The organism is Dorea sp. Marseille-P4042, assembly GCF_900290215.1.
GTDB classification, from domain to species: Bacteria; Bacillota; Clostridia; order Lachnospirales; family Lachnospiraceae; genus Dorea; species Dorea formicigenerans.
Genome location: NZ_OLMI01000003.1, coordinates 403700 through 459569, shown reverse-complemented (window position 1 = coordinate 459569; position 55870 = coordinate 403700). Strand labels below are relative to the sequence as shown.

Below are 55870 nucleotides of genomic sequence, written 5' to 3'. Positions count from 1 at the left end.
CGAAGAAACATGGGGAATATCAGACGGAGGAAGGATGTCTGTCGTTGGAAGGAGTCCGTCCATGCACCAGATATCAAGAGATTGAGGTGGATTACCTAGACCAGAACTTTAAGAAACAGCATAGGAAATATTCCGGTTGGACAGCACAGATTATTCAGCATGAGATTGACCATTGAATGGCATAGTAATATAAAGTACGGATAGGCAGCTTCCTGAAATTGCAAGAGGAATATTTTAATGCGCAGAGCAGATAGAAGTTATAAAGATTTAAAACAAAAACAGAAAAGTGCTATTGCTGATAAAACTCATAGGATGTATTTAAAGTTTTACCTTGTAAACCAAAGAATGCCGACTGATACTGAAAAGGACAGTATTTGTAGAACACTGTTTACAGCAGTATATGCTATTGCTCCAAGAACAGAATATGAAGAGTTCTGTAAGATTGTGGATAAGCGTGAAGCTGGTTATAAGTAGCGTATATTAAGGGATATTCAGAATGGCATTATCCTTGAAAAACTGAATATGAAAAAGCATAAGAAAACTCCAGATGAAAAGGCAGCTGTTTTGAAGATGAAAAGGAAACAGCGGAGAGCAAAAAGGAAAGCTGTGAATAAGCAGGCAGTTGAAAATAACATAGGTCAGGATGACACATTTCTTTACATAGCAGGGTATACTTCCGGTGGGGCACCATATGGAGTAACCTGGGAAGAAATGGGACTGGAACCATGGCAGGAATTAGAAGAGGAGTAATGAAGTGTACATAATAAAAACTATACAAGGCGATATAACTAAAATTAAAGACGTGCAGGCAATCGTTAATGCAGCCAATAATTCACTCCTTGGAGGCGGAGGTGTTGATGGTGCCATTCATCGTGCAGCTGGACCGGGACTTTTAGCCGAGTGCAGAACACTTCATGGCTGTGAAACTGGAGAGGCAAAGATTACAAATGCATATAATCTGCCATGTGATTATGTAATACATACTGTTGGACCGGTATGGAATGGTGGTAGGAAAAAAGAGGAGGAGCTTCTTGCAAACTGCTATTTTAATTCTATGAAGCTTGCTATGGAGAATAGAATCAGAACCATTGCATTTCCATCTATATCGACAGGAGTATATAGTTTTCCGATAGAACTGGCAGCAAAGGTAGCGGTTCATACAGTTAATAGATTCCTGCAGGATAATCCGGACTGTTTTGATTGGGTGGAATGGGTGCTGTTTGATGCACATACTGAGGCAGTGTATGAAGCTGAGGTGGACAAGTTATATAAGTAATAGATGATTTTAATTTGATGATTTGGAGGATGACTATTGAAAATAGATGAGTATTTACAACTTCTTTTTGATGGCAAAATGGGTGCGGCTAAAGCAGTTAGGTTTTCTACTATACCAGATAAATTAATAAAATTCATTTGGCTTGATGATTCTGATTCTGACGATAAGAAATTTCTTTCATTGAAAAGAAATGAGATATGGTTTGCACAAAAAGATTTATTGAATGATCCATATGAATATAAGGGTATGTTGCTTGATAGAAATAAGATGCACAATGCAGGATATAGCAATGATATCATAGATTATTATCAGCAATTATTTGATTTTAGTGATTATGGTATAACATGTCTGTCAGCTAATAGTATAGATTATTTACCAATGTGGGCTTATTATACAAATAATCATAAAGGATTTTGTGTCGAATACAATGTAATCAAAAAAGACTGTATACATGAAGTATTATATGAACCGGAAAGAATTAAAGTGGCATCATTAATATTTCAAAGCAGAGAAGCTATTAAGAAGGCTATTACATCAGGGCATAGAGAACAAGCAGAGTTTTATTCGACTATATTTTTACAAAATTTATTCATTAAAGCAAAATCGTGGGAACATGAAAAGGAGTATCGCATAGTTTATCCTTTGGATAATAGTATAGGCATGAATGTATCGGTAGGTGATTTAGGGCTTAGAACAAGTCGAATTATTGCTGGTATAAATTGTTCTGAAAATAATATTATAAAACTTAATGATATTTCAGATAAGCTCGGATTAGGAAGTGTTTATATGAGTAGGATTCATCCAGAAAAATATACATTAGATTATATTAGGTGGCATTGATTGAAAGTTGATGAGCATATGCAGTCTGACAGTATAAATTTAAAGGAAGGTGAGCAGGTGAAATTTTTTGACTATGATAAAAATGTAAATAATGTTGAATACTATGAGATATTAGAGGATTTAATGGAGCGCTGGGAGCATGAAATTGTAGAATTCAAAGAGGCAAAAGGTGGCTATGATACAGATAAAATTGGACGTTACTTTTCGGCAATTAGCAATGAAGCAAATCTTAGGAATCAGCAGTATGGCTGGCTTGTATTTGGCGTAAGTGAAAAGGATAAGGTTAAACATGTTGTGGGAACTGCTTATAAGAAAGGTGATAGAAGTCTTCTTGAAAAATTCAAATATGAAATTGCAAGAGACACAACCAATGGTATGACATTTTACGATATTATTGAGTTATTGCCGGTTGTAAATGGAAAAGAACTGCGTGTGTTGATGTTTAAGATACCCGCTGCAGCAACAGGTATCCCAACAGATTGGAAGACAAATTATTACGAAAGATCTGGAGAAAGTCTTGTACCTCTAAAGCAGTATAAGATTGATGCAATCAGATCACAAGAAAGAAAAGACTGGTCTAAACAGATTATAGAAGGTGCAACTATCGACAATCTGGACCAAGGTGCGATTCAGTTGGCTCGTGAAAAGTACAAAGAGAAGATGGCACAAGAACCAATTTCTAAAGAAGTTGATGATATGTCAGATGAACAGTTTTTGACGAAGATGAAGCTGTTAATAGGTGGCAAGGTTACAAATGCTGCAATGCTTTTGTTGGGAAATTCTGATTTTGACTATTTATTCACAGCCGCTCCAAGTATTATGTGGCGTCTCTATGGTGTGGATGGAACAGACAAGGATTATGCTATTTTTAAGATTCCGTTTATCAATGTTGTTGATAAGGTATTTGCAAAGGTAAGAAATCTGACATATCGGTATATGCCAAATCAAATGACGTTATTTCCTATGGAAACAGAACAGTATGATAGTTGGTTGATGAGAGAGCTTTTAAATAACAGTATTGCCCATTCAAATTATCAATTAGGCGGTAGAATTTATGTAAACGAATTTGATGACAAAATTAAGATTACTAATCCGGGAGATTTTATTCCTCAGAAAATAGAGAATGTTTTGGAAGTTAGTTATAATCCGCCATTTTATCGTAATCAGCTATTAGCAGAGGCAATGGTAGCTTTTCATATGATTGATACGGCAACGCTTGGAATTAGACGAGCTTATAACATTCAGAAAGCAAAGTATTTTCCAATGCCAGATTATGATTTTTCGTCAGGAGTTCAAGTGGAAGTAACGGTTTATGGCAAGACCTTGGATGATAATTATATGCATATTTTGTATGATCATCCAGAATTAAATTTACAAGATGCATTTTTGCTAGATAGAGTCCAAAAAGGTGTTCAAATTGAGAAGAAGGATGCTGATAGATTACGAGCATTAAAACTTGTAGAGGGAAGACTTGGAAGCCTATATTTGTCAGCATCAGTTGCAAAAAGTATTGAGGATCAAGCAGGTTATATTAAAAATAAAGGCTTGGATGATCAGTATTATAAGACATTGATTATTGAGTATCTAAAACAATATTCAAAAGCGAATAGAAAAGAAATTAACAAATTGTTATGGGACAAGTTACCAGATTCATTGTCTGATGACCAAAAGAAACATAAGGTTCACAACTTATTAACTGCCTTAAAAAATAAGAATATTATTGAAAAGGATGGAGAAAACCAGCGTAAAGCTAACTGGATATTAAAAGATTAATCGGTTTAGGATTGGTTTAGTTTACTTTGCTTAAACCGATTATTAAACCAATCAATACTTCAAATTACTATAAAATAGGGATTATGATTGGTTTAATATGGTCAAATTCAACCGATTTAAACCGATAATTTAACCGATTGAATCCGTAATATATACTTTTACTATTTGAAAGCAGAGAAATAGAGCAGGAAGTAAGCTCGGTACAGATTATGAATTATTTGCATAAGCATTAGTAATGCAGACTGACATTAAGAAAAAAGATTACAGCATAAGCAAGGAGAATAAAAAAGATGGAATTTATTAAAGAGACAAATAGAATTTATGCGACAAACGAGGAAGGTATGGTTGTAGCTGAGATTACATATTCTGAGACAGGGGAAGGTGTATGCACTATTGAACATGTAGAAGTTGATGAAGACTTAAGAGGACAGGGAATTGCAGGGAAATTAGTTGAAGCGGCAGTTGCTGAAATTAAAGTTCAGAATAAAAAAGTTGCAACTACTTGTCCTTATGTACAGAAATTGATAGATACCTATGTAGAAATTGAACCATTGTTCGAAGAGCAGGTTGATTTTGAGACTTTTAGTAAGTCAGATTTCCGTGTCGTAAAGGTTAAGGAGTGTATTGCGGTAAAGAAAAGTAAGAAGTTATTACAGTTTACATTGGATGATGGAACGGGGACAGATCGTACAATTCTTTCGGGTATTCATATGTTCTATGAACCAGAGGAACTTGTTGGCAAGACGTTGGTTGCTATTACGAATCTTCCACCAAGAGCAATGATGGGAATAGAATCTTGCGGAATGCTTTTATCAGCAGTATATAATGATGTAAATGACGAAGAGAAGCTCCACTTAGTTATGGTTGATGATCAGATTCCAGCGGGCGCTAAATTATACTAATAAGTATCTGTGCGAATGGATACGAATAAAAATGAATAGATACAACTTGACATTACAGAAAATATGAGATATGATTTAACATAAGAATCGGACAAGATGGAAAGTCTCATGGTATATGCTGTGGGAATAAAAGATATCAGGACGGTGTACGTAAATTGAATATTTGAAAAGTATTGTGTTCATTTATAGGGATAGTTTATAGTTCTATAGATGTACTTTACTTTCATATAAATTCTGTTGGTATATTGTATAATGATATAAATGAGACCTTTCATCGTAACTGATGCAAGGTCTTTTTCTATGTCCGAAAATACAATCAAGGAGGGCATTTATATGTCAACAGAAATAATGAGCGAAAAATTCGCAAACGAAGCAGGTACAGATTTAATTGATGTATCGCATATGTATGAATCACTACGTTACAATGATTATTCTGTAGAAAACGGATTAGGAGAAATCGTTGATAATGCAGTCGAGGCTGGTGCGAGAGAAATTAGAATTGATTTTGAAAAACAAGCAGTAAAGATTGGAAAGAGACAAGCTGAGGAAATTGTAAGTATTGCGGTAGCAGATAATGGCATAGGAATGAACGAGCATATATTATCACAGTGCTTGAAGTTAGGGTGCTCTATGAGAGATCATAGAAATGGAAGGTTGGGTATAGGCAAATTTGGAGTTGGCATGACGTTGGGAGGAATATCCCTTTCCAGAAAAATAGAAGTGTATTCCAGGGATGAAGAAACAGATGAATTCTTCTATACATACATTGATCTTGATGAAATAAAGGCAGGAAAAACCACTATATCTACACCAATCCCAAAAGAGATACCAGATAAATACAAAGAGTTCTTTGAGGAAAATACGGGAACACTGGTAATCCTTTCTAATTGTGATCGTATGGATGGAACGGGAAGAAGAATTGATCCAAATGAATTTAATGGTCTCATTGCTAACTATCTGGGAAGGACTTATAGAAAGTTCATCGAAACTGGTTTGAAAATTTATTTAGATAACAGAATTGTTTACTTGCATGATCCATTATATATGGCAGGCCCTACACAGTTTGATACAAAGGAATCTCAGGATCCAAAAGCACAGTTGTATAGCGAGTATGCATTTGATTGGGATGTACCAGGAAAGCCGGGTGAAAAGGCAACAATTCGTATTAAGCTATCATTGTTACCTCTGGAATGGAGAGCAAACATTGGAGATGGAGGTAATATTGATGCAAAAAGGAGAAAGATAGACCAGAATGAGGGTGTTTCAATATTAAGAGCTAATAGAGAGGTCCTTTATGATAAGATTCCATACCTGATTGGACAGAAAAGGGGACAATTCTCTTATCAGGATAATGATAGATGGTGGGGATGCGAAATCTCATTTCCCCCGGAGCTAGATGAGTGTTTTCAGGTTAGATATATCAAAAGAGGGGCAGAGCCAATTGGAGCACTTAAAGATAGGTTGAAATCAGAGCTGACGGGGACAATTACATCTCTCAGAAAGCGTATTAAAGAAGATCGTTCGGCTGAGAAAGCAAAGCAGAATCAGGCTAAAAATCATTTTGATAATGTAGCTGAGATTATGACGGATTTAGATGACATTCTTCCAATGAATCAGACGAGAAATAACATGACTCAGGAGGAAGAGGCTGATAGAATTGAAAAGATTTTGGATGAAACAGCAGGAAGTACAGGAGAAACAGAAGCTTCAAGAGAAGCACGTAAGCAAGCAATTAATAATAATATGTATTCGATTCTTACGGTTGCATATCCCGCATCGGTTCTTTTTGAAACAGAAACATTACTAGGAGATAAAATGGTAATCAAATTAAATACAAATCATCCATATTATCAAAAAGTGATTGAACCATTGTGTGGAGAAGTTCTTAAGGCGGATTCGGCTGATGATTCGGTAGATAAAACCAAGGCAAGAGATGCTATTATGCTTTTGATTTTAAGTTATGTGAAGGCAAGAGCAGCAATGAAAGATACAGAAAATAATAGATTATTGTTTGATAATTTAGAATCCCAGTGGGGAGCAATTCTTTCCGCAGTATCAAGTAAGATTGATGCTGCGGAGATGTAAGGAGGGATTCTATTGTATATGGAAGATGTTACTTTACAGGATAAAATATATACTCATGGAGGCACCGAAAATGTTTTTTTTATTGGGACTCCTGGTGTTAGAGATGGAAAAGCTGTTCTGATATACGGAAGACATGGGCATCTTGATTACATTGATATAGATGCGCTTGGCAGTCAAGTAAGAGAATGTCTGGATAGATATATGACAAATAAATAGAATATTATATTATATACTTGGACGAGCTAGTTCTTAGATATATATTGTAAGAAAACAAAGCCGGAGTAGTACACATGCATTTGACAATGCGTGAGTTCTACTTCGGTTTTTTGTAGTTTGAAAGTTTCAAAAATAGAAAAAATAATACTTGCAAGAACAGAACATATGTTCTATAATTTAATTACGCTATCTTAGCAAGAGAATAACAGTTGTCTTACGTCGCAAGAGGAGGTGCAAGTGTGCAAATGTGGAAGATGAGTACATTCACGTTGACTGTCCTTGCTGTAAGAACAAGCGATTGTTTGATTTATTGCGAGGATCGAAGGGCATCGTCTCAATAAAATGTTCCATATGCAAGGTTGTTGTGGCAGTTTCCCTCCATGATGGTCGAGCATCAAGTAATAAAAAATTATAGAAGAGAATCGTACAGAGCAAATCGGAGCATAGGATTCTATAGCTACCAGCGCCTGACGAAGATATGTTTGTAATGCAGGTTACAAGTATATTTTCGTTGGGCGTTTTTTAATGAAAAAGGAAGGAGGTGAGACCAGATGGCTGGAAAGGCTAAAGATTATGATAGAGGAACCCGTATAGCTGATAGGCGAAAAGAATTGGGATTAACTCAGGATGAATTAGCAGACCGTATAGGAATTGGCCGACAGGCGTTATCTGCTATTGAAAATGGTGGTGAATTTAAGGTTCAAACTTTAGAGCGTCTGGTCTCATCTTTAGATGTGTCAGAACAATATATTATGCATGGAAAAACTGAGGATACAAAAGTTTCATTAATATCGGAAGCAATTAATGTTCTTTCAAATATGAGTGAACTTCAAATTCAACAGTGTCTGGCGATGATGAGAGCTTTAAAAAATGTTCAAATAACTGATTAAATTATGTTTTGTTCAAATTAATGTCGTGTTTACACGACATAAATGTCGCCTGCACACGGTCGGCAATTAAAGGCTGGCAGGATACAATAATCATGTGCTTAAGATACAGCACACCACGAGAGTGGAGGCGCCAAAACTCTCCAATACGAAATCGTAAAGGAGATAACAAAATGAATAAAAGAGATTTTAACGTAGTAGGAAACGAAGGTACAGATAATCAGAAGCTTGCAAAGGGTAATGTATTTATAAAGTCACGCAGAGCGGAACTCAATGTAGTCCAGATGGTTGAAAGTATGCGTGAACAGGCAATACCTAATGGAGTAATAATAAATGATGCGTATTGTGATCGCTCAATGACAAGGGACTATGACAGAGAAGCACTGAATGCTTTCTTTGCAACACTTAAAGAGGAAGGTTTTGAGGTTGTAGTAGTTAGAAGCCTGAATGAGATTACAGATGACATTTATGATCTGGAAGAATTCGTGAATACCATCACAGACATGGGTATATGGCTCTATTCTCTTGGAGTCGGTCCGGTGCCAATTACTGTATCTCATGCAGAGGACTTCGGATGCTAAAGGAGTTCTCTAGTAGAGAAGCAGCAGGAAATCATTCCGGTCGGGACAAACAAGTCCCGGCTGTGAAGGATTGCAGATTTACACAGACTGCATTTGGAACAGTAGTACATGATTCGAGTGGGAAGTGGCTTGGTCAGTACGAGACAGAAGATGCAGCTGTAGAGATGATTAGAGAAATGGCACAGGACATTGGAGGGTACGACGATGAAATATGAAGGATATAAAATTGGTCCGGTGATTCGTGATATCCGTAAGGACAAGGGACTTCCCATTGAAAAGGTTGCTGCTAAAACTGGAATAAGTGTTTCGACACTTGGACAGGTGGAGCAAGGAGGAAGAAACCTGAGCATGAAAAGTTTGTATATGCTTATGGAAGTTTATGAAACAGACGCGAATAGCTTACTTGCAATAGATTGTACACCGGATTCATTAGATTCGAGGCTAAAGCGGTTACCTGCAGATAAGCAGGATTATTTGAAAAAGACATTTGATTTTATGATAGAGCAGGCTTTGAAGTCAGCATAGGAGGCAGAAAATGAGAAGAAAGATTAAAAAGATGGATTGCATAGAATATCTTTCAGTGCAGGCTCCATTGGAAAAAGTAAATATGCTTGAAGACAAGCAGAGCAAAAATATATATGAATTTGTAAAGAGAAAAGAATATTCAATCGTGGGAAAGATAAGACGCAATGGCTTTTCGCAGAGAGATGTTGATCGCCAGTGGAATCAGATTGTGAATATGATCCGCAAAAAGCAAATTAGTGGAGTAATTGTTGCGAATATGGCAGCTATATCCAGCAGTGTTGTGGATGCTTATTTTAAGGTAGGGCTGGTTATTGAAGCAGGCGGCATTGTGGTGACTGTAGATGAGGGCAGATTGGATATGCACATCAAGAAGGGAGCATAGATATGAGCAGACGAACAGAAAAAAGAAGATATGGTAAGTATAATAAATTTGATGTTGTATATGCAGATTTTGGAAAAAATCCACATGGCATTCAGGGAGGGATCAGACCAGGAATAATTATTTCATGTGATGCCAGTAATCATGATGGTGCACCGCAGGTGTCAGTAGTCCCTTTGAGCAGTAAGTTAAAGGATATTCCGGTACATGTGATTTTAAATCCGAAGGATGTGAGTGGATTTGGATTAAGTAAAATCTCTGATTTTATGCCTGAAGATGCACAGACAATTTCAAAAGGCTGCATTAGAGCAAAAAGTGGAACTGTCATTGAGGATTCAGGCATGCGAGAAGAAATAGACAGAGCATTGATACGACAGTTTGATCTGTTACCTGTAGCTCGCAAAATAGTAATGGAGGAGTTAGCAAATGGACAGCAGAACCAAAAAGACTAATAATAAAAGATTTGTCAGATATTCGGAAGGGGAAGAGATGTATTCAATGAGTGTGTCAAAGTTTATGCAGTTAGCGAAGGATGCAAAGGCTTGTTATAAAGTGAATCAGCTGGTGTTGGTTAATCTGGATATTATCGACGAATATCTTGAAACTTTCCACATTGTAGATGACGAGTTTTATAAGTAATTATGAGAAATGACGCATTAGTATAGAAGAAATACAAACAAGTATGGAGAAAAATGAGCCACGATAGAAAAAATGTATTGAATTTCGGTCAGACCAAAAGTATAATATGATTAAGATTTGAAGGAGGCATACAGATGGCTAGAACTGGAAGACCAAAAACAGATAAACCTTTTGAGCATAAGGTGACTGTTAAATTCAAAGAAGAGGAATACCAGATAATGGTTGAGTATGCTGAGACTCATAATCTATCCATTTCGCAATTGATTAGAATGGGTGTTGAATTACAAATGAAGCAGCAGGCTAATCAGTAGAACAGGCTCTTTTCTCCAGAAAGGAGAGAATAATGGCTTGTAGAAAAGATGGTAAAGGCAGAGTATTAAGAAAGGGTGAGGGTCACAGAAAAGGCGATGGAAGATACTCATATGTATATATTGATCCATTAGGCAAGAAAAGGACCATTTATGCAAAGTCTTTGGTAAAACTTCGAGAAAGAGAAGAACAGTTACAAAAAGACCAGTTGGATGGACTTGATATCTATGTCGCAGGAAAAGCTGATGTAAACTTTTTGTTTGACAGGTACATATCAACTAAAACAGAATTGCGTAGCACTACTTACAGTAATTATTTGTATACATGGAATCACTTTATTCGTGATACATTTGGCAAGAAGAAAGTAAGAGATGTGAAATACTCAGACGTGTTGTTCTTTTATACAGACTTGATTAATAATCAGGGATTACAGATTAATACGCTTGAGACAATTAACACAGTATTAAGACCTACATTTCAGCTTGCTGTCAGAGATGATATCATAAGGAAGAATCTGGTAGACGGAGCATACTGTGAAGTAAAGAAGCGTAATGGTGGTGCCAGAAAAACAAGGCGAGCGTTGACTGTGGATCAGCAGAGAAAATTCATGGAGTATGTAGCAAAGAATCCGTTCTTTTATCACTGGTATCCATTCTTTGTATTTTTGTTAGAAACTGGATGCAGAATAGGAGAAGCAATTGGGATACGCTGGGATGATATTGATTTGGAGAATCGAATTATTGATATCAATCATAGCTTAACCTATTACCAGAGAGCGGATGATTCATATAAATGTGAGTTTAGAGTATCTTTGCCAAAGACGGAAGCTGGTAATCGTAGAATACCTATGATGCAGCAGGTATATGATGTGCTTCAGGAAGAATATGAGAGACAGAAGCAAGAAGGCTTTTGTGTTGAGAATGTGGATGGAATGACCAATTTTGTATTTACAAACCGATTTGGGATGCCACATAACCCAGCAACAGTAAACCGGGCAATCAAGAGAATTGTGGATACACATAATTCAGAAGAAGAGGTGGCTGCTAAAAAGGAGAAGAGAGAACCTGTAATGATTCCGAGATTCTCCTGCCATATCTTCAGACATACGTTTGCATCAAGATTTTGCGAGAATGAAACCAACATCAAAGTAATTCAAGAGGTAATGGTGTAGAGCAACTTTTTATAAGTGATTGAGACAAAAGGAAAACAACAGATAATAAGAATAGATAAGTGGGATGAATGATGGGAGTGTGTAGTGATTTACTGCATGCTTTTTTCTCTTTACAAAAGGTTTATAATAAAAAAGAAGGAACCCCTTCCTGGCAAGAACCGGTTCCCTCTTTCTAAAATACATCCCAAAGGAAGTATCCAAATGTTATGATACGTATTTTTAATCTATTTTGCAAGCTAAAAAATATAAAACTTTCTGATCAAGAATGGTTTGATCGGGCAATCGCAAAATTAAATCTTTCAGAACAAGTCTGTCCATACTGTGATTCCAAAGGGCAAATGATTCTTCATGATAGTTATTCGCGTTACATGAGCACCTTAAAAGCCAATCACATAAAAACCGAAATATTACAGATCCCAAGGGTAAAGTGCGCTTCCTGTGGATATACCCACGCAGTTTTGCCGGAGGTTTTGATCCCATACACTTCTTATAGTATCCGTTTCATTCTGACGGTATTAAAAGACTATTTTTTGCGTACACATACCGTGGAAAAATTTGTGAAATGTATCAGATTGCTCACGCTACGCTTTATGCTTTTCGGGATTTGTTCTTTTCTCATAAAAAGCTGATACTTGGAGCATTAAACGATGCGCAGAAGAAACAATCCGATTTTATTGCAGAAATAGATGGTCAATTACTTTTTCAGTTTTGGAAATCGTTCCGCTTTTCTTTTCTGCAGGCAGATAGGAAAAGGAATGGTAAGCCTGCTTCAAGAGTTTGTTACAGGTGCAGATTCTTTCGGACAGTTAAGCAATGGAATCTCAAATAGTATCATTTCCGAGATTCTGTACTGGCTGATCGCAGCCATTATTATGGGAATTTTATTCCTCATAACGGGATTCATGATAATCGGGATTGGTTATCAGGTAGGGAAAATCTACCGGAAATATTGCTGGGATATCATCAGTATCATGATGGCAATAATGAGTACAGCTATCGTGATCTATTTCGGTGAATGGATAAAATCTGTTATTCTGATAAACCTTATTGTGCTATTACTTCTTGTGTATGTGGTCTATATCGGAATCCGATGTTATGTGAAAGACTGGCAGGAAGAACGGGGATATTATTAAAGATAATCGGACAGCAAAAAATGAAAGGCTGTCCGATTTACTACAATAGTTTCAGGCGTTTATGAAAGTTAAAAATGAGTATACGGTATTGCCTGTTTATCCCATATATGTTTTCAGCACTTTATTCCACTATTGGTGGAATAAAGTGCTCAATTGCATTGCGCAGCTTGGGATGATGGATAATAAAATGTATCGCTGGTGCTTTTGCTTTTGATATCATAGCCCATTGCCCCTCATGAACCAATATCTGCAGATTATTAAAAGTATGGGTTGTATTTATCTGCAGTATATAATTAGGATTTTTTCGGGCAAAAGCTTTCGTATCACTCATATGTATCCTGTATTCCTCTTCACTGTATGGAAGATTGGTTTCACAAAAAATTCCAGAAAGATCCAGAACGGGTGGATTTTTGCTGAATGCTTCTGGTGTCAGAGCCGGAACTTCGTCTTCAAGCGTTTCAGAATCAAGAATGGATACAATTCTTTCCTTTGTTTGCGCGCCATGGGCGCGCTCTAACGGGTGTAAGTCCCGAACATGCCCAGGTAGTGGGAAATGTATAGCCGAACAGCAAGGGTGTCTACCGTGAGGTGGAATCTGAAGGAAGCTGTAAGCAAATCTCTGGTCCGACGGACAGAAATCGCATATAAGGCTAGGCTTCGAGTGATAAGCTGGCAAAGAACAGCGAAGTCTAATAACTACCACGTTTGTAGAAGCAGAGTAAATGCGGCGGATATATGGAGAGAAAGAGCGTGCACCTTAAGCGTGGAGGTCTCACAGAGGTTTCATTAGCCTAGTAACAACGAACTGTGAGAAGTCAGCCGAGCCCATAGTAGTGAAGAAGTCTCTGTAATGGGGATGGAGCGAAGGGGCGAACAATCAATCAGTTTGAGTATGTCTCGTATTGCAGAAATGACAACATCTGCCGTAACCAATCGGGTAAAAGGTGGTCAAATCAAGCGAGACGGAAAGGAAAGAACGCATGGACACAAGTAATCTAATGGAGCAGATATTATCTAGTGATAATCTCAACAGAGCATATCTGCAAGTCGTACGAAACAAAGGTGCTGAGGGAGTGGACGGAATGAAGTACACAGAACTGAAGGAACACCTTGCAAAGAACGGCGAAACCATCAAGGGACAGTTGAGGACAAGAAAATATAAGCCTCAGCCAGTACGAAGAGTGGAGATACCAAAGCCTGATGGCGGTGTCAGAAACCTGGGAGTACCAACAGTAACAGACAGATTCATACAACAAGCCATCGCACAGGCGTTAACACCAATCTATGAGGAACAGTTCCATGACCACAGTTACGGATTCAGACCTAATAGATGTGCACAGCAGGCAATTCTAACGGCACTTGATATAATGAATGACGGAAATGACTGGATTGTAGACATCGACTTGGAAAAGTTCTTTGACACAGTAAACCATGATAAGCTAATGACTTTAATTGGAAGAACAATTAAGGACGGAGATGTCATCTCTATTGTAAGGAAGTATCTAGTGAGCGGAATTATGATAGACGATGAGTATGAGGATTCCATTGTGGGAACTCCACAAGGCGGAAACCTTTCTCCATTGCTGGCAAACATCATGCTCAATGAACTTGATAAGGAAATGGAAAAGAGAGGGCTTAACTTTGTACGATATGCAGATGACTGTATTATCATGGTCGGAAGTGAAATGTCTGCGAATAGAGTTATGAGAAATATCTCACGATTCATCGAAGAAAAGCTAGGGCTCAAGGTCAACATGACTAAGAGTAAAGTAGACAGACCAAGCGGACTTAAATACCTTGGATTTGGGTTCTACTTTGATTCAAGAGCGCATCAGTTTAAGGCAAAACCACATGCAAAATCAGTAGCGAAGTTTAAGAAGAGAGTGAAAGAACTCACATGCCGTAGTTGGGATGTTAGCAACAGCTGTAAAGTGGAGAAGCTCAATCAGCTCATAAGAGGTTGGATTAACTACTTCAAGATAGGCAGTATGAAAACACTATGCAAGGAATTAGATTCAAGAATCCGTTATCGGCTTCGCATGTGCATTTGGAAACAATGGAAAACACCACAGAATCGAGAGAAGAACCTTGTAAAACTTGGAATAGACAGAAACACAGCTAGACGAGTTGCATACACAGGTAAAAGAATAGCTTATGTATGTAACAAAGGCGCAGTAAATGTTGCTATAAGTAACAAAAGATTAGCCTCATTTGGACTAATCACAATGTTAGATTACTACACCGAAAAGTGTGTTACTTGTTAAGTTGATTGAACCGCCGTATACGGAACCGTACGTACGGTGGTGTGAGAGGTCGGAATTTCTCATTTAAGAGAAATTCCTCCTACTCGATTGCGCTTTAACATGCTTTCTTATCCGCTGTTTTTGTCCGCTGTCCATGCCGTGGCGAGTAAGAATTTGTTCGAGAAGTTCTTCGCTTATTGTGTATAGCGGCAAGGTGGATCGGATGCCCCGACGTTTTCCTGTTTTTCTGGTATCAGCGATTAGAAAAGTGTTTAGCTCAGTTTCTCGTTCATTGCGGTAAATGTCCATCAAAGGATATGCATTTTTTAATAGGTCATCTGCACGCTTTTGATAGTATTCCACTTCCCGTTTGGATTTTGTCAGATAGTATTTTCCATCTGCATGACATCCGGCAATTGCTTCACCTGAAAGCGCAACAGAACCAGATACTTTTAACAAATGCAGGAATGTGTTGTTTTGTACATTTTTTAAATAGTATGGCGATATTTGCCCGGTCATATACATTGGGATCCAGCTTTCCAATCCCAACATCATTTCATCGAAAGAACGGTCGATGTTATGTATCTGATAAAGATGCAGTCCTTTCTTCAACATCATTGCCATACCAAACATCCATTTCTTTGGAAATTCGGGATCTTTTGCCATTTCTTTCATTGGCATATCGCTATACATGATCACTGGAGAAGTAGATTTTGAAAGGACAGTGGTTTTCAGAAAATCCAGATCACTCTCCATCATTTCGTCTATTCCCCAATAGGTTTTGGAGAATGGAATTTGAAATGGAACAGAAGGGACTTTTAATTTATCAAAATGAATGACACGTATATATTCATCCAGATTAAATTCATCGAGCTTCTCTAAAAAAACGGTCATTGAATCTTTGACAGCCCCTGCTCCGGCAAGCAGCCAGTCTGTAAGGCGATTCTGAAATTCTGTATAGTTTGAGAATTCTTCCACCGGGTAATTGATTAATCTGGATATGACAACTTTCTGTTCCATGGACTGGCAATGTTTGGCGACGAAAATTGAAATCTTTCTGGAAAACTCCGTAGGATTGGCAGGCTGTCTTTGTCCATTTCGGATACGGGAAATATAGGATGGGTCAAAGTTCAGAAAATGTGCCAGATCAGAAATGTTTATCGGTACAATAGTCAGCAATGTATGAAAATTTTTCTGTAAATGAGCAATATCCACGTTGCTTTTTACATATGGAGAAAATGCTTCAGAGACAGACTGTACTGTGATATCAGGTATTTTCTGACTCTCTGCAATAGAAACGATTCCATTTATAAGTCTGTCAAAATTTTCGGATCCATCTTCTGGGATGCGGTCACCGGATCTATAACGGCTGATCGTAGCAGCAGAGAGACCAGATTTTTCTGCTAAATCTTTGGCAGTACAGTCCAACTGCTTCATGTAGTCATCTAATAATTTTTTGAAATCCATTGAGATATGTTCTCCTTCCTAATGATACAGGTGTCCTTTCTTGTAGTATATAATATCCTCAGGGAATTACAATATTGCAATTTCCAAAATGTCACTGACAATTAGGAAATAAAAAGGGTGAAGTACCGGATGTATGGTATATTTAAAGCGTTACAAATAGTTTTACTATAGATGAAAGCAAGAATGGAGGATGATTATGAAAAAAAGAAGAAAGGGAAAAGTTAGGTGGTTGTCTGTTCTGCTTACAGGCTGCCTGTTACTATCTATCATACCTGCAACAGCATTTGCTGCTGAAGATACAGCTCCAGCAAAAAGTGAGAACTCTGCAGGAGAAGAAATTCAGATGCCAGAACAGCAAAATGCAACAGAGGATACATCAAATAGTGTAATCGAAAATAAATCGGAAGATGCAAATACAGAAAATAAGGATGAACAGATTGATAAATCCAATGAAAAGTCATCTGCGGAAGTTGCGACACTTGCCCTCGAGCAACCAAAACCGGATTATCTCCCTCAGGGAGTAACGTATTTTTCTGATGGCTACAAGCACGCATATCACACACGAGTTGATGTAACTGCCAATGTTTCCGTTAAGGATTCGACCGGTACGGTGGTTGAAACCACACAAGTAAGTAAAAGCAGCGGTGAGTTTAATTTTATCACAGAAGAATTCCCAAGTGCCGAAGTGCTGCAGACAGCAGTGGAAAATCTTCAGACCGAGATTGAGACACCGTACAAAGCTAGGGGGACCGTTACAAGTGAAAATGAGAGTGCGGGGCCGATTATTGATCATTTTGAGAGTGCCTCTCTTTATACTTTTACGCCCACATCCGGCAATCCGGTTGATTTTAGTTCGGATTTAGAAGCGGCAAAGCAGTATTTCAATGAGCACCCGGATGCGACCGGTACTTTCACAGTGATTCTGGATGTTCACGAATATCAAATATATGATTATACTTATGACCTGATTGTGCAGGAACCAGATGCTGTGGATGAGGCTATCACCATGGTTGACATTGGTAATATTTGGAAAAATCTTGATGCTTCACAGCCTATTGCATTTACAGCAGAAGTCAATCCTAACTCGGAATGTGCAAACCAGATGACGCTTACGGACGAGTTTTGGATGCAGTGGACTATTGATGGCCCTATAATTGCAAAATCCAATCCCAAAAAGCCGGTTGCAGGGGCAACCTACAGATATGGAGTGAAATTAACAGCGAAAGACGGTTACTACTTCCATGACGGATTCAAAGGTAGCGGAGTTGGATGCATTGTAATATGCGATGGCTCCACTATAACGGCGTTTTCGGGCACACTCTCCGATGATAGAAAGCAGTTAATCCTCTGGTTTAACGACATAAAGGTGACAGCGACTGACGAAAGCTCTCAGAATAGCATTGGTGACGTAGATATTGAGGGTGTAACCTTTAATTATGAGCCGGGAGATGTTCCAAAAGCAACTGCTTACAAATGTGATCCATGGGATGAACAATATGATATAGAATACGAATATTGGGAAGAAATGGAAACGAATGTAAACGGTGAATCTATACCAGTAAAATACTGGTATTCTGATGAAAGCAAGAATAATGCACTTGCACAAGACAAAAAAATAACGACCTTTGAGGATGGCAAAACTTATATGTATAGTCTTTCCCTTAAAGCAAGAGACGGAAATACATTTGCAGCTAATAGTAAAGTAATGGTGAATGGCACAAATGTAAATAATGCAAATATAACAAATACTGGAACAGGACTTTTTGTAGTTGCTGTAAGAACAATAAAACCTGAAACTGTTCAGTTACAAAATATTAGTATTGTCGAAATAAATAATGCAACAATCAGCTTTAAGGTCGGAGATAAGCCTGTATTCAGTGGAAAAACAGCTGAGAATGTTCCGTATATTTATCAATCTGAATTTTGGAGTACAGATGGAGGTAAAAAATACCATTACTCAGCCGATTTTTGGAACGACAACAATCCAGATGATTTATTTACCGAATTTGAAAGCGGTAAAACTTACACTTATGGAATTTATTTCAAGGCAAAAGAAGGATATTGTTTTACAACTGATACAAAATTGAAAATAAATGGTAAATATTACGATTATGACATTACCGACTATGACCCGCTGTTACAATATCCTAATGGCGGATATGCAACGATGTGGATTGACACAAATTTGACCATGACACCACAGGCATCCGGCACAACCCCTGAATATAAAATCACTGAGGGTGCAAATAGCTCTTGGAAGCAGAACAGCGACGACACGCTGAAATTTGTTGCAAACGGAGATTTCTCCAAGTTTACCGGCGTTAAGTTGGACGGTACGCTAGTTGCAGCCGATAAATATACTGCCGTATCTGGTTCTACGGTGATCACACTGAAAAAAGATTATCTCAGCACTCTTTCTGTCGGCAAGCATACCCTGACTATTGTTTATAACGACGGCGAGTGCAGCACGGAGTTTGAAATCAAGGCGGCAAGCATCACTTCAAGTACTGACAGTACTGGTAATAATTCGGGTAGCACTTCATCAAAAGTAAACAAACCGGATACAAGTGAAAAAACAAGTCCTAAAACCGGCGATACAAACAATATGTTTTTGTGGTTTATCATACTTTTTGTCAGTGGAAGCGTAACTATTGGTACGCTGATGGTACATCGAAAGAAACAGTATAATCGATAACAGAATGGGTTAATTTATGCGGCGACTATCGAGGACGATGGTCGTCGTTATTTTAATTAAGATTCTATTGTAAAATTTTTAGATATCTTAAAGAGGGAGCTTTAGACCCACTGGAGCTTTATAATGTAAACAAGTGCGGTAAGTGCTCCCTCGATCGTGACACTACAAAGAATCTTTAGATTTCAAGAGAATCTTCTGCATCTATCCACATCTGCAAATTTCCATTAAGACATAATCTTGCATACTCAAGTGGTTCATCAATGGCAAGTGCGTTTAATGCACAGTCTGATCCGGGTGTAGTCTTTAAATTTTTTTCTGCTTCCCAACAGTCAATGCGGAGCATATAGCCAGCAGAAGTATAAACATCAATACTGTTGCGTTGTGGGTTGTATTCTGCAAATATCGTTCTCATCGTATCGAATCTCCTTATCATTCAATCAATCATCAGTTACAAAAATCAGAAGCATTTCAATCAGTTCACCATGTCACTTTTATTTTGTGTTATACTGTTTTATAGATTTTTCTTGGTCTCCGCTGCCGCTTCGGTCGGCACAGAGCAGATGTCCACCGGACATCTTGTGCCCTTGTATTTGCCCTTATCAGAGTTCGTAAACACTGATGGGATGATATAACACAAGGGAAACAATAAGGGAAAGCTCACCTGCGATAAATCCAGTGTTTTCAAGGGTTTTCGGAGAATTTAATAACAAGATATAACAGTTATTAACTCGCTTAAAACAGGTGAAATCTCAATCGGGATTTGAGGAGGAAACAAACATGGAAGATAATAAATCAATGACTGTCAAGAAAACGGTAAAATCAGGAATAACTTTTGGAAGTGCATTAGCTATGGTTATTAGTTATACAACGTGGAAGTCTGTCGGCTGGGCGATTTTTCATGGATTACTTAGTTGGGTGTATGTCATATATTTCCTTTTGCGCTATTAAATTGGTTCTATGAATAATATTATGGCAGGGATGAATCAGCCAGTACAAAATGGTATGACCCCACCACCTGTTCCAGGTATTTTATATTATATTGTAGTGAATGGACAGGCAACAGGCCCATATGATCTTAATACATTAAGGCAAATGATGACCGTGGGGCAGTTTACTTCAGACAGTTTAGTATGGAAAACCGGAATGTCTGAGTGGGCTAAAGCTGGTTCAGTAGATGAAATGAAGCCATTGTTCCCTGATATACCACAAATTCCGAAAGAAAATTAAAGAAAGAAACGGGGGACGGGCACGATAATTGCCCTACAACCATTTATCCTGTAAATATGTCCATTCATCCTGTGGTTGCAAATTGTTTTCGAAAAATCTGATACTATATAGTTAGTTAAAATTAGCAAATTAGAATAAAGTTTAATTTTTATATTTTGTATCAGGCTGATTATTTTGTAGAGGTGATTATTATGCATATATTATTTGAGGTCTTAGCTACGATACTGATGATTATTAATGTACTATATGTTATTCGTGTATTTTTCATATTAAAAAATTCCAAAAACAGTGATAATCTAAAGAAAAAGAATTTAAACATAGTAGGGGATTTATACATAGCACTGCTTATATTGTTTGTAGTCGGGTATGTATGCATAAGCCTGAATAATAATGGCGAAAATTCAATCCAATTAAATATAATGGCTCAGATTATGTTCTGGGGAGCAGTGTTTGTATTTATAAGTGTGTATGTTTTTAGAACATTGTTAAAAATCACAAAGGACCAGTATATAGGCGAGTTATCAGATTTACAGATATCATTGGATACATATATAAAAAGTATTCCGGGAGGAGTTCATCACTGTGTTGTTGAGCCTGAATTGAGGGTGTACTACGTCAGCAAGGGCTTTACTGATATCACAGGATATACAATGGAAGAAATTGATGAGCTTTATAATGGTAAATATACGGACTTTGTCTATGAGGCGGATAGGAGCACATTTGTAGCAGCAATTGAACGCCTCCTTAGAACAATGTCTGAGACAGTCGTATCGTATAGGATTGTAAGTAAACGAGGCGATATTATATGGGTATCGGACAGTATGAATATTGTAAAAGATTCAAAGGGAAACAGACATATATTTGCTGTTGTTTTAGATATTACCGATGAAAAAAGCAGTGCCGAAACAGATGCACTTACAGGAATATTAAATAAGGGAGCGTTTAATTTTAATGTAAGAGAGTGCATGAAGTTACATGCTGACGAACATATAGCTTTATTTATGATAGACTTAAACTATTTTAAAGAAGTAAATGATAAGTATGGACATCATAGTGGAGATACCATTTTAATTAAAACGGTTGAATATCTTAAAGCAGCTTTTGTTGATGAAGATGCGATAATAGGAAGAGTTGGTGGAGATGAATTTATGGTACTGGTAAAGAGTGTCATATCAGAAGATGCTGTCATGGCTTTAAAGAAAAAGGTTCAGGATAACTTCAGGCTGAGAATAGATGATATTCCTGATTTTCCGCCTGTGTCCGGCAGTGTAGGATGCATATTTGCAAAATGCTCCGATGATTTTGAAACTGTTTTCAGAAGAGCAGATAATGCGATGTATGATGAAAAAGACAGAGCTCATGCATTAAGAAAATAGATTTGCAGATAAGAATTTATGAATATAAAAGATTTGGGAGATACTAATGGAAAAAATATCAATAAAACTTCGTCAACTGGTTAATAACAGTACTTAAAATCGTTAGAAATAATTGCTAATTACGTTGCGATCTTCAATATATTACACTATAATATGGTAAAGAGATTAGATTTACTAGCGTATATGTATATATGGTAAGAAAATAAAGTAGAACAGCAAATTTTCAGGCATGTCAAGAGCGGACGTCAAAAATTCAAGTTTGCCGAAATATATTTCTAACTTTCCCTATTTTACAGGATTTCCAGCCTGTGCATTAGCGAAACGATATGTATTTTCCCTTATTTTTGCCCTTATGAGATAATCGTAAGGGCAAAAATAAGGGAAAGTTTTATTAAGTCATTGCCTGCCACTTTATCAAGTAACCTTGCAGATTCCCGCTTGGCTTTTCTTGTAGAGTGTGCATAGACATTCAGGGTGGTACTGACATCTGAGTGCCCTAACAGTTCCTGCACATCCTTTGGTGCTGCTCCATTTGCCAGAAGGTTGCTTGTGTAGGTGTGCCGCAGCTGGTGAAAATGAAATCCTTCAAATCCTTCCAGCTTCTGAGCGATCTTCCTGCAAACAATTCCTAACGTGCTTGGCAGTTCCAGACTTCCATCCGGTCTTAAGCAGACAAAGGATATTTCCTTATAATCTTCTGGAACATTCTCTGTTCCGTCCAGATGATAGAACTCATAGTAAACTCTGTTTTTGTCTTTTACTTCTCTTGTAGTTTTTGTGGTAAAGTTCTCCGTACTGCATTCGGTTTTTAAGTTGTTCCTTTCGGGCATTGCGAAGAATCTCTGCCAGTGTATCTCCAAAATCAACAATCCTTACCTTTTTTCGTTTGGTTGGTCCGATGATATTCTTGTGCCTTACTTCTGCTGACAGAGCAGATGCAGGAAGAACTCGACCAGAAAGACCGGACTATCCGGGAACTGAAAATGCAGCTCGGCGAATCGCTGACCTTGAACGAGAGGTTAAACAGCGAGAACAGAGCAGGGAACATTCAAGCCTTAAAGAACGACTTGAGGAAAACAAAAGAATTGTTGCAGAGCGAGAAAGAGAAAACGCACGCTGCCGAAATCATGACAGAGGAATGTCAAGACAAGCTAAGGCAGGCAGATATAAAGCAAAAACAGCCATGTATGAAGCATTGATGTTTTTGCTGATATGGTATTCCGTATCGGCTACTCTTTTTCAGATAATACTGTCAAAAATATTTATTTCTGATTGCGTGGTATTCTTTGATACAATCGCCACTTTTGTACAGACCATTGCAGGGTGGATTATACCGGCGACAAAGAACATAGCACAGATTAGTAATGGAATATCCAATCCTGTCGTTGCCGGAATTGTATACTGGCTGATAAGAATATTGATTTGCGGTGGCTGTCTGGTGGGTGCGGGAAGACGCATTGAAACAATATGCAAAACGTAAGGATAAAAACTTACGGATGCTTATGAAATACGCAGCTATGTTTCATGTTGAAAACATACTTAGACCATATTTGGAGGTGTTACTTTAGATAATAACAACGGCACGACAATGAAAGGATTTAATTCGTAATATGTCAAAGAAAAAATCCGCAGATGCACAGATTTTGATGCGGAATTATATGATGGAACGTTTTTTAGAACGAATTTCTTTATCAGAGTATAAAAACCAGTTTATATTAAAAGGTGGAATGCTTGTGGCTACATCCAAAAAAAGGGGAACATTAGACCTGATAGAAGCTGAGGATATAAGAGAAATATTTGATGAAATTGAATCAAGTCCGGTTATGGAGACCTTATGGAAAACATATCAAAAAAATTATTCTTATGCTGCTGATATTCCATGGCATACAATTATGAAGTCAATCTGTGCATTATATGGAAGTATATTGGAGAATATGTATGACACATAAAAAACTGATATGTAATTTACGTTAGCATTTTGAGTTGCCTAAATTCGAAAGTTAGGAAAATCTTAATAATTTCTCAGGCAATCCATTGTGAATTTAGATGTTGTATTTGCTATACTTAATTGGATATATGAGCAAAGGAGTTGAAAATATGTCTGAAAAGATATTGATTATAGATGACGAGCAAGATATAGCGGATCTGTTGGAGGTCTACTTGAAAAACGAAAATTACGTCGTTCATAAATTTTACTGCGCAACGGATGCCATGTCGTGTATTGAAAGCGGCGACATTGATCTTGCCATTCTGGATATTATGCTCCCGGATATGAACGGCTTTTCACTTTGCCAGCTTATCCGAAAGAAATACACTTATCCAATCATAATGCTAACGGCTAAAATTGAGGAAACGGATAAAATAACGGGGCTGACATTGGGAGCGGACGATTATGTGACAAAACCTTTTCGCCCACTTGAAGTAGTTGCCAGAGTGAAAGCGCAGTTAAGACGTTACAAGAAATATTCACCCGGTATCATCACAGAGAAAATTCCATCGGAACTTTCCTATAACAAATTGTGCTTGAATGTGCAGACCCATGAATGTCTGTTAGACGGTGAGCCGGTTTCTCTGACACCGACAGAGTTTTCTATTCTCCACGTCATTTTGTCAAATGCTGGGAATGTTGTAAGTATTGAAGAACTGTTTCATGCAGTTTGGAAAGATGAATACTACTCTAAAAACAGCAGCACAATTACTGTGCATATCCGACATCTGCGTGAGAAACTGAAAGATACTTCCGATACTCCGCAGTATATTAAAACGATTTGGGGTGTCGGCTACAAAATTTAAGCGAAAGGAGAACGCTATGAAGAGAAAACCAAATTGTTTGGCAACTATTTTATTCTTAATTTATCTGGCACTTCTGGTTTGGATCATACTGTTCAAACTACAGTTTTCAATCAGTGATCTGGATAAAGTAAGGAGTATAAACCTTATTCCTTTTCACTATGACAAGGAAATTGGAGCAGCATTTCACTTAACAGAGGTACTCGAAAATGTCTTGATTTTTGTTCCTATGGGCATTTATCTTCAAATGCTTCTGCCAGGCATAGTAAGTGTTGTCGTGATTGGCCTGCTTGGCTTTCTTCTGTTTGCTAATCGGTAGGAGGTGTATTCTCATGTCGAAGAAAGAAATGACAACAGAAAAGCGCCTTAAAGTGCGCTTATACCTATCATTGCTGGTTTATACCGTTGTTGGATATGGTTTGACCCTTATCTTGGACTACATCTTTTCAAAATTTGACAACGGTATTTTTGCATGGCTCTACTGGCGGCTCGATCTGCTTTTTATTTTGTATCTGATGATCGGCTTTGTATGTATTTTCAATTACTATTGGAAAAAGCCGTGGGGCTATCTGGATGAAGTAATTGATGCGACCCAAACGGTCTATGAGCAGAACAGTCATACAGTATCGTTGTCTGATCCACTGAAAGAATTGGAGGCACAACTCAATCAAATCAAAATGTCTGTTCTGTTGAGTAAACGGGCTGCAAAGCAGGCAGAAGAAAAGAAAAATGAAATTATTATGTATCTGGCACATGATATACGCACCCCTCTCACAACGGTAATCGGCTATTTGAGCCTGCTCCATGAAGCTCCTGACATGCCTGAACAGCAAAAGGAAAAGTATGTAAAAATTGCATTGAATAAGGCAGAACGCCTTGAAAAGCTCATCAATGAACTTTTTGAAATTACCAAGTACAATGCACATAAGGTCATTATCAAAAAAGAAAATGTAGATTTACATTGTTTGATTGCGCAGGTAATAGATGAAATATACCCGACACTCTCTGCAAATGGCAACACGGCGGTATTTACTGCGGAGGACAATTTATCTGTGAATGCTGATCCCGAAAAGATGGCGAGAGTTTTCAGTAATCTTTTACGAAATGCTGCGTCATATAGTTACCCGCAGACAGAAATCACTATATCCGCCAAACGGTTAGAGCATGATATTCAGATCACTTTTGAAAATCATGGAAAAACAATTCCACAGGAACAGCTTAACAGTATATTTGAAAAATTCAATCGCTTGGATGATGCTCGGCTTTCTAATACAGGTGGTGCGGGGCTTGGCCTTTCTATTGCGGAAGAAATTATACATTTACATGGTGGAAAGATTACTGCATCCAGTCAAAACGAAACCATAGACTTTGTGATTATATTACCCCTTTCCGCTTAGGAAAATAAGAATGTGATCTTAGGAATTACTTAGGAATTTAAGCGTGTGATTTTTGAGATTGAAAAGCCTTTGTTCGGTACAATGATTATCGAACAAGGGCTTTTTATTGTTCAGCCGAAGCAAAAGAAAGGAGTGTAAGCATGGAACTGAAAATAGAGCATTTAAGCAAGCAGTTCAAAGACAAAACAGCAGTAAATGATGTCAATCTGACATTGACTCCCGGCATTTGGGGACTTTTGGGAGCGAATGGTGCAGGGAAAACCACACTCATGCGCATGATCGCTGATATTATGACACCAACCAGCGGAACAGTTTACTATGACGGAAAAAACATTCGAGAGTTAGGTGAAGTCTACCGAAGCAAGTTTGGCTTTCTGCCACAGGATTTTGGGTATCACCGGGATTTTACGGTCAAAGATTATTTGGAGTATATGGCTGCGCTGAAAGATATTCCTACAAGGGCAACCACCCCAAAGATCAATCATTTGTTGGACATTCTTTCGCTCTCCGATGTGAAAAAGAAAAAAATCTCTAATCTGTCTGGTGGTATGAAGCGACGTGTTGGTATTGCACAGGCGATGTTGAACGACCCGGAGATACTTGTTATGGACGAACCGACAGCAGGACTTGACCCCGGGGAACGTGTTCGATCGCGAAACTTCATTTCCGAGTTTTCGCATGATCGGATTGTACTGATCTCCACCCATATCGTATCTGATATAGAGTATATTTCTACGCGCAATGCGATTATGAAAGGTGGAGAAATTGTTGACGTCGGAACGACCACGGAGCTTGTCAAACAAATTGAGGGCAAGGTCTGGAATTGCACAATTCCGGCCTCAAAGCTGCCGGAATGTGAAATGAGGCTACGTATTATCAATCAGCGTGGCGAGGATCACAATCAAGTTTCCATCCGTTATTTGTCTGAGCATTCAGAAATTGAAGGTTCTGTGGCAACAGAACCACGCTTGGAGGATCTGTATCTGTGGTTATTTCCGCAGACAGACTTAGAAAAGGAGGACAGATAATATGCGACTTTTTAGACTTGAATTAAAACGTATTTTGAAATCACGGCGTACCATGATTTTACTTGTGATTGCGCTTCTGCTCTCCGCAGTTATGGCATATCTGCCTATTTCATTTGAGGGTATCAACCGACCAAATGAAGATGGGACTGTTACGGAATTGGATGGTTTGGCAGCTATCGAATACAAACGGGGTTTATACGAAGCGTCCTCCGGTGAAGTGACCCCGGATAGGATCAAATCGGCTTTGGAAACTTATCAAAGCTGCGTTCGAGAATATGGGCCGGTCGAGGAAGATGGCTTTCCTCTGACGGTATATATTGAAAAAATCGTCCCGTTCCGTCACTTGCTGATGGGTCTGTCCGAAACGTTTGCTGATCCATCAACAGGCATTGGTGCTGATTTAATGGATATTGACCCGAATGACATTGACGGAGCCTATTACGAAAAGTGCGCAGAACATTTACAGGATGTCATGCGGAATGAGCAAAGAGAAAACGAAACCGCACAGCAGAAAGCTCTTGAAAAATATTCAGAACTTGATACGCCATTTTATCTTCATTCTGGAATTTCTAAAGATGCATTTGATTATATTGAGTTTTATATTTTGTTCCTTGCTATTTTGTGTGTGGCAATCGCAGCACCTACTTTCGCCGGAGAATATCAAACGGGCGGTGACAGCATCCTGCGAACCACCAAATACGGGCATACACAATTAGCAATTACCAAAATTCTGGCGGCATTTACACTTTTCGTTGTTACTTTCCTTGTCGGGATCACGGTACACATTCTGATTTTAGATGCAGCGTTCGGGACGGATTGCTTAAAAACATCGTTTCAGATGCGATACTCTATCATTAATCTGCCAAACATCAATCTGGGGCAGTTGCAGATAATTCTCGCAGCAGCGGGCTTACTTTCTGTATTAGCAACGGTTAGCTGTACGCTGTTCCTGTCTGCAAAATGTAAAGACACATTGACAGTTTTACTGATCTCTATTGTAGTTCTTCTCATGCCGCTTTTTGCTTATGTGGCGATGGGAGCAACATGGCTCTCTACCATACTTCCATCTGCCGGAATTGGTATGCAGAACAATTTCCTTTCTCAGCTTGCAGATTTCAATTATCTGAATATCGGTGGAATGAGTTTCTGGACACCGCATGTTATTTTGATTTCGGCAGGAATTGAATTATTTGTGTTTACATTCTTGGCGATTCATTCCTATTGCAGACATCAGGTAGCGTAAAAGAAGTTCAGAATAGAACGAATAGGTTATCTGCCGCGCGACGGCAAAAGAAAAAAGCCGTCGCAGAGCAGACACATTTTCACGCACCTATGAAACGGCGGCTTTGATTTTCAGAGCCGCCGTTTCTTTGCATTTGCACAAACCTATGATGAATTTTCCGGAAATATTGTGGTTAATAGCGATTTAAACTGTTGTATTTGTTTAAAAATTAAAAAATATCTAATGAGTCTTCCGCATCTACCCACATCTGCAAATTTCCATCAAGATATAATTTTGCATATTCAAGAGGTTCATCAATGGCGAGTGCGTTTAATGCACAGTCTGATCCTGGTGTGGTTTTTAAGTTCTTTTCAGCTCCCCAACAGTCAATGCGGAGCATATAGCCAACAGAGGTGTAAACATCAATACTGTTGCGCTTGGGATTGTATTCTGCAAATATTGTTCTCATCGTATCAAATCTCCTTATCGTTAAATCAATCATTTGTTGCAAAAATCAGAAGCATTTCAATCAGTTCACCATGTCACTTTTATTTTGTGTTATACTGTTTTATATAATTTTCTTGGTCTCCGCTTCGCTACGGTCGGTGCAAAGCGGACATCCACTGGATGTCCTGTACCCTTGTATTTGCCCTTATCAGAGTTCGTAAACACTGGTGGGACGATATAACGCAAGGGAAACAATAAGGGAAAGCTCACCTGCGATAAACTTTGTGTTTTCAAGGGATTGAGAGATAATTGATAATAAAATATAACAGTTATTAAATCCCTTGGAATATATGAAATCTCAATTCCGATTTGCCAACTTGCCCTTTGAGAGAGGAGAAATCCTTTTCTCAAAGGGTTTTTCTATTTATACGGATATTCGTAAACTACAAGATAAAGCCAAAACTTCATATACTCTAATCACAGAGGAAGTGGAGGTTTTGATATGAGTAACAGTTTAGCAGAAGTACACCCGGAGCTTGTTTCGGAGTGGTCGGAGAAGAACTTGCTATTGAAGCCTGATGAAGTAAATGCAAAGTCGAGGAAAAATGTCTGGTGGAGATGCGGTAAATGCGGTAACGAGTGGAAATCAGTTATCAATGCCCGTGTGAAAGATACGGTATGTCTATTACTTCTTTGACATTTAATTCTTCTAAAAGTGTATGGATGAGAAAATGCCCAAGATTATATTCCACAGGAGCAGAAAAAGCACGTGGACGAGTATCCTCTGCAAATACAGCAGCACGTTCTTTATTTTTCTCTGCAACAAAGTCTGTGTAGTAAACAATAGGATCTGGAATCTCATCAGAGATAAGCTCCTGCACATAGCCAAAAGCCATGACACTTTTGGAACGTGGCTGTTTCTTTTCTTAAATAGTATGCCATAATAGACCTCCAAATAAAGTGCTATAGAGTACTATTATTGTAACATATAAAAATTTTTTTCAATAAAAAAAGCCCAAAAAGGGCATTGAGAATTCGTTGTAAATACAAGGGAAATCGAGATTTAATAGAACAAATAAAAAATTAGCAGGAAGAAAACGACGGAATTTTCATAGTACTACGACGGAAAACGGGGAGGAAAAACAAAACAATTTTGTGCAATTTTACACTGGAAAAACAAAAGTTAGTCTCATATAATTAAATCACAGTAAAATACTGGGGATTAAAACAACCAATGAAACAGAGCAGCGGATTTTTTATCCGCCTGACAGGAGAAAGGGAGGATGATTATGTCAGCTCAGTTATTACAGATTAAAGATTTATCCGTAAAAGTAGAAGATAAAGAAATTCTCCACAATGTGGATTTAAATTTAAATAAAGGGGAAACCCATGTACTGATGGGACCCAACGGTGCCGGAAAATCAACGCTTGGATATGCGTTAATGGGAAATCCGAGATATGAGATCACAGATGGACATATCTTTTTTAACGGTAAGGATATTACAGAAGAATCTCCGGCAGAAAGAGCCAGAGATGGAATCTTCCTTTCTTTCCAGAACCCGATCGAAGTTCCGGGTATTACGCTTGGAAATTTTATCCGTACAGCACTGGAGCAGAGAACCGGAAGCCGTATCAGACTCTGGAACTTTCGTAAGGAGCTGAAAAACGCGATGGATATCCTTCAGATGGATGAGGAATATGCAGACCGTGACCTGAATGTAGGATTCTCCGGCGGTGAAAAAAAGAAAGCAGAAATTCTCCAGCTTCTTATGTTAAAACCATCCCTTGCCATTCTGGATGAGACAGATTCCGGTCTGGATGTGGATGCGGTCCGCACAGTATCCAGAGGTGTGGAAGAATATCAGAAAAATAAAAACGGAGCACTTCTGATCATTACCCACAGCACCAGGATTCTGGAGGCACTTCATGTAGATGCAACCCATATCCTTGTAGACGGAAAGATGGTTGCTTCCGGTGACAGTTCCCTTGTGGATGAGATCAACACCAATGGTTTTGAGAAATATATCCAGCAGTAAAGGAGGCACAGGCTTTGAAAGAGAAAACATATGTGGAAGATATAGACAGAAGTATGTATGACTTTCGCAATGAAGAAAAAGACGCTTACCGTGTGGATGAAGGTCTGACTCCTGCCATTGTAGCAAAAATTTCAGAAGAAAAGCATGATCCTGTATGGATGCAGAACTTCAGACTTCATTCTCTTCAGATTTATAATGAGATGAAAGTTCCGGACTGGGGTCCGTCTATCGAAGGTCTGGATATGAACAACATTGTAACTTATGTAAGACCGAATACTCATATGAGTGCAAAATGGTCAGATGTGCCGGAAGACATCAAAGATACGTTCGAGAAGCTTGGAATTCCCCAGGCAGAAAGAAAATCTCTGGCCGGTGTGGGCGCGCAGTATGACTCGGAACTTGTTTACCACAATGTAAAAGCAGAGGTTGCTGCACAGGGTGTTGTCTATACAGATATGGAAAGTGCGCTGACCGGTCCGTACGCAGACATGGTTCGGAAACACTTTATGAAACTTGTGCCGCCGCAGGATCATAAATTTGCAGCACTTCACGGAGCAGTATGGTCCGGAGGTTCCTTTGTTTATGTGCCGCCGGGTGTTTCTGTGGAGATTCCGCTGCAGTCTTATTTCAGACTCAATGCACCGGGAGCCGGACAGTTTGAACATACACTGATCATTGTAGATGAAGGTGCTTATCTTCATTTTATTGAAGGCTGCTCTGCACCGAAATACAATGTGGCAAATCTTCATGCCGGATGCGTGGAACTGTATGTGGGAAAAAATGCAACCCTTCGTTATTCCACTATTGAGAACTGGTCGAAAAATATGTACAACCTGAATACAAAGAGAGCAAAAGTAGAAGAAGGCGGAAAGATTGAGTGGATATCCGGTTCCTTTGGTTCTCATGTATCCTATCTGTATCCGATGAGTATTCTCAACGGGGAGGGGGCAAGGGCAGAGTTTACCGGTGTTACCTTTGCGGGAAAAGGACAGAACCTGGACACCGGAGCGAAGATTGTCCATAATGCACCGAACACTTCTTCCTATATGAATACAAGGTCGATTTCCAAGGATGGAGGCATCAGCACATTCAGAAGTTCTGTAGTTGTAAACAGAAAGGCAAAAGGAAGCAAATCCTCCGTATCCTGTCAGTCATTGATGCTGGATGATATTTCCAGATCAGATACGATTCCGGCCATGGATATCCGTACACAGGATGCAGATATCGGTCATGAAGCAAAGATCGGCAGGATCAGCGATGAGGCAGTTTTTTATCTGATGTCGAGAGGTATTTCCGAGGAAGAAGCAAGAGCACTGATCGTCAGTGGATTTGCAGACAATGTATCCAAGGAACTGCCACTGGAATATGCGGTTGAGATGAACAATCTGATCCGGTTGGAGATGAAAGGCAGCATTGGATAAAGCATGGATGAAACAGCAGAAGGGAGGAAAAGGTATCATGAGTCAGAATTTTGAAATGAAAATAAATCCGTTGCCTGCGAAGACCTGGAACTGGCTTCATATGAACGGAACCGTTCTGAAAGAAGAAATCATTACGGAAAGAGGAACCGTAAAAGCAGACAGGCCAGAAACTGTAACAGAGACAGAATGCAGAATGGAAAACCTGATCAAACCAGAAACTCAGATTGAAACAGCAGAAGACTGCGCACAGAAGAAAAGGAATCTTTCTCAGATAAAAACAGGCATGGGAACAGAGATGGATGCATTTGCAGATGCAGGAAGTCTGGAATGGCAGGTTTTCACATCCAAATCAGGGAAAAAAGAAAGCCAGCCACTCAGACTCACGTTTTCTTATCAGGATAAGAGCAGAACCATGAACCGCATCGGGATTCATATGCTGCCGGACAGTGAGCTGACAGTGGTCATGGATTTTACATCAGAAAAGGAAACTGAAGGAACCGCAGCCATACAGACGAAAATTTATGCAGAGGAAAATGCGGTGCTTCATCTGATCCAGGTTCAGCGTCTTGGAAGTAAGATGACATTTCTGGATGATTTTGGCGCAGACTGTGAAAAGAATGCAAGAGTGGAAACTATTCAGCTTGTCCTTGGCGGAAAAGATACATATCTGGGAAACCGCACAGCACTCAGAGGTGAAAGCAGTGATCTGGAGTCAGATATTGGATATCTGCTTGGCGGGGAGAGCCGTCTGGATATGAATCTGGAAGCTGTTCATACCGGTAAAAAGACAAACAGCCGGATGGATGCTGCCGGTGTGCTCAGTGGAAAGGCAGTCAAGATATTCAGAGGAACCATTGATTTTCAGAAAGGCTGTGCAGGTTCTGTGGGAAATGAAAAAGAAGATGTGCTTCTTCTGGATAATACCATTGTGAATCAGACCATTCCGTTGATCCTCTGCAATGAGGAGGATGTGGAAGGAAATCATGGCGCAACCATCGGAAAGTTGGATGAAGAACTGCTGTTTTATCTGGAGTCAAGAGGAATCAGCGAAGAGGCTGTTTATGCGATGATGGCGCAGGCAAGGATTGACAGTATCTGTCATAAAATTTCTGATGAAGAGATGAAGAAGAAAGTTCAGGAGTATCTGGAAGGAGAACGAGAAGAATGATACAGGAATTGGATGTCCAGAAAATAAGAAAAGATTTTCCCATGCTGCAGAATCAGAATTTGATTTATCTGGATAGTTCTGCCACTTCCCAGAAACCATACAGTGTGATCCGGGCGGTTACAGATTTTTATGAAAACTGTAATGCAAATCCGCTGCGTGGACTCTATGAGACTGCGCAGAATGCAACAGAGAAATATGAGGCTGCCAGAGAAAAAGTCCGTCAGTTTATTCATGCAAAAAGCACAGAAGAGATTATTTTTACAAGAAATGCAACAGAAAGCCTGAATCTGGTTGCATACAGCTATGGACTGATGGCATTTCAGCCGGGAGATGAAATTCTGGTAAGCATTATGGAACATCACAGTGATATGCTTCCATGGCAGCAGGCAGCCAAGCGAACAGGTGCGGTGGTAAAATATCTGGAGTGTGACCGGCAGGGAAGAATTACAGAAGAAGATCTGCGAAATGCCATCACAGATAAGACGAAACTTGTGGCAGTTACGCAGGTGTCCAATGTTCTGGGTGTCAGAAACGATATCCGGGCTTTTGCAAAAATCTGCCATGAGAAGGGAATTGTGATCGTGGCAGATGGAGCGCAGAGTGTTCCGCATATGCCTGTGGATGTACAGGAACTGGATGTGGATTTTCTGGCATTTTCCGGACATAAGATGCTGGGACCTATGGGAATCGGAGTTCTCTATGGAAAAAGGGAATATCTGGAAAAAATGCCTCCGTTTCTTACCGGCGGTGAAATGATTGAATCAGTAAGCAGGGATGGTGCTGTTTTCGCACAGCCTCCGCATAAATTCGAGGCAGGCACCGTGAACGCTGGTGGCGCAGTCGGACTGGCAACAGCCATTGATTATATAGAAAATATTGGTTTTGAACAGATTCAGAAGAGAGAGGATGCGCTTACTGCACTGGCAATGGAGAAGATCAGAGAGATTCCTTTTGTACACATTATGGGACAGGAAAATCCAGAGCAGCATCATGGGATTATTACCTTTACAGTTGACGGTGTTCATCCTCACGATATTGCAGCCATTCTGGATGCAGATCATATCGCAGTGCGGGCAGGACATCACTGTGCACAGCCGCTTCTGAGACATCTGGGCGTGATGGCCTCCACAAGAGCCAGCCTGATGTTTTATAATACAGAAGAGGAAATCGTGAAATTTACAGAAAGTCTGAAAGAGATCAGGAGGAAAATGGGATATGCCGAGTAATACTTTTTATAATGAAATTCTGACGGATCACAATCTTCATCCGGGGCACAAACATGACCTACCGGACGCGAACCTTGTACTGGAAGGCGTAAATCCAAGCTGTGGAGACGATATCTGGCTGAAACTTAAGGTGGAAGATGGCAGGATCACAGATGGTGCTTTTGTCGGTGACGGATGTGCCATTTCCCAGGCATCCGCGGATATGATGCTGGATCTGATCATCGGGAAATCGAAAGAAGAAGCTATGAAACTTGCGGAAATTTTTCTCCGCATGATCAAGGGCGAAGTGACAGATGAGGAAATGGATCAGCTCGAAGAAGCCTCTGTACTGAAAGACATTTCCCATATGCCAGCCAGAGTGAAATGTGCGGTGCTGGGGTGGCATACGATGGAGGAGATGCTGAAGACGGAAAAAGAATAAATCAGATTACAGAAAAAGGCATTTCACAAATATTCTTTCTGTGTAAGGAACACGGTGGATGTTGGTTTGAGACCATCTTCAATAATTTTCTGATTGATCTCATCCAGTTTTTGCTGGCCGTGTTTCTGTGCCATATACTCTTTCCGAGTAATTTTTCTCTCATCCGGAGCAAGAAGATCTATCTGGTGAAGTCCTTCCTGTTGGCACCGATCCATGACAGTTTTTTTAAATGTGTTCATGAATTTATCAGTGGAACGATGCTTGTATCGGAAAACTAAGTGAAAAATTCCAAGTTGATATTCCAAAATTTTTTGCTAATCCAACAATCAGAAATATTGCGACCAGTCTAACCGAAGATACCGATACAATGAAAAAAGAATTTTTGCAGACATTCAGTTTTGAAGAATTGCAGAAAACAGATGTACAAGAACAAGCAGAGTATAGAAAAAAATATCTTCAAATTAATGACGTAGAAGAAATGAATAGTAAATACGAAAATATATTATTATTAGGATCAACTGGTTTTTTGGGGCTTTATCTTTTGAATCAATTATTACTGAAGAGTACGGCAAATATTACCCTTATTGTAAGAGCTGAATCTGTAGAACAAGCTCAAAGTAGAATCTATCAGCAATATCGGTATTATTTTGAAAAAGATAGCTATAAAGCAAATTTTCAACGAATAGAATTTTTGACAGGGGATTTAACAAAAAATAAATTTGGATTGTCAGAAAACACATATGCTAATCTAACAGGTGTTATAGATGCTATAATAAATTCTGCGGCTTTAGTGAAACATATGGGAGAAAATTCGGAATTTGAAGCAGTTACTATTGAAATCATTAAAAATTTGATAGATTTTGCGGAAAAAGGTAGAAAGAAAGATATTCATCATATGTCAACAATAGGGATTATATATGGAACAAAAATGAATCAAGAAAGAACGATTTTTACTGAATATGATGATATTACAGAAGAGGGATTAACAAATCAATACTTTTTATCAAAAGAAAAAGCAGAAAGGCTGTTGTTTGAAGCAAGAAAAAGAGGAATCCAGAGTAATATATATCGTATGAGCGGAATTTTATTTGATTCCAAAACTGGCAAATATCAGAGAAATATTAATGAGAGTACGGCGTATATTTATTATAGAAATCTTTATAAATTAGGGATAATACCAGCAGATATAAGACGAAAAATGGATATTTCATGTATAGATAAAATCAGTGAAGCTGTAATTAAACTGGTTTTAATAAAGGGGCACCTGAATGAAGTTTATCATGTTATAAATCCTCATGGACTAATGATTCGAGATATTTTAAATTTAGTACAAGAATGTGAAGAAAATGGAGAGAAGGAGTGGATCAAACAATTAGTTTTTGAATGCTAAATTGTTCAGGACATTGGTAGAAATACTAGGAAGATCAAAGTTGATAAAACAGTATACATTTTAGAAAAACTGGGTTTTAAATGGGCACCTGTTGGAAAAAAAGAATTTATGTCAGCCTATAAAGAAATTAAGAAACTTTGACATTGTGCAATGACAAATATAGGTACGCAAATGATAATAAACTTTTAGAGGGATAATTTTGTATAAAGAATGTGAAATGAGTAAAGCCGAGAGTATTAATCTATCTCGGCTTTAGTATTTTTCCAAATTTTTGAATCGTCGATATTCTAAGGGGGATAATCCAAGCTGTTTTTTAAATACAGCTGCAAATTTTCCTTGATTAGAATAGCCGACCTGTTCGGATATTTCGGCAATCGGACGCTTTGTGTCCGAAAGAAGCCTTGCGGCTTCGGTCATACGGATTTCTCGCAGCCAAGTGGATATATTCTGTCCATATACGCCTCTAAAATAGTTTTTCAGACTGGTTTCACTGACCGAAAAGCGTTCTGCAATCTGCCGTATAGGAATGTGCTGGCGAAGATTATCAGAGAGAATTTGCGCTGCCCTTTTTGCAATTTCAACCTGCGTTTCCGTGTAGAAGCCGCAGGTTTTCGGAGGCCGGATTTCCATGTTAAAAAGCCGGTGGAGAAGTTCAAGCGTATAGATTTGCAAATGGAAGGCAGAGGGCTTTTCAGATAGCCTCCAGAGTTTTTGAAATATATTTTCCATCTCACTGTCCGCTCCGTTGATATATGTCTTATGGTTGCCACAATAATTTTCTTCCAGCGTAGAGAGGTCAAGTGAAAAAGATTTCAAAAGTTCACCGCAGGACTGTAAAAGAAGTGGCAGGTCAAAGTATATTTTTATGCCCTGATATTGCCGTGTGGGAAAGATATATTCTTTCTGTGCGGTCTGCTTACTGACACAAAAATCATTTTCCTTCAGGTAAATGTAGGAGCCGTCATCCAGAAGCAATTCACTTCTGCCCGAAACGCAATAGTTAATCAGCAAAGGCTTTAGATTTGAATTTTCATCCGACTCCGGCCATACGGGAGCGTTTACAAAAATAAAAGCCAAAGTCAGCCCCGGAAAGAGCGTATGGAATGTCATGCGTCCCTTGCCATCCGCCCGATCCAAAAGCAATGTGCTGCTATTTGGACTGTTTTTCAAGGTCACACCAGAAACAGCATCGCTGTTTTCTAAAATGTTGTATATCATGTTACGCAACTGCTTTGCCCCTTTCATCACGCAAAATCGCTGATATTATTATACCTGCGAGAAAACTCCCGGTCAATGGATATTCTGGCAGAGCGAAAAAACTCCTTGCTATACGGGCTTAAAATACCGATATATGCATAGAAGCACAGCTGAATGTATGCTATCATTAGGGTTAGTTAGCAAGAACTAATAAAGATGAAAGTAATCATGTTAGGAGGTTTCGCAATGAACAACAAATTGCAAGGAAAGGACTTAATCAACATCGGTATTTTTACGGCAATTTACTTTATCGTCATTTTCGCAGCGGCGTCTATCGGTTTTATCCCGATCTTTATTCCGCTTATCAGCGTGATCGTGCCGCTTGTCGGCGGTATTCCGATGATGTTGTTCTTCTCCCAAATTAAGAAATTCGGTATGCTTACCATCTGCGGAGTGCTGCTGGGTATCATTATGCTGCTGACCGGCATGGGCTGGTGGTGCATCCCTACCGGGGTGATCTTCGGGCTGATTTCCGATTTTATGATGAAAGCCTGTGACTACAAAAATGCCAAGCGCGAAGTGTTGATTCACGGCGTTTTTTCCATGTGGGTAATCGGCGCCTTTATTCCCATCGTTGTGACGCGTGACGCTTACTACCAGAACCTGCTCCCCGGCTACGGTCAGGAATATGCCGACACGCTCATGGCTTATATGCCCGACTGGATTTTGCCGGTACTGCTTATTGCTGCTTTCGTCAGTGGTCTTGTCGGCGGCCTGATTGGACGGAAGATTTTCAAAAAGCACTTTGAGCGGGCGGGAATTGTGTAATGAGCCGCGAACTTCTTACAAGTCAAAAAAACAATAGTGGAATTTTATTAGACCCCCGGACAAAACTGGCGGTACTGATTACCATAGCTGTCTTTATTTTAGGCGGTTCGTATGAAGGTATCATGCAGTATTACATCATCGTGTTGGCGGCGATCCCGCTGTTACTTTTGTCAGCGGCCAGAAAATGGAAAGGCGCTGTTCTCTATATCCTGATTTTGGGAGGCAGTCTGTGCCTGGAAATGTTCGGTCTGTCACGACTGACCGGCGTAGCAAACTACATTGCAGTAGCCATTGTTGGCATTCTGCTGAGGTTCACCCCCAGCGTGGTCATGGGATATTTCGTGGTAACGACAACCACGGTCAGCGAATTTGTTGCGGCGATGGAACGGCTCCACCTGCCACAGCAGATCACCATTCCTATGTCTGTGATGTTTCGCTTCTTTCCCACGGTTGCGGAAGAATGGAGCGCTATTGGGGACGCCATGTGGATGCGCGGCGTCCGCTTTGGTGGTGGAAAAGTCGGTGCGATTTTAGAGTATCGGATTGTCCCCATGATGATCTGCTCCGTCAAAATCGGAGAGGAACTGTCCCAGGCAGCCCTTACGCGGGGATTGGGAGGCCCGGTAAAACGGACGAATATCTGTAAGCTGGGTTTTCATGTGCAGGATGTTATTTTCCTGCTGATCTGTCTGGGAGCATTTGCAGCGCAAATCTATGTGCTTGCCGCAAGGGGGTGAAGGAAATGATTGAATGTCAAGATGTGTCCTTTTCTTATCCTGCCAGTACCCTTCCCGACAGTGAGAGGCAGGCCGGTGGCGCTTTGAAACATATTTCCTGCACTATTGAGGAAGGTTCTTTTGTCCTGCTCTGCGGGACTTCCGGCTGTGGGAAAACAACCATGACCCGGTTGTTTAACGGCTTGATCCCCCATTATCATGAGGGGACTTATACCGGCTCCGTCTATCTGGATGGAAAGGATACCCGTGACCTGTCACTGTTTGATATTTCTCTGAAAGTCGGTTCTGTATTTCAAAATCCGCGTTCTCAGTTTTTCAATGTGGACACGACCAGCGAACTGGCTTTCGGTCCAGAGAATCACGGCATAGCGGAAGATCTTGTGCGTGACCGTGTAAAGCGTGTAGCTGCACAGCTAAAGTTGGAGCCGCTGCTTGATAGAAGTATTTTTTCTTTGTCCGGCGGTGAAAAGCAAAAAATCGCCTGCGGATCGGCAGCGGCGATTGACCCGGATATTTATGTGCTGGATGAGCCATCATCCAACCTTGACGCATACGCTATCGCTGATTTTCGACAGCTACTCTTTACTTTGAAATCGCAGGGAAAGACCATCATCATCTCTGAACATCGGCTGTATTATCTGTCCGGCCTCTTTGACCGTGTCCTGTACCTGAAAGATGGAGAAATCGAAGGTGATTATACAGCAGAGGAATTTTGCGGCCTGTCGGCAAGACAGCGCGATGATATGGGATTGCGCCCTCTTGACCTTGCGGGGCTTTCAGAAGTTGAAGGCCCGCCGCAGAGAACGAATGAGGCGGTTTGGACGATAAAGAATGTATCTTTCGCCTATAAGCATGAGCCGGAAACCTTGCATATAACGGAAACCTCTTTCCCATCCGGCAGCGCCACGGCCATCATCGGACATAATGGTGCTGGAAAATCCACATTTGCCCGGTGTCTATGCGGGTTGGAAAAGCACTTTAAGGGAACGGTGCAGGATCAAAGCAAGAACTATTCCAGAAAAGAACGATTGAAACTCTGCTATATGGTCATGCAGGATGTAAACCACCAGCTCTTTACCGAAAGTGTTCTGGATGAAATTCTGCTCAGTATGAGAACCGAGGATAAACAGAAGGCAAGAGAAATCTTGCAGGAGATGGACTTGCTTTCCTTTGAGGACTGCCACCCGATGGGGCTGTCCGGCGGCCAAAAGCAGCGTGTGGCGGTTGCCTCTGCGATTGCTTCGGGGCGGCCTCTGATTTTATTCGATGAACCGACCAGCGGTCTTGACCTGTTTCACATGAGGCAGGTTGCCAATGTTGTTAATCAAGTGGCAAATGCCGGAAGAACCGCACTTGTGGTAACACATGACCCGGAATTTATTCTACGCTGCTGCAATTATGTCCTTCACTTAGAAAACGGGCAAATTCAGGAAAGTTATTCTATAGAGGATAGCGATGGCCGAGAACGCCTGCTAAAGTTTTTCCTGAGTGATATGAAGAAGGAGGTGTCCACAGAATGAAGGAGAAAAAGAAAGAGTCGCCCATAGGCGTCTTATGGGGATGGGGCAAACTTTATCATGGAAAATTCATCGGCAGTATTATCCTTGCAGTATTAGGCGTGGCCTGCCAGATGGTGCCCTATTTCTGCGTGGCGCATATTGTCACAATGATGTTGTCTGGGGAACAGAATTTTTCCCGCTATGTGACCGCTGGCATTATTGCATTGTGCGGCTACTTCGGGAAAGTGCTGTTTTCCAGTCTTTCTACAACGATTTCCCACACGGCCGCGATCTGCGAGAGAATATCACCGCAAAGCTGGCCCGCGTCCCGATGGGGACGATTTTAGATACTCCGTCCGGCCAGTACAAAACGACGATTGTTGACCGGGTTGAAGGCATGGAATCGACCTTCGCACACCTGATCCCGGAAATGACCGCAAATGTGCTGGTGCCGCTTGTAATCGCCGTGTACCTGTTCTTTTTGGACTGGCGCATGGCACTCCTGTCCCTTGTTACGTTGGTGGTGGGCCTTGCTGTCATGTCCGCCGGTATGAAGAATTATCCCGTCAAATGGGAGGGCGCGGTTAAAGCGGGAAAGCAGATGGCAAACGCCATTGTAGAGTACATCGGCGGGATTGAGGTGGTAAAGGCGTTCAGCCAATCCGCCGGTTCCTACAAAAAATATTCTGACGCGGTGAATTATAACGCCAACTACTATGTGGACTGGATGCGGGAAAACCAGAAAACCATGAGCGCCTACAACGCCATCCTGCCCTCAGTGCTGATTTGCGTGCTGCCCTGCGGTTTTGCATTCTGGCTCTCCGGCAGTCTGGAGCTTTCCACCTTCCTATCCATTGTGATTTTCTCGCTGGGGCTGATTGGGCCGATTATTGAGGCCTTTACCTTTACGGACGATTTGGCTGTACTGGGGACAAATGTGGAAGAAATCAGCCAGCTTCTGAACGCCGAAGAACTGAACCATAAAGAAACGCCGATCAAGCTGGAAGATACCGGCATTTCTCTTAGGTCTGTGTCGTTTTCCTATGACGGGACAACAGAGGTTTTGCATGATGTGAATCTCGCCATCCACCCCGGAACCATGACCGCCCTTGTAGGGCCGTCCGGCTCCGGCAAGTCTACGGTGGCGAAGCTGATTGCCGGGTATTGGGATGTTACATCCGGCAGCATTACCCTCGGCGGCCATGAGCTGAAGGATATGCCGCTGTCTGAAATTGCAGACCAGATTTCCTATGTATCTCAGGACAACTACCTGTTTAACCGCAGTATCCGGGAGAATATCCGCATGGGAAGACCCAGTGCCACGGACGAAGAGGTGGAGCAGGCAGCCAAACAAAGCGGCTGCGACGCCTTTATCCGCAAGCTGGATAATGGCTATGATACGGTTGTCGGCAGCGCCGGTTCCCATCTTTCCGGCGGTGAACGCCAGCGGATTGCCATCGCCCGCGCCATGCTGAAGGACGCACCTATCATCATTTTGGACGAGGCAACAAGCAGCGTTGACCCGGAGAATGAGGATGAATTGCAGCGGGCTATCGAGGCATTGACCCATGACAAGACCATCATCATGATTGCCCACCGTCTGAAAACCGTCCGCAACGCCGATCAGATCCTTGTACTGGACAACACTCATATCGTCCAGCGCGGCACTCATGCGGAGCTGATCCAGCAAAAGGGCCTGTATGCCGATTTTGTATCGGCCAGACAGGAGGCCATCGGCTGGAAGCTGGTTCAGTAAAGGAGAACTTACCTATAATAATATAGAAGGTCTTTTTATGATTTTCTACTTATTATTTTGCGTTTCACGTACAGAAAACGTATGTAATAAGTAGAAAAGAAAAAAGGAGAGATTCTATATGATAAAACGAATCAGAATTGCAATCGACCATGGGAACAGAAATATCAAAACGGTTCATACAGTATTTACGACTGGAATCAGCGAAAGTGATATTAGCCCAGGCAGGGGAATTGATTATTTGGAGTATAACGGAAAATTTTATGTGCCGAGTAACCAGAGAATTCCATATCAGAGAGATAAGACTGCCGATCAAAGATTTTTCTTATTGACACTTTTAGGAATAGCAAAGGAACTGGAATTAAACCCAAATATCGAAAAAGGTGATTTAATCCAAGTTCAAATGCCAATAGGACTGCCACCGAAGCATTTTGCGGAACTCTATGATAAATATGAGACGTTTTTCCGGGGAACTGGAGAAATGCTTCAATTTAATTATAAGAAAAAAGAATATCATGTAATTATCACAGATGTTATGGCATTTCCCCAGGATTATGCGGCGATTATGCTGCAGCACCGGGAGATACGTTCTTACCCTAAAGTAGTAGGTGTGGACATTGGTGGATTTACAACAGATTATCTGATGTTCCGTTCCGGAATTGAGGATATGGAGATCTGCGACTCTATGGAAACGGGAATCATTAGTCTTTACAACCGGATTACAGCTCGGATGCGTGCGGATTATGATGTGTTGCTGGAAGAAGCGGATATTGACAGTATTATACAAGGGAAAAAAGGATTCTATGAGGAGAAAGTAGTTCGCGCAGTACTGCAAGAAGCGAATCAATGTGGTTTATGATTAGGTTTACGAAAAAGAAGAAAATAATAATATCATGATCCGGATTATGAGTAATATATTGGGATCCCGTAACAGCGAGAGCAGAGAACACATCCTGCATATTAAAACAGCAACGGAGATGATGCTAGACAACTGGTAAAAGTAACAGAGGCTTATCCTTTGACAGAGGCAGATATTGCTTTGATTACAACTGCTTCTTCCCTTCATGATATTGGTAAGATTCGTATTCCGGAAGAAATATTGAATAAACCAGGCAGACTTACCGATGAAGAATTTAAGATTATGAAACCCCATAGTGAGCTTGGCGCAGCTATAATTAAGGACATGGATTTTCCACAAGATCATCCACTGGTACATACCGCATGGGAAATCTGCAGGTGGCATCATGAAAGATGGGATGGAAAGGGTTATCCGGATGGATTGAAAGGTGAAGAAATACCAATCTCCGCACAGGTGGTATCGATTGTTGATGTTTATGATGCACTTACAAGTGAAAGATGCTATAAGAAAGCTTTTGATCATGATACAGCGATTCAAATGATCCTGGACGGACAATGTGGACAATTTAATCCCATCCTTCTTAAGTGTCTGAAAGAACTGAGTATTCAGCTTTCAAAAATGCTTAATAAAGAGATGGACGATAATAAATATTCTCATGAAATACAGAGACTTTCGAATGAAATATTCAATGATAAATCCCTGCCGAATCAAAACTATTCACAGAGTGTTGTCAAGGTCATGCAGGAAAAGATAGATTTCTTCAAATCAAACAGTGGATTGGGTTCGATTGATTACAATACGATTTCAGGTCAGTTAACTATACTAAACGGAACACATAAGATATTATGTCAGAGAAAGAATCCGGAATTTGATCTGTTTAAAGAATTTGGAGTAATTGAAGAAGATGTTCAATATATTCGTGTTTTGTTGCGTCAGACATCTGTGCAAAATAAAGAAATTTCTGTGCAGATAAAAGCAATAGTGGAAAATGACAGTCAGATGTACAAACTGAAATTACATACGCTGTGGTCGCCTATGAAGAAAGATGTATAAAAGATATGGGTGCATCTGTGCTCACAAGATTAAAGAAACAGGCGAAAGAAACAGGAATCAACTATCAGACTTGTCTACAGCTTTTTGCACAGGAAGAGTACCAAGTAAATGAAAAGCAGGAGAATAGTATTCGATTAAAAGAATGACAGGTGGCAGAGTCATTGAAGCAAATACAGATTTTTATAGATACCCTATCTGCCACCTGCCGTCTTCCGGTATATGAAATTACAAAAACAGATTGCGAAACGCTTGCAACTTGCAATCAAACAAGATATAATGAAGAAAAAAGAGGGAGGCGATATCTATGGCAAGAACAGCAAATGTATTTGCACGTGTTGAGCCTGAAGTGAAAGAACAGGCAGAGCAGGTGCTGGATCGACTTGGAATTCCAATGTCCAATGCAGTAGGAATGTTTCTGAGACAGATTGTACTCCAGAGAGGAATTCCTTTTGAGATGAAACTTCCAGCTTATGAGGAGCCTGTTGCATATGGCTCTCTGACAAAGGAACAGTTCAATGCAGAAATAGAAAAAGGCATGGAAGATATTAAGGCTGGCAGAGTGTATTCAGCAGATGAAGTTGAAGCAGAAATGAAACAGGAATTTGGTATATGAAATATAAAGTGATGTATACAGCAGGAGCAAAGAAAGATCTGCGAAATATTTTCAGATATATTTCAGAGGAACTGTTAGCTTCGGAGAATGCTGCAGGACAGACAGAGCGGATTATGACGGCAATTCGGAAGCTGGATACTATGCGAACAGAAATCGGCTCTATGAGGAAGAATCGTGGCACAGCAGAGGACTTTGATTCTTTCCAGTGGGGAATTATCTGGTATTTTACAAAACAGATGATGAAACTGAAATAGTATATGTAGTGCGAATTATGTATGGTGGACGTGATGTTCATAAACAGTTAAGTCAAACAGAAGATGTTTCAGTAAATTAAAACAGAATATGGAACAAAAACACGAGCAGTTAGTCTATGAAAAATAGGTTAGAACTAAAGCTTTTAGGTCGACAGTACCGCCATTATATGCGGATGCGAGTGGAAAGTGTGTTGGAACTGATTCATCTTTTGGACTATACGATGCCAGGGATTAAAACGCTACTGAAAGGGTGGAATGAAACAAATGGGAAAGATAAGCTGGGGGATTTTGTGGAAGAATATTGACATTATGACAATATTACAAAGAAATCGGAGGAACAGTTTATAGAAAAGGAATCTGCAAAAACAGATTCCTTAAACCAGGGGAAATCCCTGTCGAAGAATGGAACACCAGTTACTTTTTTGATAGAGAAAACGGACTACAATAACGGTCTGCTTTTCTTCATCAATAGTATAAAAGGCAAGGTAATTATTGATGATTACAAAACGAATTTCCCAACTGGCTAAAACAGGATCATCGACAAGACGGAACTTTTGAGGAAAATCTGATAATGTTCCTATCTGCTTTGTGACAGCATCTAACAGATTGTCAGCAGCTTGTGGATTTTTTAGGGTAAATTCGATGTAATCCACAGCACGCATAATATCATGCTCTGCGGTGGATGTGATATGAAGCTGATAACTCATCGTGTGCGGCGACTCCTGATATCTGCCATAGCTTCAGAGAAAGGTCGGGTGTTGCCTGATGCAATATCGTCCATTCCGTCCTTGATTTGGCTGTAAAGCTCAAATCGGCTGGCAAGATTTTCGTAGGCTTCAATGCTCATAACTGCAAGGTCTCCTTTTCCATTCTTCGTAATGAAAACTGGTTCTGGATAATTATGACAAAATGTAGAAATTTCATTGTAATTATTCCTTAAATCAGCACTTGATTTGATTATCGGCATAAAAGCACCTCCTTATCTGATAACAAAATTATACATAAATTTTGTTATGAAGTCAATGGGTTTGCTATAAGTGTTGGCAGAATTAAACCTTAATATGTCAATGAGATTGATCTTTCTTTAAAGAAAGTAAGTATCAAGTTTAGAAAATTTAAAATCAATACAGATTGAGCAGACAACTGAATAACTGAGCTTTGTACCGAGCCACGGAACCGATATGAGTTACCAAATAGCCGGGCATTGAGAATGATGGGATAACCAGATCCCGCATATTCTTGATGTTCGGCTATTTTTTTGTTGCTCCGAAATGGAGAAACAGATGAAAAAGCAGTGGCAGGCGTACATCGCCAGATCCCCGTTCCTTATTACAGTAGGTAGAGGAATAAAATTTTTTCATAATTTTTTAAAATCATGTCTGCTTTTATCTCTCCCAATATTCGAACTATCTTTGATAGAGAGCCTACAGATATCTTTGATGTCTGTACGAGGGTATGGGGAATCAGAATCCTCAACAAGAGACTTACCCGGAGGTATGCCGTAGCCATAAAATGTCGATACGGTAATACCTGGGTGGATCTTGCTCTAATCTACGAACCCTCTTACATATACAAAAGATGGAGGAGGAAAATACAGGGTGTGAGAGAAAAGAATTTTAGAAAAATCAAAATAACTCAAAAACTTGACTCTTAACATTGCAAAAGTTAAAACGAAAGAAAATGAGTTAAAAGGAGAACGAGAAATATGTTCACAAGCGTATTCGGGATTTCTATAAAATATGAAACATGGAATCATCAGGATTCTTTGCCTGTTTATATTGCAGGGAGTTATGATTTTCATACAGCATATATTGGAAACAGACAGCTTCGAGGAGTCCGGCCGTTTTTAAGCAACAAATATGACATCACAAAGCACAAACGGTACAAAGAGCTTGCCGATTTCAACAAGAATAATGCGTTTGATGTCGAAAAATATCTGGCACACCGACTGGTGATGTCGGAAGATACAGAATTTGTATTGTACTTGCCTCAATTGTAATCCAAGATTCCATACCCACTATCTTAGATAAGTGCATCGAAATAAGTGAAATATCAATACAATTGTATTGAATTAGCAATGAAATAGCATTATAATGAAGAAAAAAGGGAAATTACCGAAATGCGGATGATGTGATTTCAGATATGAGAGGAAAATATGGATTGCCTGATACCATTTAAGGCGAAAGCGTGGCTGGATTTAAAAGAACGCAAGTTGAATGGAGAGCAGGTTGACAGCAAAAATATAAAGAAAATGCCGTTAGCAAATATATGCGGACATGGAGATGTCCAAGTGCCAACAAGAGATGTGGTCATAAAATGTTGCAAAAAAGCAGGATTAAAAGTAGAAAAATTTGAAATTCGTAAAGGTATGCGAATGCATTGTGTTGTGAGAAAATCTATGGGAAAGGCGATAGGAAATGAAAGATAAGTATCTTAGGGAAACACGAATGGTTGATTTTTCTAATCCGGCAATTCAAAAACTTATTCAAAATATGAAATGGAAGGAAATGGGTGAATTTGAAAGGATTAAGGCAATCTACAACTATGTAAGAGATGATGTTTTATTTGGATATAATATTGATGACGGAATTTCAGCTTCAAAAGTACTTGCAGATGGTTATGGACAATGTAATACAAAAGGAACTTTATTTATGGCACTTTTACGTGCCTGCAATATTCCATGCAGAGTACATGGTTTTACGATTGATAAAAGATTGCAGAAAGGGGCCATGACCGGGTTTGTTTACCGTAATGCTCCAAAAAGTATTTTCCATAGCTGGGTAGAAATTAATTTCGAAAATCAGTGGTACGAACTGGAAGCTTTCATTTTGGATAAAACCTACATAAAGAAGTTACAGGAACAAAATTCGGAATGTACAGGTGCATTTTGCGGTTATGGAGTAGCAGTCAAGGATTTCAGAAATCTCATTATTGAGTTTGATAGGAACAATACTTATATTCAGAGCGAGGGAATCAATCAGGATTTTGGTGTTTATGATTGTCCAGATGAACTGTTGAAGGAACATCATCAAGAAATTTCAGCCTTTAAAGCATTTGCTTATAGACATATTGGAAGACACCTCATGAATCGTAATGTCAGGAAGATTAGAGAACGATAGTTTTAAGCTTTTAGAATGAAAATTAAATTTGGAGGGTAATATGGCAGACAAAATACAAAATGCTTATGAAACATCAAAAAATATATATGACGATGTTCTTACGCAAAGAAATATTTTCAGCAAACTGTATATTAAGTTATTTTGGAGTGGCACTGATGATAATGATATAGCACGAAAAGTTTTATCATATGTTCCTGATGACTTTTCAGGAAAGCTTCTTGATGTTCCGGTTGGAACTGCTGTATTTACGGAAAACAAATGGATTTCTCTGAAAATGTAGAGCAACTTTTTATAAGTGATTGAGACAAAAGGAAAACAACAGATAATAAGAATAGATAAGTGGGATGAATGATGAGAGTGTGTAGTGATTTACTGCATGCTTTTTTCTCTTTACAAAAGGTTTATAATAAAAAAGAAGGAACCCCTGACCGGTGGCGGGCTGGACGGTTTTCTGGAAGCCGCTGAACAGGCCAACGCCATTCCCCAGCCGCAGGCGTGGAACGGGATCGACGGCCTTTTGAATGGAAAGCCGTTCATGCCGGAGGCGTCCCCGGCTGACCGGGCCGCCGCCCTAATTGAGCTGGCAGAGAAAAACGCCCCGCGTTTGGGCAGCTAGGAACGGCAGTTGATTGTGGCCTATGCCGAGGCCGTGGGCGATACCGACAAGATGATCGGGCTTATCAACCGCCTGTGTGAACAGGGCTATGAGCTGAAAAAGGGCCAGATGGATTCCTTTGTGAAAAGCGAGATCGAAAGTGAGATTGCCGTTGCCAACGCCCAGCGGCAGATCGCGCAGAATCCGGCAGCGGAGCCGGTTGTCACGATCCTTTGGAGTGAAAGCCCCCATTTGAAAGACGACCAGCAAATGCCGCTGCATGAAGCCGAGGCCGTTTTCAAGGAGCTGGACAGCGCCAGACGCCATGACCGGGAGCAGCCGGGCTATACGGGCCATTGGTACGACAAGACCAAGTTCCGCATTGATTTTACCATGCAGGGCCAGCCGGACAGCTACGAGGGGCGGCAGGACTTTGGCGACGGGGACGGTTCCCTGATCCAGCATATCCGGGGCTATCACGAATACTACGCACAGGATGAAAGCTGGAAAAACCATGTGCTGCACCATGAGGGGCCGGAGGCATGGGAGGCGGACAAGGCCCAGCGGGATATGCTGCTGCATGAGTTCATCCCGTATATGGAGCTGCATTGCAATCTGGCCGCTATGGAGCAGGAGGCCCGGCGTCCCCTGCGATCCGGGGAAACCCTGACGCCGGAACAGACCGCTTATTTCAACGCGGTTTTGGACTATGTAAAGGAGTGCCGCCCGCTTCTCAATCAGGGCCAGTACAACTTGCCGGAGCCGCCGCAGCTTGCCGACTTCGACCAGAGCTTGCAGGACTACAAAAAACAGATTGAGGCAGAGCTAGAACAGGAGGCCGCCGCTGCCGGGCTGACAGTGGAGGAATATGTTGCCTCTGATTATGAAGCACCAGCGCAGCCCAACTTTTCCATCTACCAAGTACCGCCCGGCCCGGAGGGGCGCGACTTCCGCTACCGTTCCTATGAGGAATTGCAGGCGGACGGGCTTTCGGTGGACAGGAAGAATTACCAGCTTATCTACACTGCGCCGCTGGATGAGATTTACCGCCGCTTCAACATGGAACATCCCGCCGATTACAAGGGACATTCCCTCTCAATGGGGGATATTGTGGTATTTCGGCAGGATGGGAAACAGACCGCCTACTATGTGGACGAGGGGGCCGATTACCGGCAGGTGCCGGAGTTCTTCGCCCAGCCGGAAAAGCAGCTCACACCGGACGAGTGCATGACCGGCGAACAAATCCAGACGCCACGGGGCCGTTTCTATCTGACCGACAGGAGCCGGGAACAGATGGAGGCCGCCGGGTATGGATTCCACCACCAGTCGGAGGACGGCAGGTATCTGATTATGGCAAACGGCACAAGGGCCTTTGCCATCCTCGCCCAGCCAGAAAGTCATATCAAGACGGCGGAAATGTCCACCGAGCAGAATTACAACATGATCGACGGCATGATGAACAACGCCCCGTCTATGGAGGAACTGGAAGCGAGGGAAAAAGCCGGGGAGCAGATTTCCCTTTTGGATGTGGCCGAGGCAGCCAAGGCGGAGGCCAAAAAGCCCAAGCAGACCCGAAAGACAACGCAGAAACAAAAGAAAACATCCATCCGGGCGCAGCTTGCCGCCGCCAAGGAGGAACAGAAAAAGAGGCCCCCGGCGCGGGAAAAATCAAAAGAAATGGAGGTATGAGGAATGTATTTCACCGTGGAAGAAGAAAACCTGATCTGTCTGTACCACAATGCCGACCGCCGAAGGACGGCGGCAAATCTCCGGGCAGCTTTGCCGAACATGGACAAGGAAATGGCGGCGCTGCGCTGGCTGCCAGACCGCCGATAAGCTGGACGCCATGAGCGACGCCGACTTTGCGGCGCAGCGGTTCCACTTCACAGACGAATAAGCAAAACGCCGGGCGCGGGGGCTGTCAAAGCCTCTGCTCCTGGCGCTTCTTTTTTTGCAACAAAACACAAATCAAAACCAGTTTGCCTTTTCATTTCTAAACTGGGGCATATCACTATGCTCATAGGGATTATAATGATTCAGATTGCACCCAAATTCTTTTAATGACTTAATTTTGTTCTCGTCTGTCCACTCAATCAAAGAGATTCCGTCAAATTCTTCTATGCTCCCATTGTCCATTTCATTTTTGAAATACCACTCAACGATTGTCTGATTTTCCTTGTGGAAGAATTGTTTAATTTCCCAAGCAACGACTTTGCCACGGGTATTCCATTCCTGAAACCAGTGCTTCACAGTTTTTCGATTGCAATATTGGGGACTCCAACTTTCTGTATATAGAACATCCTCTGTAAAAATTTCATCTATTCCAAAATCCTGTTGCTCCAACCACATATCAAACCAACGCCGGATAATCTTTTCTCTTTCATTCATGGATAATCCCCCGATCTCGTTTATTAACTCAAATTATAGCACTGCACAAAATCAGTGTCCATGCCAAAATTCAGCCGGGACAAAGACCTAAAAAGCTGTCTTTGTCCCGGCGCTTCTTTTTTGTCCATTTTCCCGCATTTAGAACCCCGTTTTGAGGGGAACAGGATAACTTTATCCACCTGTCTGCCGACCATGCGGAAAAACCCTTGATTTCCGTGGACTTTTACCGCCCTAAATGCATAGACAGGATAGATTTGAAAGTGTGCCTTATGTCCTTTTTTGTAACTACTGTTGATGTAGTCGGATAAAATTGCAGTAATTACTCATGTGAAATGCCCCTTTGTTTTATACACTATACCTATACGCTGGATCACCAGATGAAAGGAGCAAAAAATATGTCTGCAATTCAAAATGCGATTGAAGTGAGGAACTTAACAAAGGTTTTTAGTGGCAGAGTTTTGTTTGAGAATTTTAGCCTGAATGTAAAAGCAAATACTATTCATGCGATTATTGGCCCGAACGGTTCTGGAAAGACCACACTGCTGCGCTTGATTACAGGGGTATACCAGCCAAATGCAGGGACAATCAACATTGCAGGGAAATATGCAATGCAGCTTGAAAATGACTATCTGTATGACGAAAAGACTGGCCTTGAAAATTTGAAAATTTTTGGAAAATACTTTGGATTTGAAATAAATGATCGTTCAGACGGCTATTGTACGCAATTAGGATTGACCGAGCATTTAGGAAAGCGTGTTAGCACTTATTCTAAAGGAATGAAAAGAAAACTGTCCCTTTTGATTGTGATTATGATGGGACGGGATATTCTGCTCATGGATGAACCAACATCGGGTGTAGACCCCATATCCAGAGTAGAAATCCGTAGTTTGATAGAGGCTCTAAAAGCTGACGGAAAAACGGTTCTTATCACTTCACATGACCTTAGCGAGATTGAAAAGTGCGCTGATGATGTATCTATGATTAAAAATGGCAGATTGCTGTTTGATAAGGGTATTCAAGAAATGCAAGGACAATCATTGGAAGAAATCTTTATTAAGGAGGGCAATCGGCATGAGTAACATGGGAAAAGGCGCAGGCTACTATCTTACCAGAAGTAAAAGCCTCCTAATTGATACTGCGATTGTTGCCATTCTGGCGATTTTTATGAGCTTTGCAATGCAGATGGACGCCTTGCAGTCTAAGGGAGAAGATTATTTAGTCCTAATGCTCTATGCGGTTATTTTTGGTCTTACCTCCCTGCAATCCGGTGCTATGATTGTAGATTTGACAGCAAAGGATAAGTTAAGCCGGAGAATTGAATTTTTTGCAGCTTCTGGAATTGCGGTAAAAGAGATTATAAAACAGTATTCGATACAGATTTTCCGCTTTTCTGGTATTATCCCGTTCTTTGTTTTTATGAGTTGCTATTACTTTACCGACTGGACAATGAGCTTTGGGCGGATCGTATGCGTTTATCTTAGTATTCTTGTACTTAGTTTTTGTGAGATTGTCGCTTTGAATATCATTGTACTGGATGTGAAACGAGTAAAACTGTTCAAAAATGTTCTATTCTTTGGTAATTTTGCACTGGTTTATTTGATTGCGATGTCGACAGAACGAATTACAGAGTTTGTGAATCAACATCATATAGGAATTGACTATTTGATTATTGTGGTTGATGTTGCACTTTGCATGATGTTTGCACTATTAAGTTTCTTTAAGGCTCGGCACATGAGCAACGAAGCAGTTATCAGGAGGGATGGCGAATGGGTTTGATAACCTTAAACCTTAAAAGGGTATTGAACTGGAATTTTATATTTATGAGTGCGGTAGCAGCTATCTTTGGCATGATCTCTCTGATGAACTTTGGGGATATTTCAGAGAACATTGTATTTGGCGTTGATATAAAGTATTTTATGCTTGATGGATACCTGTGCTTATTTATCTTTTTTGCCGGAGAAATAAGCAAGGATATGTTGCAGCAAGAAAAAACCACAAAGAGAATAGAATGGAAACTTGCTAATGGTATTAAAATCTCAAGTATTGTTAAGGAGAATCTGCTATCACTATGGATTGGAACGCTGATCCTTTTGTTTCCTCTACTTTTGATGATTTCCATTCGCCTGCCAAACCTTATCTTGTTATTAGGCACCTATTTTCTGATCCTTAGCATATTGTATTCGGCATTTATAAATGTTTTGATTCTCTGGATTAGAAATATGAACTGGTTTAAGAGTATTCCTATCTTTGCAACACTGCTTCATATTTTGCTGGTTGTCTTAAAATGTGGGATATTTATGAAAACGAATAATGTGTGGGTGTTGCTACTATTTTCTCCAGTGAGTATAATAGTTTTGACTGCGTGTGGTTTATGTCTGATGACTAAAGAACGGATCGTATCATCATATTACTAACATAATGAATTTTAGCTGAAAGGAGGGGTGTCCTATGCAGGATAAACGCTTCTATCCGTATCTGTTTCTTCATGCGGGTATTGTGACTTTATGGGTTATATTGGATAGAACACATAAAGGAATTGCGAATGACGGAGCCATCAACTTATTGTCGATTGCCGTCTTGCTTTGTTATTTCAATCTGCTCTATCTTCATGTAATGACATCACGGCGAAAGGCAACAATATCTGAATGTGGCTGGAACCTGCTTTCTGTTTCCTTTATTGCGGCGCTGATGTATGATGGATTTTCCACCTTATACACGGGTGCATTTCTGGCTTTTGCATTGATTATCGGAATAATGCTGGTAAGAACTGACGCAAGCCGGGGTAAAATGGTTCGCTTGCTGTTTGGAATTGCGGCTATCATACTGTCGTTTTTCAATTTCCAAATTCTCCCTGCTATAACTATGTTAGTTGGAATGTTCATGGGAATTTTCCTTGATTATAGATATATAAATTTGAAACAGGTTAATATTCTTCCGATTGCCCAGAGGAAAGCAAGATATGTCCTCGCTTTTATGATTCCCTTGTTTACAGTCGTACTTTATTGCTTTGATTTGTCCACCCTACAAGTCAATGTATTTTTTCAGCTTATAATGCTTTTATTTGAGGCTTTTGCTGTCATTCATCTTGGCGACATGGAGGCCCGTTACAAGGAGTTGACAAAGTATTATGAATTAACGAACTATATTGCAAATGAGAGGGAAGATTTCTCAAGACTGCTTCATAACGATGTGCTTCAAGACATTGGAGGTGCCAAAAATCTCCTGTCGCTTCGCTCACCAGATGTTGATGAAACAAAAAGGATATTGTCTGATTTGGAATTGCGGGTAAGAAATATGATGAATTTCTATTCCTCTAATATCTTTTCGTGGTATGCTTCATGGGAACATATCGGATATATGCTTGACGCGATTAAGAAGCTGTACCCAAAGAAGAATATACTTGTAGATTTCACGATTGACAGCGAAGCAAGGATTGCTTTGAAAAAAGATAACAGTTTGGAACAGACCATGCAGATAATCAAAGAACTTGTCAACAATGTTTATAAACACGCTGCCGCTACTTTTATCCATTTGGAAATCGCGCTAAATGAAGAAAGTAAACTCGTAATTACCTGTCAAAATGATGGAGCGAAACCAAATGACATTGAAAATATTCTTTCTTCCAAAGGTGGTATGCTGTTCTTGACGGTGTTGATAAATGGGAATGGTGGTAACATTCAGTATTTAGAGAAAGATGGTATTTTAACTGCAACGGCAGTTTTGGGGAGAAAAAATGAAGATATTACTATTTGATGATCACAGGATATTTGGAGAGAGTTTAAGCAAACTTCTGGAAGATTGGGATGAAATCTCTATCTGTCGCTATGTAAGTAATGAAACAGAGTTTTGGAATATTCTTTCCGTAGACGAATGGGACATTGTATTACTTGATGTCAACCTAAGAGAGCAGTCAAAAAGTTCTGGCATTGATCTGATAGAAACGATATATAGTAAAAAGCCAAAAATAAAGGTGGTTATGCTATCCTCTTATGATATGCCAGTTTATAGACAGGAGGCACTTAAAAAAGGCGCCGTAAGTTATATTGATAAGTCTGCTTCTGCTGACGAGTTGGTAAAAAAACTCACAGCTATTAGTAAAGGTCACAAGTCCACTGTGTCCCCTTTATTAGATTGTCTAACAGATCGTGAAGTAGAAATTATTAAGGCGATTGGAACAGGGAAAACAAAACATGAAATAGCAAAGGATTTATATATCAGTGAGAGAACTCTTTATAATCATATCCAAAATATTTATGAAAAATTGGATGCCACAAATTCTATTGAGGCGTACAACAAAGCTATTATTTTAGGATACATTAACCCTTTAATGTAACCCAGTGATAGAAAACGCCGAGCGCAGGGGCTGTCAAAGCCTCTGCGTCCGGCATTTCTTTTTGTTCGTTTTCCCGCATTTAGAACCCCGTTTTAAGGGGAACAGGATAACTTTATCCACCTGCCTGCCGACTATGCGGAAAAACCCTTGATTTCCGTGGACTTTTACCGTCCTAAATGCGTAGACAGGAGGTATCTTTTCCGCTGGCGTTCCGCCTCTTTCTTCCGGCGTACCTGCACCGCGCAATCCGGGCAGTATTTGGCCCGGTTGGAGTTGGGTGTAAACGCCGCCCCGCAGACGGCGCAGCGTTTGATCTCGTCCCGGCCTTTGGTGATCTCGGCACACAGGGCCGCGTCCAGCGGCAGGACGGCC

General features: G+C 40.3%; 61 protein-coding genes and 14 pseudogenes (2 of these 75 cut by a window edge). 63 read left to right on the top strand and 12 right to left on the bottom strand.

What is annotated here, in order from left to right; genetic code table 11:
- From C7E02_RS15760 to C7E02_RS15665, 21 genes and pseudogenes are all read left to right on the top strand, one after another.
- Positions 1-176 carry the 3' end of a peptide deformylase gene (locus C7E02_RS15760; protein ID WP_105310098.1) on the top strand. Its footprint begins 217 nt before the window's first position, so only the last 176 of its 393 coding nucleotides appear in the window; the start codon falls outside the window, past its left edge; its stop codon occupies positions 174-176.
- Between the two features lie 61 nt (positions 177-237).
- Positions 238-474 carry a hypothetical protein gene (locus tag C7E02_RS15755; RefSeq protein WP_105310097.1) on the top strand — a complete coding sequence of 79 codons (237 nt, stop codon included), beginning with the start codon at positions 238-240 and terminating at the stop codon, positions 472-474.
- 48 nt (positions 475-522) lie between these two features.
- A complete protein-coding gene (locus C7E02_RS15750) occupies positions 523-750 on the top strand; it encodes a hypothetical protein (RefSeq protein WP_105310096.1) in 228 nt (75 codons plus the stop codon).
- A gap of 4 nt (positions 751-754) precedes the next feature.
- A complete protein-coding gene (locus C7E02_RS15745; protein WP_105310095.1) occupies positions 755-1276 on the top strand; it encodes an O-acetyl-ADP-ribose deacetylase in 522 nt (173 codons plus the stop codon).
- A gap of 36 nt (positions 1277-1312) precedes the next feature.
- Positions 1313-2116 carry a DUF2971 domain-containing protein gene (locus tag C7E02_RS15740; RefSeq protein WP_105310094.1) on the top strand — a complete coding sequence of 268 codons (804 nt, stop codon included), beginning with the start codon at positions 1313-1315 and terminating at the stop codon, positions 2114-2116.
- Positions 2117-3889 (top strand): ATP-binding protein, encoded by a 1773-nt coding sequence (locus C7E02_RS15735; RefSeq protein ID WP_242978942.1) that lies wholly within the window; start codon positions 2117-2119, stop codon positions 3887-3889.
- 290 nt (positions 3890-4179) lie between these two features.
- A pseudogene (locus C7E02_RS20750) lies at positions 4180-4419 on the top strand (GNAT family N-acetyltransferase); the annotation flags it as partial.
- 6 nt (positions 4420-4425) lie between these two features.
- Positions 4426-4791: pseudogene (locus C7E02_RS20745) on the top strand (hypothetical protein); the annotation flags it as partial.
- Between the two features lie 333 nt (positions 4792-5124).
- Positions 5125-6876, top strand: coding sequence for an ATP-binding protein (locus tag C7E02_RS15725; protein ID WP_158683074.1), 1752 nt, complete (start codon positions 5125-5127; stop codon positions 6874-6876).
- Between the two features lie 18 nt (positions 6877-6894).
- Positions 6895-7092 (top strand): hypothetical protein, encoded by a 198-nt coding sequence (locus tag C7E02_RS15720; RefSeq protein WP_158683072.1) that lies wholly within the window; start codon positions 6895-6897, stop codon positions 7090-7092.
- A 551-nt stretch (positions 7093-7643) separates the two neighbouring features.
- Positions 7644-7982, top strand: coding sequence for a helix-turn-helix domain-containing protein (locus C7E02_RS15715; RefSeq protein ID WP_105310090.1), 339 nt, complete (start codon positions 7644-7646; stop codon positions 7980-7982).
- 170 nt (positions 7983-8152) lie between these two features.
- Complete coding sequence (locus tag C7E02_RS15710) at positions 8153-8560, top strand: recombinase family protein (RefSeq protein WP_105310089.1); 408 nt, start codon at positions 8153-8155, stop codon at positions 8558-8560.
- Complete coding sequence (locus tag C7E02_RS15705) at positions 8554-8775, top strand: terpene synthase (protein WP_105310088.1); 222 nt, start codon at positions 8554-8556, stop codon at positions 8773-8775. Before C7E02_RS15710 ends, C7E02_RS15705 begins: the two co-directional genes overlap by 7 nt.
- Entirely contained in the window at positions 8765-9085 is a 321-nt protein-coding gene (locus tag C7E02_RS15700; protein WP_105310087.1) for a helix-turn-helix domain-containing protein, read from the top strand. The genes C7E02_RS15705 and C7E02_RS15700 overlap by 11 nt, the downstream gene beginning before the upstream one ends.
- Positions 9086-9095: 10 nt before the next feature.
- Positions 9096-9467 (top strand): recombinase family protein, encoded by a 372-nt coding sequence (locus C7E02_RS15695; RefSeq protein ID WP_105310086.1) that lies wholly within the window; start codon positions 9096-9098, stop codon positions 9465-9467.
- Between the two features lie 2 nt (positions 9468-9469).
- The gene (locus C7E02_RS15690; protein ID WP_105310085.1) at positions 9470-9916 is read left to right on the top strand and encodes a type II toxin-antitoxin system PemK/MazF family toxin; all 447 of its coding nucleotides are present in this window, start codon (positions 9470-9472) and stop codon (positions 9914-9916) included.
- Positions 9891-10103, top strand: coding sequence for a DUF6462 family protein (locus tag C7E02_RS15685; RefSeq protein ID WP_105310084.1), 213 nt, complete (start codon positions 9891-9893; stop codon positions 10101-10103). Before C7E02_RS15690 ends, C7E02_RS15685 begins: the two co-directional genes overlap by 26 nt.
- A 134-nt stretch (positions 10104-10237) precedes the next feature.
- Positions 10238-10414, top strand: a complete 177-nt coding sequence (locus C7E02_RS15680) for a DUF6290 family protein (protein WP_105310083.1) — start codon at positions 10238-10240, stop codon at positions 10412-10414.
- Positions 10415-10446: 32 nt separating this feature from the next.
- Positions 10447-11583: a site-specific integrase gene (locus C7E02_RS15675; protein ID WP_242978941.1), complete on the top strand. Its 1137-nt coding sequence runs from the start codon at positions 10447-10449 to the stop codon at positions 11581-11583.
- Between the two features lie 206 nt (positions 11584-11789).
- A complete protein-coding gene (locus tag C7E02_RS20740; RefSeq protein WP_105310082.1) occupies positions 11790-12212 on the top strand; it encodes a DUF6431 domain-containing protein in 423 nt (140 codons plus the stop codon).
- Between the two features lie 57 nt (positions 12213-12269).
- Positions 12270-12716 (top strand): DUF6040 family protein, encoded by a 447-nt coding sequence (locus C7E02_RS15665; protein WP_242978939.1) that lies wholly within the window; start codon positions 12270-12272, stop codon positions 12714-12716.
- Positions 12717-12837: 121 nt separating this feature from the next.
- On the opposite strand, the gene C7E02_RS15660 is transcribed toward C7E02_RS15665, so the two are convergent.
- Entirely contained in the window at positions 12838-13047 is a 210-nt protein-coding gene (locus C7E02_RS15660; RefSeq protein ID WP_105310081.1) for a hypothetical protein, read from the bottom strand.
- A gap of 649 nt (positions 13048-13696) precedes the next feature.
- Between C7E02_RS15660 and ltrA the strand changes: the two genes are divergently transcribed.
- Positions 13697-14980, top strand: a complete 1284-nt coding sequence (gene ltrA / locus C7E02_RS15650; RefSeq protein ID WP_105310080.1) for a group II intron reverse transcriptase/maturase — start codon at positions 13697-13699, stop codon at positions 14978-14980.
- A gap of 63 nt (positions 14981-15043) precedes the next feature.
- Here the strand turns inward: ltrA and C7E02_RS15645 are convergent, their stop codons facing one another.
- A complete protein-coding gene (locus tag C7E02_RS15645) occupies positions 15044-16426 on the bottom strand; it encodes a helix-turn-helix domain-containing protein (RefSeq protein ID WP_105310079.1) in 1383 nt (460 codons plus the stop codon).
- 196 nt (positions 16427-16622) lie between these two features.
- Between C7E02_RS15645 and C7E02_RS15640 the strand changes: the two genes are divergently transcribed.
- The gene (locus tag C7E02_RS15640) at positions 16623-19121 is read left to right on the top strand and encodes a X2-like carbohydrate binding domain-containing protein (protein ID WP_158683070.1); all 2499 of its coding nucleotides are present in this window, start codon (positions 16623-16625) and stop codon (positions 19119-19121) included.
- A gap of 175 nt (positions 19122-19296) precedes the next feature.
- Here the strand turns inward: C7E02_RS15640 and C7E02_RS15635 are convergent, their stop codons facing one another.
- Positions 19297-19533: a DUF6061 family protein gene (locus tag C7E02_RS15635; RefSeq protein WP_105310077.1), complete on the bottom strand. Its 237-nt coding sequence runs from the start codon at positions 19531-19533 to the stop codon at positions 19297-19299.
- A gap of 365 nt (positions 19534-19898) precedes the next feature.
- Here C7E02_RS15635 and C7E02_RS19465 point away from each other — a divergent pair, with 365 nt between their 5' ends.
- The 3 genes from C7E02_RS19465 to C7E02_RS15620 all read left to right on the top strand — a co-directional run bounded on the left by C7E02_RS19465 (position 19899) and on the right by C7E02_RS15620 (position 21724).
- Positions 19899-20069, top strand: coding sequence for a hypothetical protein (locus C7E02_RS19465; RefSeq protein ID WP_015535374.1), 171 nt, complete (start codon positions 19899-19901; stop codon positions 20067-20069).
- Between the two features lie 30 nt (positions 20070-20099).
- Complete coding sequence (locus C7E02_RS15625; RefSeq protein WP_158683068.1) at positions 20100-20348, top strand: DUF4339 domain-containing protein; 249 nt, start codon at positions 20100-20102, stop codon at positions 20346-20348.
- Positions 20349-20539: 191 nt separating this feature from the next.
- Complete coding sequence (locus C7E02_RS15620; protein ID WP_105310075.1) at positions 20540-21724, top strand: GGDEF domain-containing protein; 1185 nt, start codon at positions 20540-20542, stop codon at positions 21722-21724.
- Positions 21725-22074: 350 nt separating this feature from the next.
- On the opposite strand, the pseudogene C7E02_RS15615 reads toward C7E02_RS15620, so the two are convergent.
- Positions 22075-22639: pseudogene (locus C7E02_RS15615) on the bottom strand (tyrosine-type recombinase/integrase); the annotation flags it as partial.
- Here C7E02_RS15615 and C7E02_RS19940 point away from each other — a divergent pair.
- From C7E02_RS19940 to C7E02_RS15570, 8 genes and pseudogenes are all read left to right on the top strand, one after another.
- Positions 22638-23204, top strand: a pseudogene (locus C7E02_RS19940) (DUF6040 family protein); the annotation flags it as partial. The pseudogenes C7E02_RS15615 and C7E02_RS19940 overlap by 2 nt on opposite strands.
- Positions 23167-23292, top strand: a pseudogene (locus tag C7E02_RS19935) (type IV toxin-antitoxin system AbiEi family antitoxin domain-containing protein); the annotation flags it as partial. The pseudogenes C7E02_RS19940 and C7E02_RS19935, both read left to right, overlap by 38 nt.
- Positions 23293-23334: 42 nt before the next feature.
- Positions 23335-23547 (top strand): annotated as a pseudogene (locus C7E02_RS20735) (nucleotidyl transferase AbiEii/AbiGii toxin family protein); the annotation flags it as partial.
- Between the two features lie 274 nt (positions 23548-23821).
- Positions 23822-24517 carry a response regulator transcription factor gene (locus C7E02_RS15590; protein WP_028086593.1) on the top strand — a complete coding sequence of 232 codons (696 nt, stop codon included), beginning with the start codon at positions 23822-23824 and terminating at the stop codon, positions 24515-24517.
- A 16-nt stretch (positions 24518-24533) separates the two neighbouring features.
- Entirely contained in the window at positions 24534-24833 is a 300-nt protein-coding gene (locus tag C7E02_RS15585; RefSeq protein WP_080656492.1) for a VanZ family protein, read from the top strand.
- Between the two features lie 28 nt (positions 24834-24861).
- Positions 24862-25911: a HAMP domain-containing sensor histidine kinase gene (locus tag C7E02_RS15580; RefSeq protein WP_330406841.1), complete on the top strand. Its 1050-nt coding sequence runs from the start codon at positions 24862-24864 to the stop codon at positions 25909-25911.
- 140 nt (positions 25912-26051) lie between these two features.
- Positions 26052-26939, top strand: a complete 888-nt coding sequence (locus tag C7E02_RS15575; protein ID WP_105310073.1) for an ABC transporter ATP-binding protein — start codon at positions 26052-26054, stop codon at positions 26937-26939.
- Between the two features lies 1 nt (position 26940).
- Positions 26941-28182 carry an ABC transporter permease subunit gene (locus tag C7E02_RS15570; protein ID WP_105310072.1) on the top strand — a complete coding sequence of 414 codons (1242 nt, stop codon included), beginning with the start codon at positions 26941-26943 and terminating at the stop codon, positions 28180-28182.
- Between the two features lie 208 nt (positions 28183-28390).
- Here C7E02_RS15570 and C7E02_RS15565 read toward each other — a convergent pair whose 3' ends face one another.
- The gene (locus C7E02_RS15565; RefSeq protein WP_105310071.1) at positions 28391-28630 is read right to left on the bottom strand and encodes a DUF6061 family protein; all 240 of its coding nucleotides are present in this window, start codon (positions 28628-28630) and stop codon (positions 28391-28393) included.
- 480 nt (positions 28631-29110) lie between these two features.
- On the opposite strand from C7E02_RS15565, the gene C7E02_RS15555 reads away from it, so the two are divergent.
- A complete protein-coding gene (locus C7E02_RS15555) occupies positions 29111-29305 on the top strand; it encodes a zinc-ribbon domain-containing protein (protein ID WP_242978937.1) in 195 nt (64 codons plus the stop codon).
- Here C7E02_RS15555 and C7E02_RS20730 read toward each other — a convergent pair.
- Positions 29286-29534, bottom strand: a pseudogene (locus C7E02_RS20730) (IS1634 family transposase); the annotation flags it as partial. The gene C7E02_RS15555 and the pseudogene C7E02_RS20730 sit on opposite strands and share 20 nt — an antisense overlap.
- A 363-nt stretch (positions 29535-29897) precedes the next feature.
- On the opposite strand from C7E02_RS20730, the gene sufC reads away from it, so the two are divergent.
- Genes sufC through sufU form a run of 5 tightly spaced genes read left to right on the top strand, consistent with a single transcriptional unit; the run spans position 29898 to position 34880 of the window.
- Positions 29898-30644 (top strand): Fe-S cluster assembly ATPase SufC, encoded by a 747-nt coding sequence (sufC, locus tag C7E02_RS15545; RefSeq protein WP_105310351.1) that lies wholly within the window; start codon positions 29898-29900, stop codon positions 30642-30644.
- Between the two features lie 14 nt (positions 30645-30658).
- Positions 30659-32065, top strand: a complete 1407-nt coding sequence (gene sufB / locus C7E02_RS15540; RefSeq protein WP_105310068.1) for a Fe-S cluster assembly protein SufB — start codon at positions 30659-30661, stop codon at positions 32063-32065.
- Positions 32066-32102: 37 nt separating this feature from the next.
- The gene (locus C7E02_RS15535) at positions 32103-33233 is read left to right on the top strand and encodes a SufB/SufD family protein (protein WP_158683066.1); all 1131 of its coding nucleotides are present in this window, start codon (positions 32103-32105) and stop codon (positions 33231-33233) included.
- Positions 33230-34459: an aminotransferase class V-fold PLP-dependent enzyme gene (locus tag C7E02_RS15530; protein WP_105310066.1), complete on the top strand. Its 1230-nt coding sequence runs from the start codon at positions 33230-33232 to the stop codon at positions 34457-34459. The genes C7E02_RS15535 and C7E02_RS15530 overlap by 4 nt, the downstream gene beginning before the upstream one ends.
- Entirely contained in the window at positions 34449-34880 is a 432-nt protein-coding gene (gene sufU / locus C7E02_RS15525) for a Fe-S cluster assembly sulfur transfer protein SufU (protein ID WP_105310065.1), read from the top strand. The genes C7E02_RS15530 and sufU overlap by 11 nt, the downstream gene beginning before the upstream one ends.
- A gap of 26 nt (positions 34881-34906) precedes the next feature.
- Here sufU and C7E02_RS15520 read toward each other — a convergent pair.
- A pseudogene (locus C7E02_RS15520) lies at positions 34907-35119 on the bottom strand (relaxase/mobilization nuclease); the annotation flags it as partial.
- A gap of 128 nt (positions 35120-35247) precedes the next feature.
- Here C7E02_RS15520 and C7E02_RS15515 point away from each other — a divergent pair.
- Positions 35248-36270: an SDR family oxidoreductase gene (locus C7E02_RS15515; protein WP_105310064.1), complete on the top strand. Its 1023-nt coding sequence runs from the start codon at positions 35248-35250 to the stop codon at positions 36268-36270.
- A gap of 252 nt (positions 36271-36522) precedes the next feature.
- Here the strand turns inward: C7E02_RS15515 and C7E02_RS15510 are convergent, their stop codons facing one another.
- The gene (locus C7E02_RS15510) at positions 36523-37488 is read right to left on the bottom strand and encodes a helix-turn-helix domain-containing protein (RefSeq protein WP_105310063.1); all 966 of its coding nucleotides are present in this window, start codon (positions 37486-37488) and stop codon (positions 36523-36525) included.
- A gap of 225 nt (positions 37489-37713) precedes the next feature.
- Here C7E02_RS15510 and C7E02_RS15505 point away from each other — a divergent pair, with 225 nt between their 5' ends.
- From C7E02_RS15505 to C7E02_RS15465, 11 genes and pseudogenes are all read left to right on the top strand, one after another.
- Positions 37714-38295: an MptD family putative ECF transporter S component gene (locus tag C7E02_RS15505; RefSeq protein ID WP_105310062.1), complete on the top strand. Its 582-nt coding sequence runs from the start codon at positions 37714-37716 to the stop codon at positions 38293-38295.
- Entirely contained in the window at positions 38295-39032 is a 738-nt protein-coding gene (locus tag C7E02_RS15500) for an energy-coupling factor transporter transmembrane component T (protein WP_105310061.1), read from the top strand. Before C7E02_RS15505 ends, C7E02_RS15500 begins: the two co-directional genes overlap by 1 nt.
- Before the next feature lie 5 nt (positions 39033-39037).
- On the top strand, positions 39038-40552 hold the full coding sequence (locus C7E02_RS15495; protein ID WP_105310060.1) for an ABC transporter ATP-binding protein: 1515 nt from the start codon (positions 39038-39040) through the stop codon (positions 40550-40552).
- The gene (locus C7E02_RS20725; protein WP_330406839.1) at positions 40549-40878 is read left to right on the top strand and encodes a hypothetical protein; all 330 of its coding nucleotides are present in this window, start codon (positions 40549-40551) and stop codon (positions 40876-40878) included. Before C7E02_RS15495 ends, C7E02_RS20725 begins: the two co-directional genes overlap by 4 nt.
- Positions 40863-42287, top strand: a complete 1425-nt coding sequence (locus C7E02_RS15490) for an ABC transporter ATP-binding protein (RefSeq protein ID WP_330406838.1) — start codon at positions 40863-40865, stop codon at positions 42285-42287. Before C7E02_RS20725 ends, C7E02_RS15490 begins: the two co-directional genes overlap by 16 nt.
- Positions 42288-42405: 118 nt before the next feature.
- Complete coding sequence (locus tag C7E02_RS15485; protein ID WP_105310059.1) at positions 42406-43143, top strand: ParM/StbA family protein; 738 nt, start codon at positions 42406-42408, stop codon at positions 43141-43143.
- Positions 43118-44196: pseudogene (locus C7E02_RS15480) on the top strand (HD-GYP domain-containing protein); the annotation flags it as partial. The gene C7E02_RS15485 and the pseudogene C7E02_RS15480, both read left to right, overlap by 26 nt.
- A gap of 5 nt (positions 44197-44201) precedes the next feature.
- Positions 44202-44342, top strand: coding sequence for a hypothetical protein (locus C7E02_RS19260; RefSeq protein WP_158683064.1), 141 nt, complete (start codon positions 44202-44204; stop codon positions 44340-44342).
- Positions 44343-44500: 158 nt separating this feature from the next.
- The gene (locus C7E02_RS15475) at positions 44501-44809 is read left to right on the top strand and encodes a type II toxin-antitoxin system RelB/DinJ family antitoxin (protein WP_005339370.1); all 309 of its coding nucleotides are present in this window, start codon (positions 44501-44503) and stop codon (positions 44807-44809) included.
- Positions 44806-45143 (top strand): annotated as a pseudogene (locus C7E02_RS15470) (type II toxin-antitoxin system RelE/ParE family toxin). Before C7E02_RS15475 ends, C7E02_RS15470 begins: the two are co-directional and overlap by 4 nt.
- Before the next feature lie 51 nt (positions 45144-45194).
- Positions 45195-45365 (top strand): annotated as a pseudogene (locus C7E02_RS15465) (IS110 family transposase); the annotation flags it as partial.
- A 72-nt stretch (positions 45366-45437) separates the two neighbouring features.
- Here C7E02_RS15465 and C7E02_RS15460 read toward each other — a convergent pair.
- Both C7E02_RS15460 and C7E02_RS15455 read right to left on the bottom strand, forming a co-directional pair.
- Positions 45438-45770: a type II toxin-antitoxin system RelE/ParE family toxin gene (locus C7E02_RS15460; RefSeq protein WP_105310058.1), complete on the bottom strand. Its 333-nt coding sequence runs from the start codon at positions 45768-45770 to the stop codon at positions 45438-45440.
- A complete protein-coding gene (locus C7E02_RS15455) occupies positions 45767-46030 on the bottom strand; it encodes a type II toxin-antitoxin system prevent-host-death family antitoxin (protein WP_029731090.1) in 264 nt (87 codons plus the stop codon). The genes C7E02_RS15460 and C7E02_RS15455 overlap by 4 nt, the downstream gene beginning before the upstream one ends.
- 738 nt (positions 46031-46768) lie before the next feature.
- On the opposite strand from C7E02_RS15455, the gene C7E02_RS19925 reads away from it, so the two are divergent.
- The 6 genes and pseudogenes from C7E02_RS19925 (at position 46769) to C7E02_RS15420 (ending at position 50674) form a co-directional block, all read left to right on the top strand.
- Entirely contained in the window at positions 46769-47062 is a 294-nt protein-coding gene (locus tag C7E02_RS19925) for a hypothetical protein (RefSeq protein WP_242978933.1), read from the top strand.
- 240 nt (positions 47063-47302) lie between these two features.
- Positions 47303-47491: pseudogene (locus C7E02_RS15440) on the top strand (class I SAM-dependent methyltransferase); the annotation flags it as partial.
- Entirely contained in the window at positions 47481-48182 is a 702-nt protein-coding gene (locus tag C7E02_RS15435; protein ID WP_015527132.1) for a transglutaminase-like domain-containing protein, read from the top strand. The pseudogene C7E02_RS15440 and the gene C7E02_RS15435, both read left to right, overlap by 11 nt.
- A gap of 40 nt (positions 48183-48222) precedes the next feature.
- Complete coding sequence (locus C7E02_RS15430) at positions 48223-48462, top strand: hypothetical protein (protein ID WP_203226977.1); 240 nt, start codon at positions 48223-48225, stop codon at positions 48460-48462.
- Between the two features lie 138 nt (positions 48463-48600).
- Positions 48601-50466, top strand: a pseudogene (locus C7E02_RS15425) (LPD25 domain-containing protein); the annotation flags it as partial.
- A 3-nt stretch (positions 50467-50469) separates the two neighbouring features.
- Positions 50470-50674, top strand: a pseudogene (locus C7E02_RS15420) (transposon-transfer assisting family protein).
- Between the two features lie 71 nt (positions 50675-50745).
- Here the strand turns inward: C7E02_RS15420 and C7E02_RS15415 are convergent.
- Positions 50746-51165: a nuclear transport factor 2 family protein gene (locus tag C7E02_RS15415; protein WP_105310056.1), complete on the bottom strand. Its 420-nt coding sequence runs from the start codon at positions 51163-51165 to the stop codon at positions 50746-50748.
- A gap of 395 nt (positions 51166-51560) precedes the next feature.
- On the opposite strand from C7E02_RS15415, the gene C7E02_RS15410 reads away from it, so the two are divergent.
- Genes C7E02_RS15410 through C7E02_RS15390 form a run of 5 tightly spaced genes read left to right on the top strand, consistent with a single transcriptional unit; the run spans position 51561 to position 55498 of the window.
- Positions 51561-52244 (top strand): ABC transporter ATP-binding protein, encoded by a 684-nt coding sequence (locus tag C7E02_RS15410; RefSeq protein WP_203226976.1) that lies wholly within the window; start codon positions 51561-51563, stop codon positions 52242-52244.
- A complete protein-coding gene (locus C7E02_RS15405; RefSeq protein WP_105310054.1) occupies positions 52237-52941 on the top strand; it encodes a hypothetical protein in 705 nt (234 codons plus the stop codon). The genes C7E02_RS15410 and C7E02_RS15405 overlap by 8 nt, the downstream gene beginning before the upstream one ends.
- A complete protein-coding gene (locus C7E02_RS15400) occupies positions 52932-53579 on the top strand; it encodes a hypothetical protein (protein ID WP_105310053.1) in 648 nt (215 codons plus the stop codon). Before C7E02_RS15405 ends, C7E02_RS15400 begins: the two co-directional genes overlap by 10 nt.
- Positions 53580-53613: 34 nt before the next feature.
- Positions 53614-54918, top strand: coding sequence for a hypothetical protein (locus tag C7E02_RS15395; protein WP_105310052.1), 1305 nt, complete (start codon positions 53614-53616; stop codon positions 54916-54918).
- Positions 54899-55498: a response regulator gene (locus tag C7E02_RS15390; RefSeq protein WP_029731095.1), complete on the top strand. Its 600-nt coding sequence runs from the start codon at positions 54899-54901 to the stop codon at positions 55496-55498. The genes C7E02_RS15395 and C7E02_RS15390 overlap by 20 nt, the downstream gene beginning before the upstream one ends.
- Positions 55499-55662: 164 nt before the next feature.
- On the opposite strand, the gene C7E02_RS15385 is transcribed toward C7E02_RS15390, so the two are convergent.
- Positions 55663-55870: the 3' portion of a cysteine-rich VLP domain-containing protein gene (locus C7E02_RS15385; protein ID WP_008689659.1), read on the bottom strand. 164 nt of this gene lie beyond the right edge of the window; the window shows 208 of its 372 coding nt (coding positions 165-372); its start codon lies beyond the right edge, outside the window; it ends in the stop codon at positions 55663-55665.

Bases quoted from the DNA above. Each gene is read 5' to 3' on its own strand.
- C7E02_RS15700 (WP_105310087.1), top strand. From the start codon at position 8,765: ATGAAATATGAAGGATATAAAATTGGTCCGGTGATTCGTGATATCCGT.
- C7E02_RS15755 (WP_105310097.1), top strand. From the start codon at position 238: ATGCGCAGAGCAGATAGAAGTTATAAAGATTTAAAACAAAAACAGAAA.
- C7E02_RS15555 (WP_242978937.1), top strand. From the start codon at position 29,111: ATGAGTAACAGTTTAGCAGAAGTACACCCGGAGCTTGTTTCGGAGTGG.
- C7E02_RS15665 (WP_242978939.1), top strand. From the start codon at position 12,270: ATGGTCAATTACTTTTTCAGTTTTGGAAATCGTTCCGCTTTTCTTTTC.
- C7E02_RS15515 (WP_105310064.1), top strand. From the start codon at position 35,248: ATGAAAAAAGAATTTTTGCAGACATTCAGTTTTGAAGAATTGCAGAAA.
- C7E02_RS15580 (WP_330406841.1), top strand. From the start codon at position 24,862: ATGACAACAGAAAAGCGCCTTAAAGTGCGCTTATACCTATCATTGCTG.
- C7E02_RS15500 (WP_105310061.1), top strand. From the start codon at position 38,295: ATGAGCCGCGAACTTCTTACAAGTCAAAAAAACAATAGTGGAATTTTA.
- C7E02_RS15570 (WP_105310072.1), top strand. From the start codon at position 26,941: ATGCGACTTTTTAGACTTGAATTAAAACGTATTTTGAAATCACGGCGT.
- C7E02_RS15660 (WP_105310081.1), bottom strand. From the start codon at position 13,047: ATGAGTGATACGAAAGCTTTTGCCCGAAAAAATCCTAATTATATACTG.
- C7E02_RS15460 (WP_105310058.1), bottom strand. From the start codon at position 45,770: ATGAGTTATCAGCTTCATATCACATCCACCGCAGAGCATGATATTATG.
- C7E02_RS15680 (WP_105310083.1), top strand. From the start codon at position 10,238: ATGGCTAGAACTGGAAGACCAAAAACAGATAAACCTTTTGAGCATAAG.
- C7E02_RS20740 (WP_105310082.1), top strand. From the start codon at position 11,790: ATGATACGTATTTTTAATCTATTTTGCAAGCTAAAAAATATAAAACTT.
- C7E02_RS15405 (WP_105310054.1), top strand. From the start codon at position 52,237: ATGAGTAACATGGGAAAAGGCGCAGGCTACTATCTTACCAGAAGTAAA.
- C7E02_RS15625 (WP_158683068.1), top strand. From the start codon at position 20,100: ATGAATCAGCCAGTACAAAATGGTATGACCCCACCACCTGTTCCAGGT.
- C7E02_RS15720 (WP_158683072.1), top strand. From the start codon at position 6,895: ATGGAAGATGTTACTTTACAGGATAAAATATATACTCATGGAGGCACC.
- C7E02_RS15485 (WP_105310059.1), top strand. From the start codon at position 42,406: ATGATAAAACGAATCAGAATTGCAATCGACCATGGGAACAGAAATATC.
- C7E02_RS15575 (WP_105310073.1), top strand. From the start codon at position 26,052: ATGGAACTGAAAATAGAGCATTTAAGCAAGCAGTTCAAAGACAAAACA.
- C7E02_RS15435 (WP_015527132.1), top strand. From the start codon at position 47,481: ATGAAAGATAAGTATCTTAGGGAAACACGAATGGTTGATTTTTCTAAT.
- C7E02_RS15590 (WP_028086593.1), top strand. From the start codon at position 23,822: ATGTCTGAAAAGATATTGATTATAGATGACGAGCAAGATATAGCGGAT.
- C7E02_RS15565 (WP_105310071.1), bottom strand. From the start codon at position 28,630: ATGAGAACAATATTTGCAGAATACAATCCCAAGCGCAACAGTATTGAT.
- sufU (WP_105310065.1), top strand. From the start codon at position 34,449: ATGCCGAGTAATACTTTTTATAATGAAATTCTGACGGATCACAATCTT.
- C7E02_RS19925 (WP_242978933.1), top strand. From the start codon at position 46,769: ATGTTCACAAGCGTATTCGGGATTTCTATAAAATATGAAACATGGAAT.
- C7E02_RS15505 (WP_105310062.1), top strand. From the start codon at position 37,714: ATGAACAACAAATTGCAAGGAAAGGACTTAATCAACATCGGTATTTTT.
- C7E02_RS15535 (WP_158683066.1), top strand. From the start codon at position 32,103: ATGAGTCAGAATTTTGAAATGAAAATAAATCCGTTGCCTGCGAAGACC.
- C7E02_RS15415 (WP_105310056.1), bottom strand. From the start codon at position 51,165: ATGAATGAAAGAGAAAAGATTATCCGGCGTTGGTTTGATATGTGGTTG.
- C7E02_RS15410 (WP_203226976.1), top strand. From the start codon at position 51,561: ATGTCTGCAATTCAAAATGCGATTGAAGTGAGGAACTTAACAAAGGTT.
- C7E02_RS15750 (WP_105310096.1), top strand. From the start codon at position 523: ATGAAAAAGCATAAGAAAACTCCAGATGAAAAGGCAGCTGTTTTGAAG.
- C7E02_RS15490 (WP_330406838.1), top strand. From the start codon at position 40,863: ATGGGGACGATTTTAGATACTCCGTCCGGCCAGTACAAAACGACGATT.
- C7E02_RS15705 (WP_105310088.1), top strand. From the start codon at position 8,554: ATGCTAAAGGAGTTCTCTAGTAGAGAAGCAGCAGGAAATCATTCCGGT.
- C7E02_RS15695 (WP_105310086.1), top strand. From the start codon at position 9,096: ATGAGAAGAAAGATTAAAAAGATGGATTGCATAGAATATCTTTCAGTG.
- C7E02_RS15455 (WP_029731090.1), bottom strand. From the start codon at position 46,030: ATGCCGATAATCAAATCAAGTGCTGATTTAAGGAATAATTACAATGAA.
- C7E02_RS15400 (WP_105310053.1), top strand. From the start codon at position 52,932: ATGGGTTTGATAACCTTAAACCTTAAAAGGGTATTGAACTGGAATTTT.
- C7E02_RS15510 (WP_105310063.1), bottom strand. From the start codon at position 37,488: ATGATATACAACATTTTAGAAAACAGCGATGCTGTTTCTGGTGTGACC.
- sufC (WP_105310351.1), top strand. From the start codon at position 29,898: ATGTCAGCTCAGTTATTACAGATTAAAGATTTATCCGTAAAAGTAGAA.
- C7E02_RS15620 (WP_105310075.1), top strand. From the start codon at position 20,540: ATGCATATATTATTTGAGGTCTTAGCTACGATACTGATGATTATTAAT.
- C7E02_RS19260 (WP_158683064.1), top strand. From the start codon at position 44,202: ATGGGTGCATCTGTGCTCACAAGATTAAAGAAACAGGCGAAAGAAACA.
- C7E02_RS15530 (WP_105310066.1), top strand. From the start codon at position 33,230: ATGATACAGGAATTGGATGTCCAGAAAATAAGAAAAGATTTTCCCATG.
- C7E02_RS15390 (WP_029731095.1), top strand. From the start codon at position 54,899: ATGAAGATATTACTATTTGATGATCACAGGATATTTGGAGAGAGTTTA.
- C7E02_RS15475 (WP_005339370.1), top strand. From the start codon at position 44,501: ATGGCAAGAACAGCAAATGTATTTGCACGTGTTGAGCCTGAAGTGAAA.
- C7E02_RS15690 (WP_105310085.1), top strand. From the start codon at position 9,470: ATGAGCAGACGAACAGAAAAAAGAAGATATGGTAAGTATAATAAATTT.
- C7E02_RS15685 (WP_105310084.1), top strand. From the start codon at position 9,891: ATGGACAGCAGAACCAAAAAGACTAATAATAAAAGATTTGTCAGATAT.
- C7E02_RS15585 (WP_080656492.1), top strand. From the start codon at position 24,534: ATGAAGAGAAAACCAAATTGTTTGGCAACTATTTTATTCTTAATTTAT.
- C7E02_RS15495 (WP_105310060.1), top strand. From the start codon at position 39,038: ATGATTGAATGTCAAGATGTGTCCTTTTCTTATCCTGCCAGTACCCTT.
- C7E02_RS15645 (WP_105310079.1), bottom strand. From the start codon at position 16,426: ATGGATTTCAAAAAATTATTAGATGACTACATGAAGCAGTTGGACTGT.
- C7E02_RS15725 (WP_158683074.1), top strand. From the start codon at position 5,125: ATGTCAACAGAAATAATGAGCGAAAAATTCGCAAACGAAGCAGGTACA.
- C7E02_RS15710 (WP_105310089.1), top strand. From the start codon at position 8,153: ATGAATAAAAGAGATTTTAACGTAGTAGGAAACGAAGGTACAGATAAT.
- ltrA (WP_105310080.1), top strand. From the start codon at position 13,697: ATGGACACAAGTAATCTAATGGAGCAGATATTATCTAGTGATAATCTC.
- C7E02_RS15715 (WP_105310090.1), top strand. From the start codon at position 7,644: ATGGCTGGAAAGGCTAAAGATTATGATAGAGGAACCCGTATAGCTGAT.
- C7E02_RS20725 (WP_330406839.1), top strand. From the start codon at position 40,549: ATGAAGGAGAAAAAGAAAGAGTCGCCCATAGGCGTCTTATGGGGATGG.
- C7E02_RS19465 (WP_015535374.1), top strand. From the start codon at position 19,899: ATGGAAGATAATAAATCAATGACTGTCAAGAAAACGGTAAAATCAGGA.
- C7E02_RS15635 (WP_105310077.1), bottom strand. From the start codon at position 19,533: ATGAGAACGATATTTGCAGAATACAACCCACAACGCAACAGTATTGAT.
- C7E02_RS15395 (WP_105310052.1), top strand. From the start codon at position 53,614: ATGCAGGATAAACGCTTCTATCCGTATCTGTTTCTTCATGCGGGTATT.
- C7E02_RS15430 (WP_203226977.1), top strand. From the start codon at position 48,223: ATGGCAGACAAAATACAAAATGCTTATGAAACATCAAAAAATATATAT.
- C7E02_RS15675 (WP_242978941.1), top strand. From the start codon at position 10,447: ATGGCTTGTAGAAAAGATGGTAAAGGCAGAGTATTAAGAAAGGGTGAG.
- C7E02_RS15640 (WP_158683070.1), top strand. From the start codon at position 16,623: ATGAAAAAAAGAAGAAAGGGAAAAGTTAGGTGGTTGTCTGTTCTGCTT.